The sequence below is a fragment of the Buttiauxella sp. S19-1 genome, from assembly GCF_022134725.1.
GTDB lineage: Bacteria > Pseudomonadota > Gammaproteobacteria > Enterobacterales > Enterobacteriaceae > Buttiauxella > Buttiauxella ferragutiae.
Genome location: NZ_JAHWLU010000002.1, coordinates 1 through 57,671, shown reverse-complemented (window position 1 = coordinate 57,671; position 57,671 = coordinate 1). Strand labels below are relative to the sequence as shown.

The window sequence follows — 57,671 nt, the reverse complement described above, 5'->3', positions numbered from 1 at the left end:
CTGAAGATCCCCACCAAACATATTGACTAATTTCTGTAACTGCATAATCTGATGGGCCGCCCTGTAAAAGGGAGGTAGCCTGCCATTTTCTGCCCATTTTAGCGATGACCTGGATCAATCGCTGTGGCGCAGCTTTATCTATTGCATATAAATGCAAAATAAGTGCAATTCTAATCACAAGCAAGATGATTACTTTTCCTTATATTGACCCTCTATTTTTAAAGAATATGTGGCCTTGTGAAAAACAGTGTCATACAACACGCCACACCGCGTTGATAGCATAAGATCCTGCCAATACCATCATCTCCAGCACGCTCTGGAATTTTTCAGCCTCCAGGATAGTGAGAGAGATCACAATACCCAGGTGATCTTCTTGCCGCTTAAATCCGATAAAAATGATAATAAAATGTTTATATTCATAATGTTAAATAGCAATTAGCACATAATCGTATAAATAAGAATGCCATTTGACCTGTGTGCGCTTTCCCGATAACTTGGAAATCCGCTGGAAGCTTTCTGGGTGGGTTCTGTGCCCATCATATTTATGCAGTAATTTAGATTCCCTCTAAAGCAAGTCCTCAACACTTGTGAAACCGGATGCGTTAGACATCAAGAGGGCGACACGCGCGGTATGCGTAGATTCGCAAACCCCGTCGCCATGCCCTTGCTGCGTCTGGACGCAAACGGTATCGGGAATCACGTAGAGCCTGGGGAGGTTCACTGATATGTTGTACGATAAATCCCTTGAGAAGGATAACTGTGGTTTCGGCCTGATCGCCCACATAGAAGGCGAACCTAGCCACAAGGTAGTGCGTACTGCTATTCACGCACTGGCCCGAATGCAACACCGTGGAGCAATCCTTGCCGATGGTAAAACCGGTGATGGTTGTGGCCTGCTGTTGCAAAAGCCTGACCGTTTCTTCCGAATCGTTGCGGAAGAGCGTGGCTGGCGTTTGGCAAAAAATTATGCCGTCGGCATGATTTTCTTAAATAAAGATGATGCGCTGGCTAAAGCAAGCCGTCGTATCGTTGAAGAAGAGTTGCAAAACGAAACCCTGTCGATTGTTGGCTGGCGCGAAGTGCCAACCAATGAAGACGTACTCGGTGAAATCGCCCTCTCCTCAAAACCTCGTATCGAACAAATTTTTGTTAATGCTCCGGCTGGCTGGCGCCCACGTGATATGGAACGTCGCCTGTTTATCGCCCGTCGCCGCATCGAAAAACGTATTCAGGACAAAGACTTCTACGTTTGTAGTCTCTCAAATCTGGTCAACATCTATAAAGGTCTGTGTATGCCGGCAGATTTGCCGCGCTTCTACCTGGACCTAGCGGACTTACGCCTGGAATCAGCCATTTGCTTGTTCCACCAACGTTTCTCCACCAACACCGTACCACGCTGGCCGCTGGCTCAGCCGTTCCGCTACCTGGCGCACAACGGTGAAATCAACACTATCACTGGTAACCGCCAGTGGGCGCGCGCGCGTACTTACAAGTTCCAGACTCCACTGATCCCAGATTTGCATGACGCAGCGCCATTCGTTAACGAAACCGGCTCCGACTCAAGCTCAATGGATAACATGCTTGAGCTGCTATTAGCTGGCGGGATGGACATCGTTCGTGCCATGCGTTTGCTGGTGCCACCAGCCTGGCAGAACAACCCGAACATGGACCCGGAGCTACGTGCCTTCTTCGACTTTAACTCCATGCACATGGAACCGTGGGATGGCCCGGCCGGTATCGTAATGTCCGACGGGCGTTACGCTGCGTGTAACCTGGACCGTAACGGTCTGCGTCCGGCACGCTACGTCATTACTAAAGATAAGCTGATTACCTGTGCATCCGAAGTTGGGATCTGGGATTACCAGCCTGACGAAGTGGTCGAAAAAGGCCGCGTCGGTCCTGGCGAATTGATGGTTATCGATACGCGTATCGGGCGCATTCTGCATTCCGCTGAAACCGATGCCGATCTGAAAAGCCGCCACCCTTATAAAGAGTGGATGGAAAATAACGTTCGTCGTTTAGTGCCGTTTGAAGATTTGCCTGACGAAGAAGTCGGTACTCGTGAACTGGATGACGATACGCTGGCAAGCTTCCAGAAGCAGTTCAATTACAGTGTTGAAGAACTGGATTCTGTGATTCGCGTGCTGGGTGAAAATGGCCAGGAAGCCGTCGGCTCAATGGGTGATGATACCCCGTTTGCCGTGCTCTCCAGCCAGCCACGCATTATTTACGATTACTTCCGCCAGCAGTTTGCGCAGGTGACAAACCCGCCAATCGATCCGCTGCGTGAAGCTCACGTAATGTCTCTGGCGACCAGCATTGGCCGTGAAATGAATGTCTTCTGTGAAGCAGAAGGCCAGGCGCACCGCCTGAGCTTCAAATCACCAATTCTGCTGTGGTCTGATTTCCAGCAGCTCACTTCGCTTGAAGAGCAGCACTACCGTGCCGACACGCTGGACATCACTTACGATGCTTCAGCTCAATCGCTGCATGAAACCGTCAACGCACTGTGCGACGAAGCTGAACGCATGGTTCGCAACGGTACAGTTTTGCTGGTGCTGTCTGACCGTAACATCGCGAAAGATCGCCTGCCGGTTCCAGCGCCAATGGCAGTGGGTGCGATTCAGACTCGCCTGGTCGAGAAGAATCTGCGTTGTGATGCCAATATTATTGTTGAAACGGCAAGTGCGCGTGACCCGCACCACTTCGCTGTTCTGCTTGGCTTTGGTGCCACCGCCATCTATCCATACCTCGCCTACGAAACGCTGGCGAAACTGGTCGATAACGGCGCGATTGAAAAATCTTACCGCGCAGTAATGCAGAACTACCGCAACGGCATCAACAAGGGCCTGTACAAGATCATGTCCAAAATGGGCATCTCGACTATCGCCTCTTATCGTTGCTCGAAACTGTTTGAAGCGGTTGGCCTGCATAAAGAAGTTTCTGAACTGTGCTTCCAGGGCGTTGTTAGTCGCATTGGCGGTGCCGGGTTCAACGACTTCCAACAAGATTTGCTGAACCTGTCTAAGCGCGCATGGCTTGCTCGTAAGCCGCTGGACCAGGGTGGTCAGCTGAAATACGTCCACGGTGGCGAATATCACGCCTATAACCCAGACGTGGTTCAGACGCTGCAAAAAGCCGTAAACAGCGGTGAGTACAAAGATTATCAAGAGTACGCGAAGCTGGTGAACGAGCGCCCGGTGGCAACACTGCGCGATATGCTCGCACTGAATCCGCAAGGCGAAACAGTGAGAATCGAAGACGTTGAGCCAGCCACTGAGCTGTATAAACGCTTCGATACTGCGGCGATGTCTATCGGTGCGTTAAGCCCGGAAGCGCACGAATCACTGGCCGAGGCGATGAACAGCATCGGCGGCAATTCTAACTCCGGTGAAGGCGGTGAAGATCCTGCACGTTACGGCACCAACAAAGTGTCCCGTATCAAACAGGTCGCTTCTGGTCGCTTCGGCGTGACTCCGGCTTACCTGGTGAACGCGGATGTTATCCAGATCAAAGTCGCTCAGGGTGCAAAACCAGGTGAAGGTGGTCAGTTACCAGGTGATAAAGTCACACCGTATATCGCAAAACTGCGTTATTCCGTGCCTGGCGTTACGCTGATTTCGCCTCCGCCGCACCACGATATTTACTCTATCGAAGATTTGGCGCAGTTGATTTTCGACCTTAAGCAGGTCAACCCGAAAGCGATGATCTCCGTCAAACTGGTTTCCGAACCAGGTGTGGGCACCATCGCAACCGGTGTGGCGAAAGCCTATGCCGACCTGATTACTATCGCCGGTTACGATGGCGGTACAGGTGCAAGCCCGCTGTCTTCCGTGAAATATGCTGGTTGCCCGTGGGAACTGGGCCTGGTGGAAACACAACAGGCACTGGTTGCCAACGGTCTGCGTCACAAGATTCGCCTGCAGGTTGATGGCGGCCTGAAAACGGGCTTAGACATCATCAAAGCCGCGATTCTCGGCGCGGAAAGCTTCGGTTTTGGTACCGGGCCAATGGTCGCATTGGGTTGTAAATACCTGCGTATTTGCCACCTGAACAACTGCGCAACCGGTGTTGCAACTCAGGATGAAAAACTGCGTAAAAACCACTATCACGGCCTGCCGTTCAAAGTGACCAACTACTTTGAATTCATCGCTCGTGAAACCCGTGAGTTGATGGCGCAGTTAGGCGTGAAGCGCCTGGTTGACCTGATTGACCGTACTGATTTGCTCAAAGAGCTGGACGGATTTACTGCCAAACAACAAAACCTGGATTTGTCGAATCTGCTGAAAACAGCCGAGCCGATGCCGGGCAAAGCGGTGTTCTGCACCGAAAATAACCCGCCATTTGATAAAGGCGACCTGAACGCGCAACTGCTTGCTCAGGCGAAACAGTATGTGGACGATAAACAGAGCAAAACGTTCTGGTTTGATATCCGCAACACTGACCGTTCTGTAGGTGCCACGTTGTCCGGTTATATCGCGCAACATAACGGTGACCAGGGTTTGGCTGCCGACCCAATTAAAGCGCATTTCAGCGGTACTGCCGGGCAGAGTTTCGGTGTGTGGAATGCCGGTGGCGTTGAATTGCACCTGACTGGTGATGCTAACGACTATGTCGGTAAAGGCATGGCAGGCGGTTTAATTTCATTGCGTCCTCCGGTGGGATCCGCCTTCCGCAGCCACGAAGCGACCATCATCGGTAACACCTGTTTGTACGGTGCTACTGGCGGCAAATTGTATGCTGCTGGCCGTGCGGGCGAGCGTTTCGCAGTACGTAACTCTGGTGCAATCACCGTAGTTGAAGGTATTGGCGATAACGGTTGTGAATACATGACGGGTGGTATTGTCTGCGTCATCGGTAAGACAGGCGTGAACTTCGGTGCAGGTATGACCGGTGGTTTCGCTTACGTGCTGGATGAAGAGGGTGATTTCCGTAAACGCGTTAACCCTGAGCTGGTTGAGCTTATTAACGTTGAAGAGCTGGCGATTCACGAAGAACACCTGCGCGGTATGATTACCGAGCATGTGCAGCTGACGGGTTCCCAGCGCGGCGAAGAAATTCTGGCTAACTGGCCGGCATTTGCCTCGAAATTCACGTTGGTTAAACCGAAGTCCAGTGATGTCAAAGCATTGTTGGGTCACCGTAGTCGAAGCGCCGCCGAGTTGCGGGTGCAGGCGCAGTAAGAGGTCACGATGAGTCAAAACGTTTATCAATTTATCGACTTACAGCGCGTTGATCCGCCAAAGAAACCGCTCAAGATCCGTAAAATTGAATTTGTGGAAATTTACGAGCCGTTCTCAGAAGGCCAGGCCAAAGCACAGGCAGACCGCTGCCTGTCCTGCGGTAACCCGTACTGTGAATGGAAATGCCCGGTTCATAACTACATTCCAAACTGGCTTAAGCTGGCCAACGAAGGGCGCATTATTGAAGCGGCTGAATTGTCTCACCAGACAAACAGCCTGCCGGAAGTGTGCGGCCGTGTTTGCCCACAAGACCGCCTGTGTGAAGGTTCTTGTACGCTGAACGATGAGTTTGGTGCCGTCACCATCGGGAATATCGAGCGCTATATCAACGATAAAGCGATTGAGATGGGCTGGAAACCAGACCTGACCGGAGTGAAGCAAACCGGCAAACGCGTCGCTATCATCGGGGCGGGTCCTGCGGGGCTGGCGTGTGCCGACGTGCTGGCACGTAACGGTGTGAAAGCGGTGGTGTATGACCGTCATCCTGAAATCGGCGGCCTGCTGACCTTCGGTATTCCAGCGTTCAAGCTGGAAAAAGAAGTGATGACCAAACGCCGTGAAATCTTTAGCGGCATGGGTATTGAGTTCAAGCTGAATACTGAAGTTGGCCGTGATGTTCAGATTGACGACTTGCTGAAAGAATTCGATTCCGTGTTCCTCGGCGTAGGGACTTATCAGTCAATGCGCGGTGGTTTAGAGAATGAAGATGCGACAGGCGTATTTGACGCGCTGCCATTCCTCATCGCTAATACCAAAAAGATCATGGGCTTCGGTGATTCACCGGAAGAGCCGTATGTGAATATGGAAGGTAAACGCGTAGTGGTGCTTGGCGGTGGTGATACCGCGATGGACTGCGTGCGTAGTTCTGTTCGCCAGGGTGCAACGCACGTTATCTGTGCTTATCGCCGCGATGAAGAAAACATGCCGGGTTCTAAACGCGAAGTGAAAAACGCGCGTGAAGAAGGTGTGGAATTCCAGTTCAACGTACAGCCTCTGGGTGTGGAAGTTAACGCTAATGGCCGCGTATCGGGTGTGAAAGTTGCCCGTACTGAACTGGGTGCACCGGATGCCAATGGCCGCCGTCGCCCGGAAATCGTTGCCGGTTCTGAGCACGTTGTACCGGCTGATGCAGTGATTATGGCGTTTGGTTTCCGTCCACATGCTATGCAGTGGCTGGAAAAACACAGCGTTGAGCTGGACAGCCAGGGCCGTATTTTGGCACCGGAAGGCAGTGATAATCCATTCCAGACCAGCAACCCGAAAATCTTCGCCGGTGGTGATGCCGTTCGTGGTTCTGACCTGGTGGTGACAGCCATTGCTGAAGGCCGTAAAGCGGCTGATGGGATCCTGAACTTCCTCGAAGTTTAACGAACTGCCGATGTTAAAAAGCCCGGTGATATTCATATCACCGGGCTTTTTTATGCTTCGAGCGCGCTGCGATGCAGTTTGACAACCACTTTCTTGATAGGCTCCGCGTGCGTAACCACACATCCAGGCTTATGGGGTTCCAGCGGCATAAATACGGCAAACTGACCGGGATGGAGTGTTAGCACCTGTTGCTTATCAATATGGTTGCAAAGCTGGTAATCCTCTTCCGCATGAAATTCCTCACACTCACGCGCACGCTCAAAATTCCCATAGAAAATCCTTTCCGTCCCTTCCAGTAACACCTGAATATCGATGTATTCCCGATGTTGTTCCGCTTTCTTCTCATCGGCATGCTGGGTGGAAAACGTCATGACGTTCATAAACAGCGCCTCGCCTTGCAGAACGTACTTCCCCGGCTCCTTAAGCTGCGGCTGTTCGGCTAACGCAACACGAAGTGCATTCAGAATGGCTGCGGGTAAACCTGCGGCTTCTGGCTGATAAATATCTCCGGCGATCATGGCATGGCTTCCTGTGCTAAACGTGCAGCCCCTAGCAGGCCTGCGTTATGTTGATAATGCGCGGCGAAAAGCTGCGGGTGATAGATATCCGGCTCCTGGGCGAGAAACTCTTTAACCAAGGGCAAATAGCCAGTAGCAAGCCCGACACTGCCGCCAATCACCACACACTGGCAATCGGTAGCCGCTTTGGCATCAGCAATCAGGCGCGCCAGGGTCTGCGCGGAACGTTGTACCAGAGCATTCGCCTGGGGATCGCCTTGAGCTGCGCGAGCAAAAATCGTTTTCGCATCACAGCCTGCCAGCTCCCCTTGTGCCGCAGCAGCGATGCCCCGCCCGGATGCGATAGCCTCCACGCATCCTCTGCGCCCACAGCCGCAACGCGGCCCGTTTGGATCGGCAAGCGTATGACCCAGGTGTCCTGCTAATCCTCCTGCGCCAACCAGCAGCTGGCCGTTGCTCACAATCCCACCGCCGACTCCTGTCGACACTGTCAAAAACACCATATCGCGGGCTTCTACTGTAAGTGCGTGATACTCCGCCCACGCCGCCGCCTGCGCATCATTCACGGCGATACAGGGTAAATGGGTCAAACGAGTTAGCACCTCGACCAGCGGAAAATGCGCCAGCCCGCCCAGGTTATCCGGGTTGATAGCCGTCAACATGCCATTTTCGATAATGCCGGTGGAAGCAATAGCAACGCGCTGCGCACGTAACGCCAGCGGAGCAACGAGTTCTGTAAGACAGGCCTGTAAAGCATCGGGATTTTGGCCGGCTTGCGTCATAGCCTCCCGCCTTTCGATGATATTCAGTTCGCGGTCCACCAGGGCTGCGGCCAGTTTTGTGCCGCCGAGATCTATCGCAAGCGTAGTCATTTAACCGCCTTTGTCAGCGCATCCTGATACCACTGGCAAATGTGTTCCAGACGCGTAATGGCAGAGCCAACGGTCACCGCCCATGCACCATGCTTCATTGCCTGCGCCGCCCATTCTGGCGAGTTATAACGGCCTTCTGCAATGACACGACAACCTTCATCGCTTAACGCCCGCACTAACGCAAGGTCAGGCTCATTGGGCGTGTGTGCCGTTAGATAACCAGACAGCGTGGTGCCTATCAGTTCAGCCCCCTGCTGCTGGCAATAAAAACCGTCCTGAACCGAAGAACAATCTGCCATCGCCAACAAATCGTGTTGATGAATACGTGCCAACAGTTCACTGACTGGCACCGGGCGCTCCCGATCGGTGCCATCAAAAGCGATGATATTCGCCCCGGCTTGCGCCAGGGCGTCAACATCTTCGAGAAATGGCGTAATTCGCACCGGCGAATCGGGAAGATCGCGTTTGATAATGCCGATAATCGGCAGTGAAACCAGCGCCCGCGCGGCTTTCAGATTCTCAATACCTTCGATACGCAGCGCGACAGCACCCGCTTGTTCCGCCGCAAGCGCCATAGCCGCAACGATTTCAGGCTTATCAAGTGGGCTTGCAGGAACCGGCTGGCAGGAGACAATCAGGCCGCCTGCCACTTCTATCTGCCGGGCCATTTTTTCAATCAGTGACATATCAGTTCCCTATCAATTTAGTCTTGTGGCTACCCGAAACGACCGCCCCACTGAATGGTTTGCCGTCGATGGCATCGTGAGTACGCACCGCTTCTGGATGGATCCAACGCTGGATACGTGATGGCATATCCAGGCCAATCAACAGGATGACTACAAACGTCAGGCTGAACGACAGCGATGCCAGCGCCGTCCCTAAATCAAGGCGCTGAGCGATAGTCGCGCCAATCACCGGAGCCAGTGCGCCACCGAGCGCGCCGACGTTATAGGTAAAGCCAAGACCTGCGGCACGCTGTTCGGTATCGAAATAACCGCCGATAAGCTTAGGTAATATTCCCGAAATACCCTGCCCCAACATTTGTTGTAAGAACAGCAGCAGGCCCAGCACCCAAATGTTGCCGCCACCAATTGCGAATACCGGAATAATTAACAGCTGTGATGCCAGCAGGCTGCAAACATAGGCTTTGCGCGTCCCTAGCCAGTCGCCCAGGAAGCCACCCACACAACAACCGACTGCGGCACCAAATCCACTAAAGAACAGAACATGAGCCACCGTTGCAGGGTCGTAGGCCAGTTCAGTTTTCAGATAGGTGGGCAGTAAGGCCTGAATCGGCCAGGAGTAGAGGAAGGCGAAGAACACGACGATCATCAACGTGACGCCTGTCGGCCAGCGTTTGCCACTACTTTGCACCATAAAGCTAATGAAGATGGCCGCACAAATCAGGCCGAGAACTGCAATCAGTAGCGCATTGCCAAGGTTACCGGCAAAGCAGAAGTAAAGTGCCGTTGCGACGACAATCGTCAGGCCAATATTGATAAGCCGGTGTTCGCCGCGATACAGAATATCCACCATGGTTTTGGTTGGTTTTTTATCGGCAAACTTCTCTTTCCAGTCTTCTGCTTCGGGGATGTTTTTACGCAGCCAGAGCGCGAAAATAATGGGCAAAATGCCGATGAAGAACAGTGCACGCCAGCCCCAGACAGGCACCACTACGCTATACACCTGAGCGGCGATCACCGCCCCAACAGAAAAGCCGGAGATCAGAAAACCACTCGCTTTATTCCGCATCTGTTTCGGCCAGCTTTCGATAACATAGGTAGCGCTCGAGCCGTACTCACCCGCCATTCCCATGCCAATCAGCAGTCGGGCAAAGAACATGGTGGTAAAACCTGGGGCAAAACCACAGGCCAGCGTGCCGAAAGAAAACAGTACGATACTGGTGATCATCGCCAGTTTGCGGCCATAGCGGTCGCCCATCGCCCCTAAAACCAGGCCGCCAAACCAGCGCGAGATAAATGCAGCCGAGATTAAACTCGCGGCCTGAATGGTCGTCAGGCCAAATTCACTTTGAATTTCAGTCAGTACTAACGCTATTAAGACAAAATCAAAACCATCCAGTAAGTAGCCAATCCAGGCTGCCGAAAACGCTTTCCATTGCGGTTTGGTAAGATGGCGATACCACGGGATCTGTTGGGTAGTGTTATTCATAAAGCACTCCCGGTGCGGGTTTGCGAAAACCCGCCCTTTGGTTAGATTAGGTATTAGCGATACTGGCGTTCAGCATCATTTATTATTCAGAACGTTGCACGCTCGCTCTGCAGCTGTTTTGCCAGCGCTTTCAGCTCCGGCAGATATTGCTCATCAACCGGGGCAAACGGCTTACGGCACAGCGGTACCGCTACCACATCCATATAGTGCAGCAGGGTTTTCAGTCCACGGAAAACGCCCACTTTAATCAACAGATCAATGACTTTATTACATTCGCTTTGTAGATGGCTTGCGCGCTGCATATCCCCTTCGAGCACCGCTTGTTTGATGGCGAGGTAACGCCAGCCCATCACGTTGTAAGTGCTACCAATGCCGCCATCAGCACCTGCCACCAGGCCTGATGCGAAGATCTCGTCATAACCGTTATAGAGCACCAGATCCGGATGTGCACGGCGGATCTGCTCCATCTGATAAAGATCGCCGGAGGTTTGTTTTAATGCGCCCACTCCCGGCAAGTTGATAAGAGTACCAATCTGCTCAAGCGTCAGTTTCACGCCACTCAACGCAGGGATGTTGTAAACCACCATCGGCAAACCGCCGGATGAATCAATCACGGCGCGGTAATGGTCGCAATGTTCGTTAAAGCTGAATGGGTAGTAGAAAGGTGTCACTGCGGAGACGGCATCAAACCCGTAACGGTGTGCAGCACTCGCCAGCGTCTGGCTTTCATGGGTGCTGATACTGCCGACATGGGCAATTAAGGTCACTTTACCTTTAGCCTCTTCCGCGACGATTTCCAGCACCTGTTCACGTTCCTGTGAACTTTGCAGGAAGGCTTCCCCGGTTGAGCCGCCGACGTAAAGGCCATCAACCCCCTGCTCAATATTGAAACGAACCAGGCGCCGTAAGCTTTCGGTGTCTATCTGCTGTTGCTGATTAAATGGAGTAAGCAGTGCGGGCATCACACCGCGAAGATTCTGTTTCATAAATGCCTCTGTGTTGTCTGGTTTCTGATGTTAACGATATACCTTTATACCTGTTATACCAGATCAAAAACTAAACACCACAGCGCGGAGAGCTAAGAATGCGATCCTGTTCATACGAAATTATGATGGGTGTGCAGACGTTACCGGCAAAGACGTGCGCGGGATCGCAGATTAATGCAGGTTATTTTTTCGCTGTGCGTTTGCGTGGTGCGGGATAGTAAGAGGCAAATACACTTTTCAGGTGCGCTTTCAGGGCGGCGTCAGCCGCATCAGGATCACGAGCCTGGATCGCGTTATAGATGTCGATATGCTGTTGGTAGCTAACCGTATTGTGGGCGAGAAGAACGTCCTGCGAAACCGCGGGACGCGCGGCAATCAGCCAATCGAGCAAGGCGACATGCACCGCCATGAAGATCGGGTTATTGGGGATCTCGGCCAGCTCGCGGTGGAATTCAATATCGGATCGAATAAACAGATCGTTGTCATCCAGCGCCTGATTGTTCATCTCCAGCGCTTTTCCAAGACGGGCGATTTGCTCATCTGTGGCAAATTCCGCTGCGTAGCGGACCAGGCTTGATTCAAAGAACATGCGCAGTTGCTCGAAGTGCGCAATGCCGCCAGGCCGTGCGAGGAAATCTTTCGCGACGCCAGATAACTCACCAATAATGGTATCTGCGGAAGGGCGCGAAACGCGGGCGCGTTCGCCATTGCTGATTTGCACCAACCCTTTGCGTTTGAGCGCCGCCAGTGCTTCACGCACCGAAGGGCGGCCAACATTGAAAAAAGCCATCAGTTCACGTTCAGAAGGCAACTGCTCGCCTTCGGCAAACTCACGTCGGCGAATCATCTGCTCGAGCTCTTCTTCCACCATTTCTGAGAGTTTTTTACGCGCAAGCGGGCGACGGCGCATCGTATGGCCGATGGTTTCAGTCGTCTCAGGTGGCTGCTCGTCAAATGTGCTCATCGCGTCAGAATTGGCCGTTTAATGGAAGGAAGATCGCAAATAATATTGTCGAATCATAACACAGCAATTCGTGGCTTACGTAAAGATGCCGTCCGCATGTTTATTTTAGGCAAGAAAAAGCCAGTCATCAGACTGGCTTTCGATTTCCGATTAACGCTTGCGAGTTACTTCACTACGCGCAGAGCTGGACGTCCACCACGTGGAGGTGGCTCGTCATCCGGACCGTTGTCATCTTCATCATGATCGGGGCGTGAGCCGTCGATCACTTGCATGACCATTTCTGAATCAGACGGCAACTGCTCAATATCATTATGACTTTCACCATCTTCGTCATAACTGGCTTCTGGCTCGAACATAGTGCCAGCACCATTTTCCCGAGCGTAGATAGCCAGAACCGCGGCCATAGGAACAAATACCTGGCGTGGAACGCCACCGAAGCGCGCGTTAAAACGCACGTCGCTGTTGGACAACTCCAGATTACCTACGGCACGTGGTGCAATATTCAGGACAATTTGCCCGTCACGTGCATATTCCATCGGGACATGTACGCCAGGCAATGTCACATCCACCACCAGATGCGGAGTGAGCTGGTTATCCAATAGCCACTCGTAAAAAGCACGAAGTAGATACGGACGACGTGGTGACAATTGTGACATATCCATCAATTAGCCCCGGGTCTGCAGACGCATTTCACGCTCAGGTTCGGTCAGAGAAGCGAGGAATGAATCACGTTCAAATACGCGAGTCATGTAGCCTTTCATCTCTTTAGAACCAGCGCCTGTCAGCTCGATACCCATCTGCGGCAAACGCCACAGCAGTGGTGCCAGGTAGCAATCTACCAGACTGAACTCATCACTCAGGAAGAAAGGTTTCTGAGTAAATACAGGTGCGATAGCCAGCAATTCTTCACGTAATTGCTTGCGAGCAGCATCAGCTTCTTGAGCCGAACCGTTCATCACGATATGCATCAGCGAATACCAGTCTTTCTGGATACGATGCATGTACAGGCGACTTTCACCACGTGCAACCGGGTAAACCGGCATTAATGGTGGATGCGGGAAACGCTCATCAAGATATTCCATGATGATACGGGATTCCCACAGAGTAAGTTCGCGGTCAACCAGGGTCGGTACGCTGTGATTTGGGTTGAGGTCAATCAGATCCTGAGGCAGGTTATCCGTTTCCACATGCTCAATTTCAACGCTAACACCTTTTTCCGCCAGTACGATACGTACCTGATGGCTATAGATGTCAGTAGGACCGGAAAACAGCGTCATCACCGAACGTTTGTTGGCAGCGACAGCCATGAAAACCTCCAAGTTTATTCAGAAAATTACTGCTAATAGCCGCAAGCGGCAACTAACCTGACCGTTTGATACCCATTACGCTGGAAGACCACCAGTTGCCTGAAAACGAGGCGAAAATAATCTGATGCCGACCACAGGGCAGAAAATTGGTTGATAGTTTACCAGATTTTACGGGTTTTGTGGGGAGCGGATCTGGAATTTGCCTAAAAAGTGTTTTATATCATAATGTTAGATACACTAAATATAATTTTCAGGCATAAAAAAACCCGGTACAAGACCGGGCTTTTTCGCAAATTGTACTCTGCAAAAAGCAGACGACAATTAACGCTTGGAGAACTGAGGACGACGACGTGCTTTACGCAGACCGACTTTCTTACGTTCAACTTCACGAGCATCACGAGTAACGAAGCCAGCTTTACGCAGTTCGCCACGCAGGGACTCGTCGTACTCCATCAGAGCGCGGGTGATACCGTGACGGATCGCACCAGCCTGACCAGAAGTACCACCACCTTTAACAGTGATGTACAGATCGAATTTCTCAACCATATCAACCAGTTCCAGCGGCTGACGAACTACCATGCGGGCAGTTTCACGACCGAAGTACTGTTCCAGAGAACGTTGGTTGATAACGATTTTGCCACTGCCCGGTTTGATAAAAACGCGAGCTGCGGAACTTTTGCGGCGACCAGTGCCGTAGTATTGATTTTCAGCCATTGCCATAATCCCGATTAAATGTCCAGAACTTGCGGTTGCTGTGCCGCGTGGTTGTGCTCGGTGCCCGCGTAAACTTTCAGTTTACGGAACATAGCACGGCCCAGCGGGCCCTTTGGCAGCATGCCTTTAACCGCGATTTCAATCACACGCTCAGGACGGCGGGCAATCATCTCTTCAAAGGTCGCTTGTTTGATACCACCGATGTGACCGGTGTGATGGTAATACACTTTGTCAGTACGCTTGTTGCCGGTTACAGCAACTTTTTCTGCGTTCAGAACGATGATGTAATCACCAGTATCAACGTGCGGAGTGTATTCCGCTTTGTGCTTACCGCGCAGGCGGCGAGCCAATTCAGTAGCCAGGCGACCTAAGGTCTTACCGTCAGCATCAACAACGAACCAGTCGCGCTGTACGGTTTCTGGTTTAGCTGTAAAAGTTTTCATTAAAAGCTTACCCAATAAATAGTTACACGTAGGTGTTCACCCAAACGTTTAAAATCAGTTCAAGGTTCACACGACAAAGTCCGGCAAACCTACCCCTTCGAATAGCCAATGCCAGCACGACCAAGTTTTGGGAAAAAAACTTTGGTTGTAACGTGGGGTCGCAAGATTATAGGGAAGTCGCCCCCAAAGGTCGAACCTTTTTGTAGTTTTTGTCGCAGTTTGTGGTCAGCTTGCATGCGAATTGTGGTTCACGGCATATGCGGCAATCGCAAATACTCTTCACTTTGCATTTCCTGCAGGCGAGACAGGCAGCGCTGAAACTCAAAGCGTAATCTTTCACCCTGATAAATCTCAAACAGCGGGACGTGCGCTGAAACCACCAGCTTGACGTGGCGCTCGTAAAATTCATCAACCAGCGCAATGAATCGCCGCGCTTCGTTTTCGTTTCGAATCCCCATCACCGGCACGTTAAATAGCATCACGGTATGAAAAAGACGCGACAGCGCAATGTAATCGAGTTGGCTGCGGGCATCGACGCACAAGGTATTAAAATCTACCGCCAGTGTTTGATTGGCGATTCCGAGGGTCGCTAAAGGACGATGGTTTATTTCCAGCACCGGTTCCCCTTCGCGTATCGCGCCAGCCAGTGCAGTGTAGAGTTTATCCATCTGCTGCGCGGTTTGGTCATTCAGCGGAGAAAGCCACAGGTGAGCCTGGGTCAGCGTTCTCAGGCGGTAATCAATGCCAGCATCCACGTTCATCACTTCGCAATGGCGTTTTATTGCCTCAATCGCAGGCAGAAAACGCGCTCGCTGCAAGCCATTACGATACAGATCATCAGGGGGAATATTTGAAGTCGCCACAAGGGTAATCCCCCTGGTAAACAAGGCCTGCATCAGTGAACCAAGCAACATTGCATCGGTGATATCTGAAACAAAAAACTCATCAAAACAGAGAATATCTGTCTCAGACTTAAACTTATCGGCTATCAATTCCAGAGGATCGGTTTGCCCTTGAAGCTCACCCAACTCTTCGTGAACCCGCAACATGAAGCGATGGAAGTGCAGCCGAAGCTTACGCTCGCTAGGTAGACTCTGAAAAAACATGTCCATTAGCCATGTTTTCCCGCGCCCTACGCCGCCCCACATATACAGCCCGCGAACCGGCTCCTGAGCCACTGAAGCACTACGTTTACCAAACAGTTTGCCAAGGAAGCTACTGCTTGCAGGGAGCGTCGGTGTTTGGCTGCTTAACGCCTGCCAGATTGCATCCAGCCGGGTTACGGCTTCATGCTGAACATCATCGGGTTGATAGCTGCCCTCAGTCAGAGCTTGTTGGTAGCGCGATGCGGGAGAGAGATTTTGCATGGTATTATGGTATTTCCTTAAAAATCGGATTGCCGTTTACTTAGTACTCAAAAAAGGACGGTTGTCGAAAAAAAGGCCGTTCTACCCTAAGCGATGCTGCGTCAGGATTCCACTTCTCTTAGGTTAACGGTTATAGTGGCTACATTACCCTACGGAAACACAAGACAACGGGAGAAGTTCATGACCTGGGAATATGCGCTAATTGGGTTAGTTGTTGGCATCATCGTTGGTGCAGTTGCTATGCGTTTTGGCAACCGCAAGCTGCGTCAGCAGCAGGCCATGCAGTACGAAATCGAGAAAAACAAAGCAGAACTTGAAGAGTATCGTGAAGAGTTAGTCAGTCATTTTGCCCGTAGCGCAGAGTTGCTGGATAACATGGCTCATGATTATCGCCAGCTTTATCAACATATGGCGAAAAGCTCCAGCAGCCTGTTGCCTGAAATGTCAGCCGAAGCGAACCCGTTCCGTAACCGCCTCGCTGAGTCAGAAGCCAGTAATGATCAAGCTCCGGTGCAGATGCCGCGTGACTATTCTGAAGGTGCGTCCGGTTTGCTGCGTACCGAGCGCGCAAAACGCGATTAATCACAAATGTAAAATTTATCCTTGGGGTGCAGCTTTCGCACCCCAATCTCTCCTCAGCGCAGCTATCATTTACTAGTATCTATTCACTCTATAACAACATTGTTACCCGGCTGATATTTCAATAATATCGGCGTGTTATCGGGTTATCCTTTTCCAGGTTCAGGTCACGAGAGCAAGCCATCAATGAAGAAACAAACACTGTTGTTGAGTGCCTTAGCGTTAAGTGTCGGACTGACGTTCGGTGTTGCATCGCAAGTGAATGCGTCGTTGCCTGCGCAGATTCCGGGTCAGCCAGCGTTGCCGAGTCTTGCGCCGATGCTGGAAAAAGTATTACCCGCAGTGGTTAGTGTTCAGGTTGAAGGAACGGCCGCTGCCCCGACTCAGAAAGTCCCTGAAGAATTTAAAAAGTTTTTTGGCGAGGATATGCCCCCTTCTGAAGCTCAACCATTTGAAGGGCTGGGTTCCGGCGTCATCATAAATGCTGAGAAAGGCTATGTGCTGACCAATAACCACGTCATTAATAACGCCGAAAAAATCAGCGTGCAGCTCAATGATGGACGTGAGTTTGATGCCAAATTGATTGGCGGCGATGATCAAAGTGATATTGCGCTGATTCAAATCCAGAAGGCGACCGGCCTGACGCAAATCGCGGTAGCGGACTCAGACAAACTGCGAGTGGGTGATTTTGCAGTTGCCGTGGGTAACCCATTCGGTCTGGGGCAAACAGCAACTTCCGGGATTGTTTCAGCACTGGGGCGCAGCGGTCTAAACCTCGAAGGGCTGGAAAACTTTATCCAGACAGACGCCTCAATCAACCGTGGTAACTCCGGCGGTGCACTGCTGAATCTGAATGGCGAGCTCATTGGTATTAACACGGCAATCCTTGCGCCAAGTGGCGGTAGCGTCGGTATCGGCTTTGCTATTCCGAGTAATATGGCGCAAACCCTGGCGAAACAGTTGATGGAGTTTGGCGAAATTAAGCGCGGCATGTTGGGCATTAAAGGCACAGAAATGAGTGCTGATATTGCCAAAGCATTTAATCTGACCACCCAGCGCGGCGCGTTCGTCAGCGAAGTATTGCCTCAATCGGGTTCAGATAAAGCAGGCGTAAAAGCCGGTGATGTAATTACCAGTCTGAATGGCAAAAATATCAGTAGTTTTGCCGAGCTACGTGCCAAAATCGCCACAACGGAGCCTGGAACGGTGGTGAAACTTGGCTTGCTGCGTGACGGAAAACCACTGGAAGTGAGCGTGACACTTGATAAAAGTACCGCATCCTCTGCCAACGCGGAACTGGTCATGCCTGCGTTGCAAGGTGCAACGTTGAGCGACGGTCAGTTAAAAGATGGCACTAAAGGCATCAAACTGGATAGCGTTGAAAAAGGCACACCAGCTGCGCAAGCCGGCTTGCACAAAGATGATTTTATCATTGGCGTTAATCGCGAGAAGGTCACAAGCATTGCCGAGATGCGTAAGGTGCTGGAAAGCAAACCAGACGTAATTGCGCTGCATATTGCACGCGGTGAAGAGAGTCTCTATCTGTTAGTGCGCTAATCTGCTCAGTAATCGGACATCGCGGTACGATGTCCGATTAACTCATGCTATTCTGCTTCCGGTTTATCATTGACTAACTCAAATACATGTTTCTGAAGATATTACGCTCGGTGGTGATTGGCCTGATTGTGGCGGGATTGTTGTTGGTAACGATGCCAACGCTTCGCCAGAAAATCATTCCCTTAGCGCCCTCGAACTTTGACAGTGCCGACGAAACGCCGCTGAGCTACAACTCAGCGGTGCGTCGTGCTGCGCCTGCTGTGGTAAACGTTTACAACCGCAGTGTCGGCAGCAATGCCAGTAACCAGTTACAAATTCGCACTCTCGGCTCTGGTGTCATCATGGATGAGCGCGGCTACATCATTACCAACAAACACGTCATTAATGATGCCGAGCAAATTATCGTTGCTCTGCAAGATGGTCGCGTTTTTGAAGCGTTACTTGTGGGTTCTGATAGCCTGACCGATTTGGCCGTGCTGAAAATTAATGCCACCAGCCTCCCGGTGATTCCAATCAACAATAAGCGCGTACCGCATATTGGTGATGTCGTCATGGCGATTGGTAACCCGTATAACCTCGGGCAGACCATTACACAGGGGATCATCAGTGCTACCGGTCGTATCGGCCTTAGCCCCTCCGGCCGCCAGTCGTTCCTGCAAACTGACGCTTCAATCAACCACGGTAACTCAGGCGGCGCATTGGTTAACTCGCTGGGCGAACTGATGGGTATCAACACCCTGTCGTTTGATAAAAGTAACGATGGTGAAACCCCTGAAGGTATCGGCTTCGCCATACCAACACAGCTCTCCACCAAAATCATGGATAAGCTGATTCGCGATGGCCGCGTGATTCGTGGCTACATTGGGATTGGCGGGCGCGAGATAACGCCATTACATGGCCCCGCAACCGGCATTGATCAGATTCAGGGAATTATCGTTAACGAAGTGACACCTGACGGCCCGGCGGCTAAAGCAGGTCTGCTGGTTAACGACGTGATTATCTCTGTGAACCACAAACCCGCAATTTCGGCTTTGGGCACCATGGATCAGGTGGCGGAGATTCGTCCAGGCTCTGTCATTCCAGTTGAAGTGATGCGTGAAGATAAGAAGCTGACGCTACAAGTCACGATTCAGGAATACCCCGCGACAAACTAATAAGTCGCAGGCGAAAAAAAACCGGAATCTACATTCCGGTTTTTTTATCTCTAAAGCTCAGGGTTTATTTGTTAACAAACTCTTCGCCAAGGGTAATATCTTTCTTCAGAGTATCCAGCATCCCTTCCAACGCCTGGTGCTCGAAAGCGCTCAGTTTGCCGTAAGATTTATGCTCTGCGATACCGTTTTTACCCAGCAGCAATGGCTGAGAGAAGAAACGAGCGTGTTCGCCATTCCCTTCAACGTACGCACATTCAACCACATTGCTTTCGCCTTGCAGCGCGCGAACCAGTGACAGACCAAAGCGCGCAGCTGCCTGGCCCATTGACAGGGTTGCAGATCCACCACCCGCTTTAGCTTCTACAACTTCGGTCCCAGCATTCTGGATACGCTTAGTCAGGTCAGCAACTTCTTGCTCGGTGAAGCTAACACCAGGAATCTGCGACAGCAGTGGCAGAATGGTCACACCGGAGTGGCCGCCAATGACAGGAACTTCGATATCAGTCGGCTGTTTGCCTTTCAGTTCCGCAACAAAGGTGTTGGAGCGGATGATGTCAAGCGTGGTCACGCCAAACAGTTTGTTTTTGTCGTAAACACCTGCTTTTTTCAGCACTTCCGCAGCAATCGCAACGGTGGTATTCACTGGGTTTGTGATAATACCGATACAGGCTTTCGGGCAAGTTTTAGCAATCTGTTGAACCAGATTTTTCACGATTCCCGCGTTGACGTTAAACAGGTCTGAACGATCCATACCTGGTTTACGTGCCACACCCGCAGAGATCAGCACGACATCTGCACCAACCAGTGCAGGTGTTGCGTCTTCACCGCAGAAACCTTTGATTTTCACATCAGTAGGGATATGACTCAGATCGACTGCAACACCAGGGGTTACCGGTGCAATATCATACAGGGAGAGTTCTGAACCTGAAGGCAGTTGGGTCTTGAGTAGAAGGGCAAGCGCCTGGCCAATACCGCCTGCTGCGCCGAGGACTGCAACTTTCATCCTAAACTCCTTATTATGGTTAGCAAATAGGTGCCGTAACTCCATGCGGTGGCGACCATAATCCAGGGAAGGGGTAATTACAATCTTCCCGCTTTAGGATTGCGAGGTTGAGCATTCCTGAAACGTTACTGCTGCATTTACTCGCCGGGTGGAAACGACGCCTTAGCGCCCGGTCACAACCTGATGTTGTCACATCAACGGCGGTTACATTACCCCTCCATCCGCAGCAAAACAACATCATTTTGATAACATTTAGTTTACTTGGCATCTTATTTTAGAGTCGTGACGAAGGCATGTTTCTCGATAACAAAATTTGATAATATCCGCCTCTTTCATAACATTATTTCAGGCCTTCACCCAGCCAATAATTTGCATAACAATTCATTTAAATGCATAATAATGTTATCTTCGTTGACCTGAACATGGGTGATATATGCGTATTTCCTCAAAACAAGAAGAATTAGTCAAAGCGTTCAAAGCATTATTAAAAGAAGAGAAATTCAGTTCTCAAGGTGAAATCGTTCATGCTTTGCAAAATGATGGTTTCGAAAACATCAACCAATCCAAAGTCTCTCGTATGCTGACCAAGTTTGGTGCGGTGCGTACCCGCAACGCCAAAATGGAAATGGTGTACTGCTTACCAGCCGAGCTTGGCGTGCCAACAACGTCCAGCCCGCTGAAAAACCTGGTACTGGATATTGATTACAACGATGCCGTTGTTGTTATCCACACAAGCCCAGGGGCGGCACAGTTAATTGCACGTTTGCTGGATTCGTTAGGTAAAGCTGAAGGTATTTTGGGCACGATTGCTGGTGATGACACCATCTTTACCACCCCGGCAAGGGACTTCACTGTAAAAGAATTGTATGAAGCAATTTTGGTGTTGTTCGAACAAGAGTTGTAAGCATTACTTCCGTATTCCCGCTGTCAGTACGGCGGGAATAACACCTTCATAACAATCCCCTGGCTGTCATCGTTTATACGTAAATCCCCTTATTTAGGCTTTCCCCAAATCTAAACATCTCTCTCATCAGCCGGTTATGTGATGAATCGCACAAAAAGCTAATTCATGGCATCTCATTGTTTTTACTTATACTTAACAAAAAATCAGCAATAAAAGACTCATTTTAATAACTTTACGTAATATAAAAAGCCTCTATTATTGTAAAGTTTCATAGAGAATAATTAGCGTGGTATTAATTTTGTAGGTTATTAGTGTATACTTGATTTTGTGATGAGGGTCACGAAATGAAGGCCCCAATAAAAGAATACGACGAGGCGAAAATTATGAACATGAAATCAACTTTAGTTACCGCAAGCCTGCTCTCGATGCTGTCATTCGGCGCTTTTGCAGCGACATCTATTAATACCGAACAGGCACAAAACCGCCAGGCGATGGGTTCAGTGTCTGTCAGCCAGGTCGGTAGTGCTCCGATGGACATGCACCAGTTGCTGAATAAGAAAGCTGAAGAGCAAGGCGCTTCTTCTTACCGCATCATTGAAGCCCGTACTGGCGACCAATGGCATGCAACAGCAGAGCTGTACAAGTAACAGCCCGGTAGCAATAAGCAAAAGCAATACAACGATAATCCAGACAACGGCCCCAAGAACAATAAAGCAGTTTAGCCCTTCCGGTCGTTGAGAAAACCATTCAGGAGTAAAGATTATGAAAACCAAATTAACTATCGCAGCACTGAGCCTTTTCTCTGTTATCTCTTTCGGCGCTAACGCAGCCGCACATCAGGTAAACAGCGAACAAGCACAAAACATGCAATCTATGGGTAGCATTTCTGTCAGCCAGGTTGGCAGTGCACCAATGGATATGCGTCAGGAATTATCACAGAAAGCGACTAAAGAAGGTGCATCGGCATATCGTATTACCGAAGCACGTAGTGGCGATGCATGGCACGCTACCGCTGAACTGTATAAATAAACCCTCGTCGTCAAAACTGACGGCTTTGCCCCCGCTCGCGGGGGCTTTTTTATGCCCTAACATCATGGTTAACCACGTACGTTGAAACGCAATTGCCCTTCCAGTTCCTCTTCTGCTTCGTCGAAAAGCAAAATCAACGCCCCGTAGCGCCGTCTTTGCATCTCCGGCAGGTGAACAAATTCTATTTCCACCGGGAGAGGTAAGATGCCTCCAACGACGACATCCCATAAACTATCGAGATCGTGAACCTGTTTTTTCTCAAGTTGAAATACCTGGATAAAGTGACGATAGAATCCCGGCTGATCTTCTATCTGACTAAAATCAAAGGTGTATTTTTTCATTACTTGCCACCTTAACCAGAGCGCTCTTATCTTTTGAGCTTCTACAGCCCGCCAATATGCAAGGTTTTGACTTCCAGAAACTCATCCAGGCCCAGTACCGAGCCTTCTCGCCCTAGTCCAGATTCTTTCACTCCGCCAAACGGCCCCAACTCAGTCGACACCGCACATTCGTTAATACCAATCATCCCACTTTCAAGTGCTTGCGAAACGCGGAATACACGCGATAGATTTTGAGTATAGAAGTATGCCGCCAAACCAAATGGCGTATTATTCGCCCGCTCAATAACTTCCCCTTCCGTTTTAAAACGGAAGCAAGCAGCGAGTGGCCCGAAGGTTTCTTCATGTGCCAGTTTCATTTCATCGCTGGCATCGACAATCACCGTGGGCTGCCAGAAGTTGCCCCCCAACGCATGGCTCTTACCTCCCACCAGCACTTTGCCACCTTGCGCGATAGCATCTTCGATATGCTCACGCACTTTATCGACTGCGGATTTTTCAATTAATGGCCCGACAACCACGCCCTCTTCCAGGCCGTTACCGACTTTCAGTGCCTTAACCGCATCGGCCAGTTTATTCACGAACTGGTCATAAACACCGTCCTGAATAAAGAAACGATTCACGCTAACGCAGACCTGGCCTGCATTACGGAATTTGTTAGCAATGGCCCCTTTCACTGCTTCGTCGATATCCGCGTCATCAAAGACGATATAAGGCGCATTACCGCCTAATTCCATCGACACTTTCTTCATGGTTTCCGCGGCGTTGCGCACTAATGTTTTGCCAACTGCCGTAGAACCGGTAAACGAAATTTTACGAACCGCGTGGCTCGCCATTATTGCGTCGCTAATTTCTTGCGTGTTCCCTGCGACGGCATTTAATACCCCATCAGGTACCCCGGCTTTTTTTGCCAGCGCCAGTAAGGCAAAGGCTGATAGTGGTGTGTTGTTAGCTGGTTTAATCACGCCAGTACAACCCGCAGCAAGCGCCGGGCCGAGTTTGCGTGTCAGCATCGCCATGGGGAAATTCCACGGAGTAATTGCCGCGACAACACCAATTGGCTCGCGGGTTGCCAGAATGCGTGATCCAGGTTTGGCTGGAGGGATGATTTCACCATTTGCCCGTTTGGCCTGTTCAGCGAACCACTGGATAAAACTTGCGGCGTACTCAACCTCACCTTCCGCCTCTTTCAGCGGCTTGCCTTGTTCGGTGGTCATTAAGCGCCCGAGCCAGGCTTTGTTCTCAATAATTAACTGGAACCAACGGTAGAGGATGGTTGAACGTTCTTTGGCGGTTTTTGCACGCCATGCAGGAAAAGCTTTAGCGGCTGCGGCAATCGCATCTTCAGCTTCCTTTTTGCCTGCTTTTGCGACTTTAGCGACAACTTCACCGGTGGCAGGATTGAGAACGTCGAAGGTTTCGTTCAGCTTGTGCCATTCACCATTGACCAGATAACCCGTGTTAAATAATTCACTATCCTGGAGTGCCTGATTTGTCATAATTTTCTCCCGTTATGAATTGCGCATCCAATAAGTATAGATACAAAAAAGCCGACGCAGGCGTCGGCTCGGGTTAGGCATTTATCAGGGCATGCTGGTATTTATGCAACACATGCGCCAGCCGTTTCACCGGTTCGGTGACTTGTAGCGGCGCCTCCCAAACACGCAATTTCTCCTGGTAAATATCCAGCTCCTCCAATAATTGTTTGAAGTAGCGCTGTTTTTTATCATCACTTGATGCCGAAGTAAGCTTATCAGCCGTGTTTCGCAACTGGCGATGGAATGCTGAGAGATCATCATTCACCGGGATCGGTGCATCACGTAATCGCTGGTGCGCGATAATCAATGTCAGCGCCAGGCGGTAACGATCGATATCACCCGGGAACATATTGAGCAGTAAGAAAAGCTGCTGATAGAGCGCTGGCAGATGGTTTTCTTTACGGCGCGCTTTGTTGGTGGTCAGCGCAGAAACTGCCGCAGAAACAAATTGATTAAGCAGCGTGCGGCCCGTGCGCTCTTTTGAATTATCGCGGATAAGCAAGATAACCATCATCGCCAGGAAACAACCCACTATTTGCCCCAATGCGCTGTCCAAAAACGAGCTGAAATGAAACGTCATTGGGTTATCTAAAACGATAATATTGATGGTACTTGCCAATGCCCCCATCGACCCTAAGCGGCGCTTTTGTACTTCAATGCCCATAAAGAAACCCAGCAATGCAAGGCTGATGCACAGCAGCAACATACTTTGCTGAGTCGACGGAATCACCACTAAAAAATAGAACGCACCGAGCGGCAAAGCGGCAATGGTACCGTACAGAAAATCAATCGCCACCATGCGCGGATTGGGTAAACGCATCGCCAGCGACGTCACAACGGCAATCATAACCATCGCACCGCTGCCCGATGTCCAGCCCGTCCATAACCAAAATAAGCAGCCAAGAATGCAGGAAATCGTGGTACGCCAGAAGTTTATCATCGCGTGATGCCCTTCTGCAGACTGCACTTTGATGACCACTTCCTGGGTCAAAACCTCTTCTTCCACCGCGCTAATACGGGTGTTGCTGATAACGCCACGTTTTAGCAACAGATAGCGGCTGAACGCGCCTACCCAACTGCTTATTGTGGCGGGTGTATTTTTATCGCCGGTGTATGAAATGGCTCTGCGGATAACTTTCACCTGCTTATGAACATCAGCAGCGGTTTCTACAGGTAACTCAAACAACATACGGAATTCTGGAGTCATGTATTCCGGACGCGTGTTTTGAATCAGAAATGTTTCGCAAGCCTGGGTGATAAGCGTTAGCGAGAGCGAGTTGATCGCTTTCAGGCGGCGATTAGCACGATTCCAGCGTGAGGATTCAATATTGAGATTCCCGCGCATCCCTTCCAGAGCGGTAGTGCGGCGCACCAGGCCACTCCAGGCCTTATCAACTTCCTCTTTGTCACCATGAGCAATACACAACTGCATCAGGCGATAGTGGTCCACCAGCAGGTTATCCAGCTCACGATCAATTTCTTGCTTAATGGAACGCGGGGAAAAAATTAAATCGGCAAGAATCGCGCAAACAATACCAATCACAATCTCACTACACCGCTCGACCGCAAATTGTGGGGTGACAAGCGGGTTGGCTTGAATGGTGATAACAATGATTAACGCCGTGTAGCCAGAAAGCCCCCAGGCGTAGGAATTTTCAACTTTAACCAGCGAGGAAATCCAGGTACAAAAACCAGCCCAAATACAGCATACCAACAGCATCACAACAGGTGCACGAATCATTGAAGTGATGATTAACAGCGCGGCAATACAGCCAATAAAAGTACCGATGATACGCAGCATTCCGCGATAACGAATCGCCCCTGAATAGGGTTCACCGCCAGCAGCAAACGCCGGGCCAGCCGCTACAATCGCCGCAGTTAGCACCGCCCAGCGCGGAGTTTCCAGTTGAAAATGGAAACCAACAAACACCGCCAACACGATGGCAAAAGCCAACTTGAAGGCAAAGCGTAAATGTAAGTGCGAGATGAAATACATGTCAGCCTATGCTTAGCCGAACTCACGCAAACGATGCATGAATTTAATGAATACCGAATCGTGGTTGATATCTCTGTCTTTATCGCCAGTCACAACAACCGTGGCCGTGGTTCCCGCCGGGAAAAGGTTAGCTTGCTGATCATCAAGACGAATTCTCACGGGCACACGCTGTGCCAAACGCACCCATTCCAGGTTTGAATCAACCGTCGCCATCCCTTTTGCATCTTTGGTACTGCTGGCGTTAGTCACCCCGGCAGAAATGCTATCAACCGTGCCGCGTAATACGCGATTACTGCCCAGTGGCGTGATTTGTACCCGGAAACCTGGGCGAATACCGTCAAGCTTGGTCTCTTCCATGTAGGCCAGAATGTAGAAACTACCCTGTTTTACCAACGCTACCGCCGTGGAACCACGGGTAATAAACTCGCCAGAGTAGACATTCAGGTTGGTTATCCAACCATCAGCAGGCGCGCGGATAATCGTGCGTTGCAAATCCAATGCAGCCAAATCACGGGTTGCTTCGGATTTTGCTAATTGATGCAGAACGGTTTGTAGCACGTTGTTAGATTGGTCAATTTCTTCCCGTGACATCGCCTGGGTGCCCAGTGAATTACGACGCCCAGCTTCACGGCGTTTCTCCCCGGCCAAAACCTGGTAATAAGCGACATCGGCCTGGGCTTGCTCCAGGGCTTTCTGATAACGTGGCTGATCGATGGTGAAGAGAATCTGATCTTTCTTTACCAGTTGGTTGTCATGGACTTTAACGTCAGTGATTAAACCCGATACGTCCGGAGCAATCGCGACAACATCTGCGGTGAAGCGGGCATCACGCGTCCACGGGGATTCGGTATAAAATACCCAGGCACGGAAGATAGCGATGAAAGCCAGCAGCACCAAAATCAGTGTGATGGCCGTGCGGGTCATTTTTCTTGTAAGTGCTTTCACATCAACCTCAAACAAACAGGCGCGAGATTAGATAAAACAGGCAGCAATAAAGCGCTGTATTAAATAATGCCGGGTGCCAGACAAAATCATAAATTCCCGTCGGAGTCAGCAGACGGCGAACCAACCAGAACAGCGCCAGCGAAAGAATTAGCTCGAAGAATATCGGCGGAAAAGAAAGACCGAATATCACGATAACGGGAAATAGACTCATGTTAACCTTGCAGAAAATTCGGAAGACACCAACCCAGGAGCTGCCAGAAATGCTGTGCTAACGACTGATACGGGTGGTGTTAGTAATAATATATTAACGTAATTGTTAGCGGGTTATCTATAATGTGTGATCTAAATCACTTTTAAGCCAGAGTGAACAATGGAAAGACTTAAACGCATGTCGGTGTTTGCCAAAGTGGTCGAGCTTGGCTCTTTTACCGCAACGGCCAGGCAGCTGGAAATGAGCGTATCGTCCATCAGCCAAACCGTTTCCAAACTTGAAGATGAGTTACAGGTAAAGCTGTTAAACCGCAGCACGCGTAGCATCGGGCTGACTGAGGCCGGTAAAATCTACTACCTCGGCTGCCGCAAGATGCTGCACGAAGCGCAAGAGGTGCATGAGCAACTCTACGCTTTTAACAACACGCCAATTGGTACGCTGCGTATCGGCAGTTCTTCAACTATGGCACAAAATGTCCTCGCGTCCATGACCGCCGAGATGCTCAAAGAGTACCCCGAGTTAACGGTTAATCTGGTGACAGGCATTCCCGCGCCCGACCTGATCGCTGATGGTCTGGACGTAGTGATTCGTGTAGGTGCTTTACAGGATTCCAGTCTGTTCTCGACACGGCTCGGATCGATGCCTATGGTGATTTGCGCCGCCAAAAGTTATCTCCAGCAAAATGGCACGCCGGAAAAGCCGGCCGATCTTGCCAGTCACTCGTGGCTGGAATACAGCATTCGTCCGCATAATGAATTCGAGTTGATAGCACCTGAAGGGCTGACGACGCGGATGATCCCGCAAGGGCGCTTCGTGACCAATGATCCCATGACATTAAGTCGCTGGCTAAAAGTGGGGGCTGGTATCGCTTATGTCCCGTTGATGTGGGTGATCGATGAGATCAATGACGGAACGCTTGAGATCTTACTGCCGAGTTATCAATCCGACCCGCGTCCGGTATACGCGTTGTATACGGAAAAAGATAAGTTGCCGTTGAAAGTACAGGTCTGCATTAACTACCTGACTGAATATTTCGTGAAGGTTTCGCACCTCTATCAAGGGGTACGAGATAAGAAAGGACGTGCGATAGAAAACAGCCGGGAGTAAACCCGGCTGTCATTGTTTTACGCTGTGCCGCCAACCGTCAGGTTATCGACTTTGAGCGTTGGCTGGCCGACACCGACAGGCAGGCTCTGCCCCTCTTTGCCGCAGACACCGACACCGTTATCCAGCGCCAGATCGTTACCGACCATAGAAATCTGCTGCATAGTTTCAATACCGGAACCAATCAGCGTTGCGCCTTTCACTGGTTTGGTCACTTTGCCATTTTCGATGAGATACGCTTCAGAAGTTGAGAACACAAACTTGCCGGAGGTGATATCCACTTGCCCGCCGCCAAAGTTCGGAGCGTAGATCCCGTATTCAACCGATTCGATAATCTCTTGTGGAGTCGATTTTCCCGCCAGCATGTAGGTATTGGTCATGCGTGGCATCGGCAGGTGCGCGTAAGATTCACGACGGCCATTACCGGTTGGCGCAACGCCCATCAGACGAGCATTGAGTTTGTCCTGCATGTAGCCTTTCAGCACACCGTTTTCGATCAATACGTTGTATTGGCCAGGCACACCTTCATCGTCAATTGCAACAGAGCCACGGCGGTTCGCCATGGTGCCGTCATCGACAACAGTACACAATTCTGAAGCAACCAATTGGCCTATCTGGCCACTGAACACGGAAGTGCCACGACGGTTAAAATCACCTTCAAGACCGTGCCCCACCGCTTCATGCAGCAAAACACCTGGCCAGCCCGCGCCAAGCACTACCGGGAACATGCCTGCTGGTGCTGCCACCGCAGAAAGGGTCACTAAAGCCATACGCACTGCTTCTTTCGCCCAGGCATCTGCACGAACTTCACCATCAACGGTTTCGAGGAAATATTCATAACCGAAACGACCGCCGCCGCCACTTGAGCCGCGCTCGCGTTTGCCGTTATCTTCAACCTGAACGCTGACAGACAAGCGCACTAGCGGGCGAACGTCAGCCGCCAGAGTCCCGTCAGTTGCCGCGACCAGAATCAATTCATAAACGCCCGTCAGGCTGGCAGTCACTTCCTGGACGCGGGCGTCTGCCGCACGGGCAACGCTATCAACGCGTTTCAGGATGTCGAGTTTCTCTTCACGCGTCATGCTTTGCAGAGGGTCGGCACTGGTATAGAGCGCGCTATGCTGCACGGCACCTAATGTTTGAACCCGGCCATTCCCTTTTTCCTGCACGATGCTTCGTGCGGCATGAGCACTTTGTTCCAGCGCCAACAAGCTGACCTGGTCGGCATAGGCAAAACCGGTTTTCTCGCCGCTCACGGCGCGCACGCCAACACCCTGATCGATGTTGTAAGAACCATCTTTAATGATGCGATCTTCCAGCACCCAGGATTCGTGATAACTGGACTGGAAATAGAGATCTCCGTAGTCGAGTCGGCGCTCGGACAATTGTCCCAAAATGGAAAACAGATCTTGATGGGTTAAGCCATTCGCAGACAGCAACTGCTCACTTACCAGGTTCAGACTCATCGTTTCGCTACTCTTTTTACAAACAAGTTGGGTGCCCTAAAGGCATATCTATTGAGCTTGCGGCAATTAACCGCGCACGTCAAATCACTTAGCCTCTTTCAGCCTTGGCTGGCGGAGCACTTCATTGATTTGCGGTTTATCGACCGATCCTGTGATGTGGTAGCGCAGTACAGATATTTTGCTCCATAGCGGCCCTAACACTTTGCTGGCGGCGAATACCGCGGCACCGATGATTGGGTTCACCACGAATGCCGTTGCCACGCCGACGGTGGCAGAAATTTCTGGTGCAATAACAGCTTCAACATCAAGTCGACGCTGAACTAAATCGACCGAGCCTTTCATGCCAATATCGGCTTCCAGTCCGTCCACCAGCGTATCATCGCTGTTCAGAACCCCGTCTTTAATCCAGGCGGTACTACGGATGGAATCAAAGTAGAAACCTTCACCAAAGGTGTCGCTGAAGTCGAAACGCAGTTTACGCATCAACGCATCGACACTGACTAAACGCAGCAATTGTCCGGCGTGGCCTGTACCCAGATCAGCAATTTGCCCTTTGCCTAATTTGATATGAAGAATACCGTTTAATGAGGCAAGCTGCGGCTGCCACGGTTTATCACGCCAGTGTAAATCATAGTCTGCATCAAACGATGAGCCTTGAATCGGCGTTTTGACGCCAAAGAAGTTGGTCGCAGCATCAAGTTTTTTGCCGTGTAGTTTACCTTTTAAAGACGTGCGTTCTTCTGCCGGGTTATTCACCCACACACCGCTGGCGGTAAGCTTTGCAAATCCGGCATCGATTAACCCGTTTTCCAGTTGTAGCGTGTTTCCTTTGACGGCGAAATCACCGTCAATACGGCCATATTTTTGCCCCCAAAGCCAACACTCGCCACAGCGAAGTTGTAAATCAGGCCATTCACGGAAATCAATCGCTTCATTGCCTTCCAACGGTGAAGCACTGGTCGATTTGGCTTTGCTATTACCCCAGTCAGGGTTGAAATAGAGATACTTGATTGCTGCACGCCACGGTGCATTGTTTTGTATCGTCAACGAGCCATTCACTTCACGCCCCTGCGCTTCGACGCGCGTGCCATTCGTAATGGCCTGGGAAACCAGACTCAGGTTGTTCCATTGCTGGCCAGCAAACGTCAGCGAAGGCGTGCGCAGTGTGACGTTAGTTGGGAATGATGCCGAGTTCCCCACGCTTTCCACCGCTCCATGGCTAAACAACGCCAACCATTGCGCACCATCCATCGCCGGAAGATCCAGTTCTAAGCCGGAGTTATCAGGTAATGGAGGAACGGTTTGGCTATTGGTTGCCCAAATTGCCCGGTCAAGAGTGAGCTTTTTATTCAGTAGCCAACGGCTGGAGAAATGATTTTTCGCACCGGAGTTACCCGTCAGATCGAAACTATCGAGATTTCCTTTCACCGCGACATTCAACGGTAGCGCTTGCCCCGCTGATTTATCGACAGGAGCAGGTAAGTGACTGCTCACATTCTTCAAGTCTGCGGCGACGTTGATCTGGTAATTCGGTTCTCCGCGATAAGGAAGCGTAATCGCTACATCGCCTTTCCACGGGACATTGCCACTCAATTCTTTGCTGATGGGTTCAGGGATAATACCCATTTTTGTCGGCTGCCAGTCGCCCAGCAAATTGACGCCAATCTGGTAGTCTTTCACGCCCGTTTTAGTATTGAAATCAATGCCAATCGGTTGGTTAAACCAGGTGGCTTTTAACGGTTCACTTTGCAAATCACCATTCACAAAGCTGAACTTACCGCTCAGGTTACTCAACGTGCTGGAGAGCGGTTTAATCAACAAGGTATTGTTCTTGAGCTGAACATCGCCCGAAGCGGTAGTCATTTTACCGTTCAGCGGGATATCCAGATGTAAGCGAGCATTCACATCGCCGCCAATCTGGAGTTCATCCAGTGCAGCAGACAGAGAATCTTTGAGCGGAGTTTCTTTGAAATACGGCCCAACCGCACTGCCCGGGCCACTGATGTCAGAATCGACTAACAGCTTTTGCTTTTTGTAATCCGGAATATTTGCCGTCAGATTACGCCCGGTCACACCACCCAGTTTCACTTCATCCGATTTCATCCACAAACCGTTATTGATGAAATCCAGACTAATATTCAAGTTGTCTAATGCTGGCCAGTCAGGCTGGAAGGCAAATTTAGCGTTATACAGCGGGACGTAGACCTGGAACTGACCTTCGTTATGCACATAAGGGAAAAGACGCGGATTGCCGCCATACACTAGAGTCGCGTTATCGGACTCGCCACCTTGTATCGCACCGCTGAGGTAATCAACCAGCTGTTTTCCCATCAGGTTTTCAGGGAAGTAACGCCAGGCATCACCGCCATTATGCGTACTAATTCCGGCTAAAATCCCCAACCAGGGTTCATCGCCTGTCGGCTGATAGTAGCGGAAGTCACCCGCAGCCCAGACAGAACGGGCTTTCACATCCAGATTTTTGCCATCAAGCTGGAAACCCGCGGCATTCTTCTGCCATTCGAGCGTGGCAACGGCTCGTTCAACTTCCAGCGGGGCACGGAATACGCCCACGTATGGCATTTTGGCGTCAATAACCTGCGCATTAAGCTGCCCGTGCCCGACACCACCGGTGACCGACCCCGAGAAGTGTTCGACGCCGGGTAACATTTTCCATTGCTTCCAGCTAACGTCCTTCCAGCGCCCTTGCATACGAGTGTTTTCGGTCTGCTGAAGAGGAATATCCACGGCCAGCACATCAATGTGCCCGCGTGGTTGCAGCGTGTTCCAGATTTCACCGAAATCCGGTGAAATCTTCTCTGCAATCGGTAACAAACCGGTGAAGCTTTCCAGCTCCATATTAGTGGCACGTACACGTAACTCATCGCTGCGCGTACTCTCTTTTCCACCAACATTTTGCGGAGCAACCCACGCCAGTGATAAAGAACCTTTGGGCCAGGTTTTACCATCAAGGGTGATATTGGTCGATGGAATGGCAATATCCCAGCCCGCAGCAGAACGATTGACACGTGCCATCAAATTATCAACCGACATCTGATGCCCGGTGTTTTTCCCAGCCCAGCTGGCACCACCTTGCTTCAACCAGACGTTGCCACCTGAAATATCACCCGCTTTGATATCCATCCAGGCTTCGAGGGTAAACTCAGCGGTCTGCAAGTCGATATTGTCTTCCATCCAACGACCAAGCCACGGTTTCATATCAACATTTTCAGCCTGTAGCCAGACTTTACCGATGTTCAATAAGCCATTTTCGTCACGCAGATCCATGCGTACTTTCGCCACGCCGTGTTGGCCGTTAAAGCTCGATAAGCTGACCAGCCCTTCGGCGCGGTGACGGTTTTTGGAGTTAAGCCAGGTGAGTTGTGGAATGGCGAGTTCGGCGCGCTGGCCGGAAATCGTCAGGAAACTCAGGGAACTGTCGCGAAGATCAAAGTGATCGAACTGGCGTAAAAAGAGATCGCTGATTTTACCCGGCTCGAGTTTGCTATCCCCTTTATTTCGACTTAACGGGGTATTGGTGCGCACCTGCAATTGGTAAAAAGTGAGGTCACGGAACTGCCAGCGGGCGTGCAAAATACTTTGCCAGAGATCGAGCGCCAACGTGACACGTTTCACGCTCATCTCACCACCATCTTTCAAGCCCGCTTTGATATCGCGGACATCAAGCGTTGGGCCATAGTTTTCCCAGTTGGCCTGGATCTGGCTGGCATCGACGGGGGTACCCGTCATGGCTTCAATTTTTTCGAGCAGCGCTGGACGCCAGGCATCGAGGTGCGGCAAAACCAGCCGCAAACCACTCACCAGCAGTGCGACGATAACGATCAACGTTGCGCCAGTGATCAGCAGAATGCCGGGCAGTCGCCTCACGAAAATCTCCTTGTTTGCCGCCGGAGCGGAACTCAAATCTGCACTATCCGTGCAGCGAGTTACATCATAACGACGTCGAACTGCTCTTGATTATAGAGCGGCTCGATCTGAACTTTGACTTGCTTGCCGACAAAAATTTCCACTTCTGCCAATGAATGGGACTCTTCGCTTTTCAGCGCTTCCCCCACAGCAGGTGATGCGTAAACCAGGAAACGGTCGGAATCATAAGCATGATGCACGCGCACAATTTCACGCATAATTTCATAACACACCGTTTCAACCGTTTTCACCGTACCGCGACCATGGCAAGTTGGACAATCGTTGCAAAGCACATGTTCAACACTTTCACGCGTGCGTTTGCGTGTCATCTCAACCAGCCCAAGCTGTGAGAAACCATTAATACTGGTTTTCACGCGATCTTTACTCAATGCCTGCTCGAGGGAGTGCAGCACGCGTCGGCGATGGTCTTCATTACTCATATCGATGAAATCAATAATGATTATGCCGCCGAGATTACGCAAACGTAACTGGCGAGCTATCGCCTGTGTCGCTTCAATATTGGTATTGAAAATGGTGTCATCAAGATTGCGGTGGCCAACGAAAGCCCCGGTGTTGATATCCACAGTCGTCATCGCTTCAGTCTGGTCGATAACCAGGTAACCACCTGATTTCAGCTCAACTTTTCGCTCCAGCGCACGTTGGATTTCGTTCTCAACGTCGAACAAATCAAAAATAGGCTGGCGACCACTGTAGTGTTCGATTTTGTTGTGCATTTCCGGCATGTATTCTGCGGTAAACTCCAGCAGCATGTCGTAAGTCAGACGGGAGTCGACACGAATTCGGTCAAGTGCGGCATCGGCAAAATCACGCAGTACGCGCTGCGCCAGTGCTAATTCACCGTAAAGTTGGCAGCGGGTTTTGTTACGTTTTTTGCGCTCGCTGACTTTGGTCCAGACACGCTTGAGGTAAGCCGCATCTGAAGCTAAATCGTCTTCGCATACGCCTTCAGCTGCGGTGCGAATAATGAATCCGCCTTGCTCATCGCAATACGCATTCACTACACGTTTAAGACGTTCACGCTCGGCTTCACTTTCAATGCGCTGGGATACGCCAACGTGGGAAGCTCCTGGCATAAAGACCAAATAACGAGATGGCAGCGTGATATCGGTAGTCAAACGAGCACCTTTGGTACCCAGCGGGTCTTTCACCACTTGAACCATTAAGTCCTGGCCCTGACGCACCAACTCGGAGATATCGCGTACGGTGAAATTTTTCTGCTCTTCTCCCGCCACACATTCGGTATGCGGCATGATGTCAGAAGCGTGAAGAAACGCTGCCTTATCAAGGCCAATATCTACAAATGCCGCCTGCATCCCGGGAAGCACCCGGCTTACACGACCTTTGTAGATATTCCCTACGATCCCGCGGCGTGCTTCGCGTTCAATGTGAATCTCTTGCAGTATTCCACCATCAATGTAAGCCACCCGAGTTTCCGATGGCGTCACGTTGACTAATAATTCAGCCGTCATGTTTTCCTCGTCCATCACGCAATGCGTGAAAATTACTCAGCAATTCATAAGTTTCAACAAGCGGTAAACCGACTACTGCATGATAGCTGCCATTAATCTTCCTGACAAAACAGCCACCAAGCCCTTGAATACCGTATGCACCTGCTTTATCCATCGGTTCACCGCAGGCCACATAACCCGCGATATCCTGTTCTGATAATGCACGAAAAGTCACTTCAGTCGTTACCAGACAATCCAGCAAAGATTCACGGTCTGCCAGCGCAACAGCCGTCATTACCTGGTGCTGATTCCCGGATAACATACGCAACATCTCAGCAGCGTGTTGTTCATCTTTAGGTTTTTCCAACACCTTGCCATTGTAGATAACAATCGTATCGGCACCCAGAACAGGTAAGTCATGTTGCGCGAGCGCAACGCCCGCCCGCGCTTTATCACGCGCCAGGCGCACGACATACTGCTGTGCGCTTTCATGGCTAAGACGCTGTTCTTCTACATCAGTAATGATGCGCTCAAACGACACACCCAACTGAGTCAGTAATTCCTGACGACGCGGGGAGCCGGATGCCAGATACAAAGATGTCATGTTCAATCCTATTGCACTGCAAATTGTTGGCGAATTTTACGCATCAACAAGAATATCCATGGCCACAGTACACCATTGACCACGCTGCTCCAGAAAATTTCTGGGCGGAAAGAGACATTGATAACTAAAAATTCAGACCAGAAAACAATGACATCTGTCATCAATGACAACAGCATAACCACCAAAGCCTGTTGCCAAAGCGCGAGATTGCGGAATAGCTGGTACTTTAACGCCACCAGATAAGCAACGATGCTCAGAGATAATGCGCGCACGCCAAGGGTAGAGCCGCTGATTAAATCCAGTATGGCACCCACCACAAAACCTGTGCCTACATTTACGCGGTGTGGCAGAGCCAGAATCCAGTACAGCAGGATCAGTAATACCCAGTCAGGACGATAGATTTTTAAATCGTCAGGCCATGGCATGACTTGTAACAACAAGGCGACGAGGAAAGAAAGCCAGATGACCCAACGGCCCTGGCTACGGTAACTACCCACTACTGCCCTCCCAGGCTTGCTGGTGCAGCAGGGGCAGGAGTCGTAATACCCGTTGCCGGAGGAGGAACCGGAGCTGGTGGCCCGACAGAATCAGCCGCTGGTAAAACCTGCGGCATCATTTGCATCAAGCGCTCATTCGCCACGCGATGAACTTCATCAGGCGGCATCGGGGTTTTCCCTTCGCGATCCGCGCCCCACAACAGCAGCAAATAACGCAGACGTTGTAAGCCAGCAGTCGGACGAGCCTGAATAACCGTGTATGCGCGCTGAGTATCAAGCTTCACTGAAGAAACGACGCCCACAGGATAGCCTTCCGGGAAGCGGCCACCCAAACCAGATGTCACCAATACATCGCCTACGCGAATATCAGTATTAGCCGGTAAATGTTCCAGTTGCAGATCGTCAGTACAGCCGTTACCCGCCGCGATAATGCGGATGTCATTACGCAGTACCTGAATAGGCAGCGCATGGGTAGCATCACAAATCAGTAAAACACGGCTAGTGAGTTTCGCCACCGCGACAACCTGACCTACGACACCTTTATCACTGATGACGGGTTGACCTTCATAGACGCCGTTCACGCTGCCTTTATCAATAACCACCTGGTCACTGTAAGGATCGTTAACGGTAGAGATAACCTGAGTCACCATTTTTTGCTCGTCCTGACGCAACGGTGAGCCAAGCAGTTCGCGCAGGCGTGCGTTTTCCTGACGATATTGACCCATCATCAGTAATTCGCTGTTTTTCAGGATCAATTCCTGACGCAGTGCACGATTTTCGAGTTCTAGCTGGTCGCGTGATGCCAGTGTTTGCGAGACGCTGTCGAGCAATTCACGGGGACCATTTGAGACAAAATAGAAAGGGCTGACGGCAGTATCCATATACGTTCGAATCTGACTGAACGTACCCAGGCGACTATCGGCAATCATTACACCAATCGCCACCAGCACCGCCAAAATCAGGCGAAACTGTAACGAAGGGCCACGGCTAAAAATTGGCTTCATAGGCTATGCGTATTCCAGGGCCAGCAAGAAAGGGCAGTCTTGATGACTGCCCCTTACGTGCGGCTGATTACTCTTCGCTGAACAAGTCGCCGCCGTGCATGTCGATCATCTCCAGTGCCTTGCCACCGCCACGGGCTACGCAAGTCAATGGATCTTCTGCAACTACTACCGGAATGCCTGTTTCTTCCATCAGCAGACGGTCAAGGTTACGCAGCAATGCGCCACCACCAGTCAGAACCATACCGCGCTCAGAGATATCGGACGCCAGCTCTGGTGGGCACTGCTCCAGTGCAACCATCACCGCACTCACGATCCCCGTCAATGGCTCTTGCAGGGCTTCGAGGATTTCATTGGAATTCAGGGTAAAGCCGCGTGGAACACCCTCAGCCAGGTTACGGCCACGCACTTCGATTTCAAGCACTTCATCGCCTGGGTAAGCAGAACCAATTTCGTGTTTGATACGTTCAGCAGTGGCTTCACCAATCAGTGAACCGTAGTTACGACGCACATAATTAATGATGGCTTCGTCGAAGCGGTCACCACCGATGCGTACGGAAGAGGAGTAAACCACGCCGTTCAGAGAAATAACGGCAACTTCAGTTGTACCACCACCGATATCCACAACCATTGAACCGGTTGCTTCAGAAACTGGCAGGCCAGCACCGATAGCCGCAGCCATTGGTTCTTCAATTAAGAAGACTTCACGAGCACCTGCACCTTGCGCAGATTCACGAATCGCGCGACGTTCAACTTGAGTTGCGCCAACTGGCACACAAACCAGTACGCGTGGGCTTGGGCGCATAAAGCTGTTGCTATGCACTTGTTTGATGAAGTGTTGCAGCATTTTTTCGGTCACGAAGAAATCGGCAATAACGCCATCTTTCATCGGACGGATAGCTGCGATGTTGCCGGGGGTACGACCCAGCATCTGTTTAGCATCATGGCCGACAGCCGCAACACTTTTAGGTGAACCGGCACGATCCTGGCGAATAGCCACGACAGATGGCTCATTCAGTACGATGCCTTGTCCTTTCACATAAATCAGGGTATTCGCGGTACCCAGGTCAATGGACAGGTCATTGGAAAACATGCCACGAAATTTTTTCAACATACTAAGGGATAATCCTGAAAGCTGGGGCGGAAACAAAATCCGCTTACTTTACCAACCACTCATTGCAGCGACAAGGCGCAAAAATGTTCTGCAATGGTGAAAAATTGTGCAGTTTACTACGACTAATACACTTTCGACACGTTTATCCTCGAACTGCCGAGGAAACAAACAAACGCTGTAGGTTAAACGAACAGTGCAAGGAAGCAAACCGGGTTCATTTCATGCTTCAACAATCTGGTCAGCAGGCGTATTAGCCCCCTTGAGATGCAGCGCGCGTTATTCTACGTGAAATATTCATAAACGGCAGGTTAAACCGAGTATCTTTGCGAATATTTTTTCACGTTGCTGTCTAGTGGTTGAGATGCCGCAAAAAAATCACCTTGAGCACCCGCCACGCCTTTCTCCACCAGTGTCTGCCATTCACTTCGCGTTCTGACTCCGACCGCAAAAACTTGCGTCTGAGTCCCATTACAGGCCTCAACCAGGCTCTGTACAAACAACTGATTTTCAGTTCGTTTCTCAATGTTTCGCACGAGCCCCGGATGCAGCTTTATCAACTCCACATCCAACTCCTTAATATAAGAAGCGCTCACTACGGTCAAACCCGCCTGGGAGACAGCAATACGAGCACCCAAAGCTTTAATCAAGCGAATCACAGGCTGCAAACGGCTGATGTGTTGACAGACATCTGCCTCTGCAAGTTCAAAAAGAATACGTCGTCGAAGCGATTTTTCTGACTGCATCAACGCATCACGCAACCAACGCTGGAACGGAGCGCGAATCAGTGATTCTACAGACACCTGAATAGCCAGTGTTTCTTCGGGCCAGAAACCGGCTAAAGGTAACAATCGGGCGATGGTTTGCCGGTCATATTGTTCCGCTAAACCAAACTGCTTCACCATCGGCAAATATTCTGCCGCCAGCACTTCTTGTTCGCCGTCAAAAATCCGACACATGATTTCACGATGATGTACGTAGCCATTACGCATTACCGCCGGTTTTTGATAGAAGCGTGGGCCACCGCGTTGTAACACTTGCTCAATGAGCGTACGCCATTTCACATTGCCGCGCCCTTTTTCCGGCAAACTATCGTCATAGACCGACCAACTGTTCGCCCCTTGCAACGAAGCATTACGCGTCGCGACTTCCGCGTTCTCCATCACCTGCTCTTTGGTTTGCCCGCTACGCCATGCACAAATACCGATATGCATCATGTCATTGCGGTCGAGCATTCGGGTTGGCGGCAAGGTATCAACGGCTTTCAGCAACTGGCTGGCAATACTATCGGCTTCTTTTAATGTGCGATGAGGTAACAAAACGGCAAAATCGCTGCGGAAATAACGTGCCAGTAATGCGCCGGGATAACGCATCACAAATGTCGACAACAGATTGATGAGGGTAAATAAGTACTCCTCTACCGCCGCGCGCCCCCATGTTTCATGCAGGGTGTCAAAATCGGGCAGACGGATGATCATCACTACACCATGCGCGCCCACTTGCTCTTGTTCATCCAGCAACGTCGCCAGTTGATTATCAAAAAACAGACGATTATTCAGGCCTGTTTTCGCATCCTGCGCCGCAAAAGCACGAATCAAGGTGTCCATTCTGCTGCGTTGATCGTTCGCGTTTTGCAGATCGGAAAGCAACAAGTCCAAAGCGCTACTGGCTTTCGGAGGCCATTCCAGTACCGATCCGCGCACCTCAACGCCTCTTTCACCGTTCAGAATCCGTCGCGCTCGGTTCTCCAGTAACTCTTGCCCGGCGAGCTGCTTTTTCATCCAGCGGATAGCAAAAAACAGCACGATAAGCATGAAGCCAACCGTGATAGAAAGTGGAACGGTAGTGAAAAGTGAGTTGTAGTAATTCGCGACAGGATCCCGATAGGTGAGAGAGAGGAACATCCCCGGATGCTTCATTAACTCAACAGTCACGGTACGAAAACTGTAGCTATTGCCCAGTAAACGGTAGGATTGGCTCAACTGATGTTGGTAAACCGTGTTGCCGCCTATTTTGAATTTCACCTCGGTGATATCAATGGGCACCATCACTTCGTTGAGGCGATTGATCAGTTCTTCTGGAGAGCTTGAAACCAAATCGTTATCAATGATTGTGGCAACCGCCACCACACGCTGATGAACTTTAAAATGCATCGCATTAAAGAAGCTTAATGAACAACCCACGAGCGTCACAAAAATAGCGAGGCCAGTCAGCAACGTCATAAAAGCAGAAAGTTTCGTCGTTAATCGCATCCTTGAGTTAACTCCGTTTGGTGAAGATAAGACCAGCCTGACTTGATGCGGCATTACATAGTAAAAGAGCAATTCAGGCAAACACGGTGAACAGATTCTTATCCTTTGTTGCAAAGGATACGTAAATACACCGAAATTCAAGTATAGCCTTCATCGGCAGGTATCCCATTAACGCAACCGCAACGAAACCTATCCCTTCTTTAAGTTTCAATTTTTTGTGACATATTCGCAGGGTTCAGCGTTCTCCGTCATGCTTAGCCTATAAAGCCATGCCGGAGAACAAGATGAAAAAAGTAACCCGCTTTACGGAAGCAGATGTCACACCCGAATCGGTTTTTATGCTGAAACGCCGCCAGGTGCTGAAAGCGCTGGGCATCAGTGCCGCGGCTCTCTCGCTTCCTCAAACTGCCCATGCTGATATTCTCTCCTGGTTTAAAGGGAACGACAGGCCACCCGCGCCATCGGGAAAACCCCTGCAATTTAGCCAGCCTGAACAATGGCAGGCAAAACTCGCCATGACCCCAGAAGACAAAGTGACGGGTTACAACAATTTCTACGAATTTGGCCTTGATAAGGCCGACCCAGCAGCCAATGCCGGAAGCTTAAAGACCGATCCGTGGAAAATCACAATTAGCGGTGAGGTGGCAAAACCACAAACACTTGACCTTGACGATCTTTATAAGAAATTCCCACTGGAACAGCGTATTTATCGGATGCGTTGTGTCGAAGCCTGGTCGATGGTGGTGCCGTGGATAGGTTTCCCACTCAGTAAACTGCTCGCGCTAGTCGAGCCCACCAGCAAAGCAAAATATGTCGCCTTCGAAACGCTTTACGACCCGGAACAAATGCCCGGGCAGAAGGACCGTTTTATCGGTGGCGGGTTGAAATATCCCTACGTCGAAGGATTGCGTCTTGATGAAGCAATGCACCCTCTGACTCTACTTACGGTCGGCGTTTACGGGAAAGCGTTGCCACCGCAAAACGGTGCACCGATACGACTCACCGTGCCATGGAAATACGGCTTTAAAGGAATAAAGTCGATTGTCAGTATCAAACTGGTTAGCGAGTTACCACCTACCACCTGGAATATGGCAGCACCTAATGAATACGGATTTTATGCCAACGTAAACCCAAATGTTGACCACCCACGCTGGTCGCAAGCCAGTGAGCGATTTATCGGATCAGGTGGAGTACTGGATGTAAAACGCCAGCCGACGCTGCTGTTTAATGGTTATGCCGACCAGGTCGGATCGCTATACCGCGGCTTGAATCTGAAGGAGAATTTCTAAAGTGCGATTAACCGCAAAACAGATAACCTGTCTTAAAGTCGTACTGCATCTCGCGGCCTTCTTACCTTTTGTCTGGTTGTTTTATGCTGCAAACCAGGGGCTTTTAAGTGCCGACCCGGCAAAGGATATCCAGCATTTTACCGGCAGAATGGCGCTTAAACTGTTGCTGGCGACGCTGCTAGTCACACCGTTGGCGCGATACGGGAAGCAGCCGCTGCTGATTCGAACCCGTCGGTTGTTAGGATTATGGTGTTTTGCGTGGGCCACACTTCATTTAGTCAGCTACGCCATGTTGGAATTGGGCATCAACAATCTGGCGCTACTTGGCCGGGAACTGGTCACGCGCCCGTATTTAACTTTAGGAATAATCAGCTGGTTGGTACTGCTATCATTGGCAACAACATCTACGCAGTCGTTACAACGAAAATTGGGGCCACGCTGGCAAAAGCTGCATAACTTCGTCTATCTGGTCGCTATCCTTGCCCCGATTCATTATCTGTGGTCAGTAAAGGTTATCTCACCGCAACCATTGCTGTATGCTCTGGGCGCAATCATCCTTCTGGCCTTACGCTACAAGAAATTCCGTCAGTGGCGGCGTTAACGAAAGATATGTGTTGTTCCCCGCAGAAAAGTGATCAACCTGGCCCCGTTTAGGGATATGAGTTGATCATCTTCCCTGATAAGACCAGTATTTAGCTGCCAATTGCTACGAAATCGTTATAATGTGCGACTTTGGTTTTTCTGACAGGCCATTTTCTGGCTCTGAAGGTGACAACCGAGCAACTTAGGTATATTTTGTAAAATACCTACAAATTGCAGGAGATGGCAGCACGATGTCGGCTAATTTTCACATTTTGCTTTTGAACGGCCCGAATCTTAACATGCTGGGAACACGTGAGCCTGAGAAGTACGGCACGCTGACTTTAGCCCAAATTGTTAACTCGCTCGAAGAAGAAGCAAAAACGCTAAATGTCTCGTTCAGCCACCTGCAATCCAACGCGGAATATGAATTGATCGACCGAATTCATCAGGCTAAAGACACTGTCGATTTTATTCTGATTAATCCGGCCGCGTTTACTCATACGAGCGTTGCACTGCGTGATGCCTTATTAGCGGTAGATATTCCGTTTATTGAGATCCATCTGAGCAATGTGCATGCGCGCGAACCGTTCCGCCATCATTCATATCTTTCTGATAAAGCGGTTGGTGTCATCTGCGGATTAGGCGCTGACGGCTATTCATATGCACTACAGACGGCGGTAAAACGCTTGTCAAAATCCATCTAAACAAGAGTACGGAACCCACTCATGGATATTCGTAAGATTAAAAAACTGATCGAGCTGGTTGAAGAATCAGGCATTTCTGAACTGGAAATTTCTGAGGGCGAAGAATCTGTACGCATCAGTCGTGCACCGGCAAACACCGGTTACCCAATGATGCAACAGGCTTATGCTGCTCCAATGTACCAGCCACAGCCGCAACCTGGCCTGTCTAACGTTGTTGCACCTGCCGCTCCGGCAGAAGCACCAGCGGCTGCTGAAATCAGTGGTCACATCGTGCGTTCCCCAATGGTCGGTACTTTCTACCGCACCCCAAGCCCGGATGCTAAGTCATTTGTTGAAGTTGGCCAGAAGGTTAACGTTGGCGACACTCTGTGTATCGTTGAAGCAATGAAAATGATGAACCAGATCGAAGCTGACAAAGCCGGTGTGGTGAAAGCCATCCTGGTTGAGAATGGCCAACCGGTTGAATTTGACGAGCCGCTGGTCGTCATCGAGTAACGAGGCGATTATGCTGGATAAAATTGTCATCGCTAACCGTGGCGAGATTGCTCTGCGTATTCTTCGTGCCTGTAAAGAACTGGGTATCAAGACTGTCGCTGTGCACTCCACTGCGGATCGCGATTTAAAACACGTATTACTGGCGGATGAAACTGTTTGTATCGGTCCCGCTCCGTCGGTAAAAAGCTATCTGAATATCCCGGCAATCATCTCTGCAGCAGAAATTACTGGTGCAGTTGCGATTCACCCGGGTTATGGCTTCTTGTCTGAAAACGCCAACTTTGCCGAGCAAGTTGAACGTTCAGGCTTCATCTTCATTGGCCCGCGTGCTGAAACTATTCGTCTGATGGGCGATAAAGTGTCTGCAATCAACGCAATGAAGAAAGCTGGCGTACCTTGCGTACCAGGCTCTGACGGCCCTCTTGACGGCGATATGGATAAAAACCGTGCTCATGCTAAACGCATTGGCTACCCGGTTATTATCAAAGCGTCTGGCGGTGGCGGCGGTCGTGGTATGCGTGTCGTACGTAGCGATGCCGATCTGGAACAATCCATTAATATGACCCGTGCGGAAGCGAAAGCTGCTTTCAACAACGACATGGTCTATATGGAAAAATACCTGGAAAACCCACGCCATATCGAGATTCAGGTATTGGCTGACGGCCAGGGCAAAGCGGTTTACCTGGCAGAACGCGACTGCTCTATGCAGCGTCGTCACCAGAAAGTGGTTGAAGAAGCGCCAGCACCGGGCATCACGCCGGAACTGCGTAAATTCATCGGCGAACGCTGCGCTAAAGCCTGTGTTGATATCAACTATCGCGGTGCAGGTACTTTCGAGTTCCTGTTCGAAAACGGTGAGTTCTACTTCATTGAAATGAACACCCGTATTCAGGTTGAGCACCCGGTAACAGAAATGATCACCGGCGTTGACCTGATTAAAGAACAGCTGCGCATTGCTGCAGGCCAGCCACTGTCTATCAAGCAAGAAGACGTTCATGTTAAAGGCCATGCGGTAGAATGCCGTATCAACGCCGAAGACCCGAATACCTTCCTGCCAAGTCCAGGCAAAATCACTCGCTTCCATGCGCCAGGTGGTTTTGGTGTGCGTTGGGAATCACACATTTACGCCGGTTACACCGTACCGCCGTATTATGATTCCATGATTGGCAAACTGATCTGCTTCGGTGAAACGCGTGAAGTCGCGATTTCTCGCATGAAAAATGCTTTGGCTGAACTGATCATCGATGGCATCAAAACCAACGTTGATTTGCAGACTCGCATCATGAACGATGAAAACTTCCAGCACGGTGGAACTAACATCCACTATCTGGAGAAAAAACTGGGTCTTCAGGACTAAGTTTTCTCAAGAAGTAACATCGTGATAAGGCCGGTTCTCCGGCCTTTTTCTTTTTTGATCCCCATCTTCTCGCTATGCGTTACAATCGCCGCTTTCCGCCAACTCAAGGGACAATAATGGACGCGCGTTTTGTTCAGGCCCATAAAGAAGCCCGCTGGGCGCTTTGGCTAACCCTTCTCTATCTTGCCGCATGGTTAGTGGCTGCTTACTTACCTGGTAATGAAATCGGCCCAACTGGCCTACCGCACTGGTTTGAAATGGCGTGCCTGCTGGTACCTTTGCTGTTCATTTTACTGTGCTGGGCAATGGTGAAGTTTATCTTCCGTGATATTCCTCTGGAGGATGATCATGCAGCTTGAAGTCGTATTACCGCTGGTAGCCTATCTATTAGTGGTTTTTGGCATTTCCATGTACGCCATGAAACGCCGCACCACAGGTAATTTCCTCAACGAATATTTCCTGGGTAGCCGCTCGATGGGCGGGTTTGTATTAGCGATGACGCTAACCGCCACTTATATCAGTGCCAGTTCATTTATTGGCGGGCCTGGAGCTGCTTATAAATATGGGCTGGGCTGGGTTTTGCTGGCAATGATTCAATTACCGGCGGTATGGTTATCTCTGGGTATTCTGGGTAAAAAGTTTGCCATTCTGGCACGTCGCTATAACGCCGTTACCCTGAATGACATGTTGTTCGCCCGTTATCAAAGCCGTCTGCTGGTTTGGCTGGCGAGTCTTAGCCTGTTAGTGGCTTTTGTTGGCGCGATGACCGTGCAGTTCATCGGTGGTGCACGCTTACTGGAGACGGCAGCCGGTATTCCTTACGAAACGGGATTGCTGATTTTTGGTATCAGCATTGCGCTGTATACCGCGTTTGGTGGCTTCCGTGCCAGCGTTCTCAACGACGCAATGCAAGGCATGGTGATGCTGGTTGGCACGATTTTGCTGTTGGTGGGCATCGTTCACGCAGCCGGTGGTTTGCACAACGCAGTAGATACGCTGCAGCATATCGACCCTAAACTCGTTTCACCGCAGGGTGCCGATGACATCCTTTCCCCGACGTTCATGACCTCATTCTGGGTGCTGGTCTGCTTCGGCGTGATTGGTTTGCCGCACACGGCGGTACGCTGCATCTCTTATAAAGACAGCAAAGCCGTGCACCGTGGCATTATCCTCGGCACAATTGTGGTCGCGATTTTGATGTTTGGTATGCATCTGGCGGGCGCGTTAGGCCGTGCAGTGATACCGGATTTGAAAGTCCCTGATTTGGTTATCCCAACGTTGATGGTCACGGTGTTACCACCAATAGCGGCGGGAATATTTCTTGCGGCACCCATGGCGGCAATTATGTCGACAATTAACGCCCAATTGCTGCAATCATCCGCTACGATCGTCAAAGATCTTTATCTGAATATGCGACCGGATCAGATCACTAACGAAAGGCGTCTGAAAAGAATGTCATCGGTGATCACGTTGATTCTGGGTGCGTTGCTGCTACTCGCGGCATGGCGCCCACCAGAAATGATCATCTGGCTGAATTTGCTGGCGTTTGGTGGGCTTGAAGCGGTATTCCTGTGGCCTTTAGTGCTCGGCCTTTATTGGGAGCGAGCCAATGCTGCGGGCGCGCTAAGTGCAATGATTGTCGGTGGCGGGTTGTATGCGGTGCTGGCGAGTTTCAAAATCCAGTTATTTGGCTTCCACCCCATTGTGCCATCCTTATTACTAAGTTTGCTGGCGTTCCTGGTAGGCAACCGTTTCGGTCAGCCGCTGCCTGCACCAGCACTCGTTCCAACTACTGATAAATAAAGAGTTTCGCTATGCCATGGATTCAACTGAAAATTAATACTACCGGCGCAACCGCTGAAGAACTCGGCGATGCACTGATCGAAAGCGGCGCAGTATCCGTGACCTTTCAGGATACCCATGACACACCGGTATTCGAGCCATTACCTGGCGAAACCCGTTTATGGGGCGATACCGATGTGATCGGTTTGTACGACGCTGAAACAGACATGGAAGAAGTCGTCGCGATTCTCGAAAACTGCCCACTGCTGAGCGTGGGTTTCCGTCACAAAATCGAGCAACTCGAAGATAAAGACTGGGAACGTGAATGGATGGATAACTTCCACCCGATGCGTTTTGGCCAGCGCCTGTGGATTTGCCCGAGCTGGCGTGATGTGCCAGACGTGAATGCGGTAAACGTGATGCTCGACCCAGGTCTTGCGTTCGGAACTGGCACTCACCCAACTACGTCTTTGTGCCTTGAGTGGCTTGATGGACTGGATCTGGCAGGCAAAACCGTTATCGATTTCGGCTGTGGTTCCGGCATTCTCGCGATTGCGGCGCTGAAACTGGGTGCTGCTAAAGCGATTGGTATTGATATCGACCCACAAGCCATTCAGGCCAGCCGTGATAACGCAGAACGCAACGGTGTTTCTGAACGCCTGGAGCTGTATCTGCCACAAGACCAGCCAGAAGCCATGAGCGCCGATGTCGTGGTCGCAAACATCCTTGCAGGGCCTTTACGTGAGTTAGCTCCTTTAATCAGCGTGCTGCCTGTTCAGGGCGGTTTCCTTGGGCTTTCTGGCGTGCTGGCAAGCCAGGCCGAAAGTGTTTGCGAAGCGTATCAGGACAAATTCACCCTTGATCCTGTCGCCGAAAAAGAAGAATGGTGCCGCATTACTGGTATCAAACGCTAAGTCCCCCTTCCCCCTTAAAGTGGCCAACTGGCCACTTTAAGTAAAAGTTAATACCTGATTTTATTGCCCCGCCATTTTTGCCCACTCTTTCCTGAAAACCGAGTTTTACAATGCGCCGCTTCAAACATGTCAGTTAAACGACGCTATTTAATAAAATTTATCAGGGAATGAATCAATGAAAACCACTTTGCGCACGCTGGCAATTCTCACTATGGGAATGCTGCCCGCTTTAGCCATGGCCTCTCACTGGAGTTACGAAGGTGAAGGCTCGCCAGAACATTGGGCCGAAGTCAGCCCAGAAAACCAAACTTGTAAAGTGGGGATGAATCAGTCGCCAATTGACATAAAAAACACGCTAAAAGCGCATATCAACCCGCTAAAATCTAGTTATGTAGACTCCCCTATCAACATCATAAATAACGGCCATACTATCCAGGCGGGTTTCGCAGCCAGTGTGAAAGATGTGGTGACAATTGATGGCGTTCCTTTCCAGCTTCAGCAACTCCATTTCCATGCGCCAAGCGAAAACACTCTCAATGGCAAACATTTCGCCATGGAAATGCACCTGGTGCATAAAAATGCTGAGGGAGAGATTGCCGTCGTCGCAGTGATGTTTGAAACCGGGACTGCCAACAGTGAACTCGCTAAACTCTGGCAGACGATGCCAGCCAAAGCCGATGAAAAAGCAGAATTAAAACAAAAAATCGATGTGAACAAATTACTACCAGAGGATCTGTCCCATTATCGTTTCAGCGGTTCGCTAACCACTCCACCCTGCTCTGAAGGTGTACGCTGGTTAGTGATGAAGCATCCTGTGACACTCTCGGTGCAGCAATTGAAACAATTCACCACAGCAATGCATCATGGAAATAACCGCCCAACACAACCCTTGCATGGCCGTGAAATTGTTGAGTAAACCACTTATTGCGGGGGAGTAAACTCCCGCTTTCTCGTTTATTGCCCCAAGGTCTGAATAGACGAATCCCGGCACCAAAATGAGACATTCCTCGCAGAAAAATGCCAAAACTGCTGAACAAAGCAGCAGTTTATCTGGCGCTTTGCGCCTAAAATAATGTTAATTGCTTTCCAATTTCACTAAAAATGAAAAGAGCACAAAACAACCACCCCAAGCTAACACAATGAAATTAATCATTAATTTATTTATGCTATCGCACAGGATGCGGATTCATTGATCTACGACAGCTGATTGTTCAAAGTTTGGCCTTTCATCTCAGGTCAAAAATGCGTAATATACGCCGCCTTGCAGGCAAGTATGGTCATTTCTTAACTCATGCGCATTGGACAACACCAGCTCAGAAATCGACTGATTGCAGCACCTATGGCTGGCATCACTGACAGACCATTCAGGACGCTGTGTTACGAGATGGGGGCCGGACTGACTGTTTCCGAGATGATGTCCTCTAACCCTGAAGTTTGGGCGAGTGATAAATCACGTTTACGGATGGTGCACGTGAATGAACCAGGTATTCGCACCGTGCAAATTGCCGGTAGTGACCCTGATGAGATGGCAGAGGCCGCACGTATTAACGTGGCTAATGGCGCCCAGATTATTGATATCAATATGGGATGCCCGGCAAAGAAAGTGAATCGTAAGCTCGCGGGTTCAGCACTTCTGCAATACCCAAGTCTGGTGAAATCTATCCTGACAACGGTAATTAACGCAGTAGACGTGCCTGTAACGTTGAAGATTCGCACTGGCTGGGATACGGCGCACCGTAACTGTGAAGAGATTGCCCAACTGGCTGAAGACTGTGGCATTCAAGCTTTGACGATTCATGGACGCACACGCGCCTGTTTATTTCAGGGCGACGCTGAATACGACAGCATTCGGGCAGTTAAGCAGAAAGTTTCCATTCCGGTAATCGCGAATGGTGACATTACTGACCCGCTTAAAGCCAGAGCTGTGCTCGACTACACAGGGGCTGATGCTCTTATGATAGGACGCGCGGCTCAGGGAAGACCCTGGATCTTTCGGGAAATCCAGTATTATCTGGACACTGGAGAGCTGCTTCCTCCCCTGCCTCTGGCAGAGGTGAAGCGCTTACTTTGTGGGCATATTGGGGAACTACATGACTTTTATGGTCATGCTAAGGGATACCGAATTGCTCGCAAACACGTTTCCTGGTACCTACAGGAACACGCTCCAAATGACCAGTTTCGGCGCACATTCAACGCCATTGAAGATGCAAGCGAACAGCTTGAGGCGTTGGAGGCATACTTCGAAAATCTTGCGTAATTAGAAATAAAGAGCTGACAGAACTATGTTCGAACAACGCGTAAATTCTGACGTACTAACCGTTTCCACCGTTAACTCACAGGATCAGGTTACCCAAAAACCTCTTCGTGACTCCGTGAAACAAGCACTGAAGAACTATTTTGCTCAACTGAATGGTCAAGATGTTAGTGATCTGTATGAGCTGGTATTGGCTGAAGTAGAGCAGCCATTGTTGGACATGGTGATGCAATACACCCGTGGCAACCAAACCCGCGCTGCCCTGATGATGGGCATCAACCGTGGCACGCTGCGTAAAAAATTGAAAAAATACGGCATGAACTGATATTAATCAGTTAAGTTGTTGTTTAAAAAGGCGCTACTCGGCATGGGGAAGCGCCTTTTTTAATCTCTGAGAGTATCAAAATAAGCCTGGTTCTTCCGGGAAGTGGAGTAGATAAAGGAACTATGGGTTGCTGGTGGTCATGGAAGAAAGTTATTTATCTGGGAAATAGCGTTCCATGCTAAGAAATCCGGGGAATTATGACATCAATTGCATTTATATGCTTAAATCTTAATTATGAAAAATGGTATTCAACAATCCTTTAGACGAAATGACATTATTGTTGATTTAAAACTCACAAAACAAATGAATACAAAACATAATATTCACCACGTGAATCAAGTTATTAATTGAAACAACTTACTTCATTTTTCAATGAGTAAATTCATTTCCTTCCAGTAACTTTTGCATTAGCCTTAACTCCTTCTTATATACATATCTTAATTGTTCTCCGAAAGGACGGGCATCATGCGAATCGAAAAAAACCAGACAAGGAAATGATTCTGGTAACGATTCTTGCAGGATAGACTCCAGTTCTTCGTCAGTGAATATTGAGGGGTTCAGAGGGCAGCTGTTAATACGCAGATAATCTTGTATAAACCATTTTTCAAACTTGGACTTATCGGTCAGGAGTTTCATTAAACCTTCTTTTAATTTGCGCGTTGAAGGCCATTATTAGGCCGTCTTCTGGACCCATACACAATAGAAATTTTTAGAAGTCACGCTTTAAAAAACTTTATAGTACATAGTAAATATATGATTTTATAGGAAGTTAACTTGTGAGCAATAAATTCGACTACAACCTAATCAAAACGCTGGTGATGATTTTTGAAACAAAAAGTATGACTAAATCAGCTCAGGCCCTTGGGATATCGTCGCCGACACTAACATACTCATTAAATAAACTACGTGATTATTATCATGACATCCTTTTTGTCAAATCAGCCAAAGGGCTAAAAGCAACTCCAATTGCTAGCCAGCTCTATCCATCCTTTAAGAAAATTGACGAAGAAATATCACATTCAATTATGATTAGTGGTAGTAAACAAACAGAAGTATCTAACATATTCATTCGAACCAATACTATGATTGAATATTATTTAATGAATAAATTGCTAAAAAACAATAAAATATCCGATCAGGTATCATTCACATTTAATAACCGTATCATGCTCGAAGATCAGCGGATTACCGCTTTGGTTTCAAGAGAAGTGGATATTGATATTGGTTCTGCAATTAAATATAACCACTCTTTCATTTCTACAAGGATTGCCCAATCTAAAATTATTGGTTTGTGTCGTATGGGGCATCCGAGAATTAAAGATAACTTAAGCCTTGAACAATGGATGAGCGAAGAACATGCCGTCCTAAGCTCAGCTGAAACCAATGCGTATCTACCCGAAAAACTGTATGCAAACTCTCACCAGAGGATTATCCGTTATCGATCAAACTCTCTACTCAACATGCTGCATTGTATTGAAAAGAGTGACTTTGTCATGTTCTTCCCTGAATTTTTACTAAAACACATTCCTGAGTACTTTAATCTTCATTGTGTCACTATCCCATGGATGGAGAAAGACACTCTGGATATCTACGCCTACATTCACAGTAAGGCTAAAAATGATGAACGACTTAATCGAATCATAGAATTGTTGAAGAACTGATAAATAATCATAACATATTGATTGATTAATATTTTTTCCAAAATATGATAGTTCCTTACCCGACATAACTAATTGTCGCGACATAAGCTTTTTATTGTCTGAAAATTATCATCCTTCATTTTCTCTCCATATTTACCTGCCTAAGTTCGTTTTTCTCCACTTTGTTTACACTGCACATGAATTGCAATTATTCCCCGCTCTTCACCAGACTTAGCGTAGTGATAAAGTTGCCTCATTCACCCCAACAGGTTTTTAGATAACTCTGTAGCCCTGGTGCACAAGTCGTCCCTGGACGGGGTTTGGGTTAACGAGGTTCCATATGAAAAAGCTCATTGCCGCTGCGTTGCTTTCTACACTTCTGGCGGGTTGTGCGACTGACTCACCTTGCGTACCGGTCTATGACGACCAGGGGCGTTTAGTGCATACCAATACCTGTATGAAAGGTACGACTCAGGATAACTGGGAAACCGCAGGCGCTATCGCCGGTGGCGCCGCTGCGATTGCAGGTTTAACGCTGGGTATCGTTGCGTTAACTAAATAACTCTTCCATTCGAATCAGAAACAGCGCGCCTGACCAGGGCGCGCTTTTTTATTGGGAAAATCCGTCTGCATCGTTTAAGTGCAAGCAAAAATAGGCCCCTCCTTTTTTAGTCATCAGCTCTGCTTTTTTAGCGTGAAACAAATCACTCAGTTTCGTACTTTTTTGTTTTGTTGCATCAACAGCCGTGATGCCTCTCACACCCCTGCATTAATAGCACCCCAGCTAATATTAACGTCAGAAACTACTTCTTTTCATATGATCAAAAACTGAAACTTTTTTGTGCTGAAATGTGGCGTAGGTTTCATTTTTGCACCGTTTTAGGGCGCTGTGTGCGATTTTTCCTGTCTACACTCAGCTAACTGCGACGCGTGGTACACGCATACCGCGACTCGCAATCTTGGCACTCCCTTTGCTTTAACCAGACTGGCAGATGCCACAGACAGGAAAAACGACGCCACGCTAGCGTCAATACTTATAACGATAATTTCGCCACACAGGATGCATTATGAAAAAGACAATACTCTCCACTCTGGTCGCAGCCGGTGCATTATTCGCAATCGTCGGCCAGGCTCACGCTGGGACCACGTTTGAAGCGGTAAAAAAGAAAGGTTTTGTGCAATGTGGGATTAGCGATGGTCTGCCAGGTTTTTCCTATGCTGATGCCAATGGTAAGTTTACCGGCATTGATGTAGACGTTTGTCGCGGCGTTGCGGCTGCGGTATTTGGTGATGCATCGAAAGTGAAATACACCCCACTGACGGCGAAAGAGCGTTTTACCGCGCTGCAATCTGGTGAAGTGGACATTCTGTCACGTAATACCACCTGGACTTCCTCACGCGATGCCGGGATGGGCATGATGTTTACTGGCGTGACTTATTACGATGGCATCGGCTTCCTGACGCACAACAAAGCAGATCTGAAGAGCGCTAAAGAGCTGGATGGTGCGACTGTATGTATTCAGGCTGGTACTGATACTGAATTGAACGTGGCCGATTACTTCAAAGCAAACAATATGAAGTACACCCCAGTGACGTTCGACCGCTCCGATGAATCAGCGAAGGCGCTGGAATCAGGCCGCTGCGATACTCTGGCTTCCGACCAGTCACAACTCTATGCGCTTCGTATCAAACTCAGCACTCCAGGCGAATGGGTAGTTCTTCCTGAAGTGATTTCAAAAGAACCTTTAGGCCCAGTAGTCCGCCGTGGTGATGAAGACTGGTTCTCCATTGTACGCTGGACTTTGTTCGCCATGCTGAACGCCGAAGAAATGGGTATTGATTCTAAAAACGTTGACCAGATGGCCGCTAATCCAACAACACCAGATATGGCACACCTGTTAGGTAAAGAAGGTGACTTTGGTAAAGACCTGAAACTCGACAATAAATGGGCGTACAACATCGTCAAACAAGTGGGTAACTACGCTGAAATTTTCGAGCATAACGTAGGCTCTGAAAGCCCCCTGAAGATCAAACGTGGACAGAACAACCTGTGGAACAAAGGCGGTATTCAGTACGCACCACCGGTTCGCTAAGCGAGACGTCAGAAATGGGCACTACTGTTGTAGTGCCCAAAGTTTGAGTTTATGTAACTGAGGTTCGCTTATGCCCCATCGCCGCCCACTCGTAAAAGTGGATATCTCCTTTTCAAATCCTGCGGTTCGTGCGTGGCTGTATCAGATTATTGCGGTCGTCATCGTCGCTGGCATCGCCATTTACCTGATACACAACACCGTCACCAACCTTAGCAATCGTGGCATTACCTCCGGTTTTGCATTTTTGGATCGCAGCGCAGGCTTCGGTATCGTTCAGCATCTCATTGATTATGAGCAGGGTGATACTTATGGTCGCGTGTTCGTCGTCGGCCTGCTGAACACCTTATTGGTTTCCTCATTGTGCATTGTCTTCGCTTCATTTATTGGCTTCTTTCTCGGTCTAGCCCGGCTTTCCGATAACTGGCTTCTACGCAAACTTTCTACTTTTTATATCGAGACATTCCGCAATATCCCTCCTTTATTGCAGATTTTCTTTTGGTATTTTGCGGTACTGCGCAACTTACCTGGCCCCCGTCAGGCGGTTAATGCCTTTGATCTTCTCTTTCTGAGCAACCGTGGGCTTTATATTCCTTCTCCGCAAATTGGTGAAGGAGCACTGGCCTTTATTGCTGCTATTGCGGCTGCATTGGTCCTTTCTGCAGGACTGTATCGATATAACAAAATGCACCAGATAAAAACTGGGCAATTGCGCCGTACTTGGCCTTTCGCTTTGGGTTTATTGATATTGCTGCCGATTGTTGCTCAATGGATTTTCGGCGCAGCACTGCACTGGGATGTCCCAGCTTTGCGCGGTTTTAACTTCCGTGGCGGCATGGTACTTATTCCTGAGCTTGCGGCATTAACTCTCGCTTTGTCGGTTTATACCTCCGCTTTTATTGCCGAAATTATTCGTGCCGGAATCCAGTCTGTCCCTTATGGTCAGCACGAAGCGGCGCGCTCATTAGGGATACCCAACCCGGTCACATTGCGCCAGGTCATCATTCCTCAAGCCATGCGCGTGATCATTCCACCGCTCACCAGTCAGTACCTCAATATCGTGAAAAACTCCTCTCTGGCGGCCGCTATTGGCTATCCGGATATGGTTTCGTTGTTCGCAGGAACAGTACTCAACCAGACCGGTCAAGCCATTGAAACCATTGCCATAACGATGTCGGTTTACCTAATTATCAGCCTGACTATTTCGTTACTAATGAATATCTATAACCGGCGAATTGCCCTGGTTGAGCGCTAAGGAATTACGATGACAAAAGCATTAGTGTCACATAACGCGCGCCCAAAGGCTGTTCGCTCAGGTGCCGTACAGTGGGCTCGTAAGAATCTTTTTTCCAGCTGGTCTAATAGCTTACTGACTATTTTCTGCTTGTGGATGATGTGGGAACTGATTCCGCCATTGTTGAATTGGACGATTTTCCAGGCTAATTGGATTGGTGATAGCCGTGCTGACTGCACAAAAGAGGGGGCTTGCTGGGTGTTTATCCACGCACGTTTCGGGCAGTTTATGTATGGGTTATACCCGCATGATCAACGCTGGCGAATTAACCTTGCTCTGCTCATTGGCCTGGCTTCTATCATCCCAATGTTCTGGAATGCGATGCCTCGCCGTGGCCGTTACATCGCCGCATGGGCAGTCATCTATCCTCTGGTTGTTTGGGGTTTGCTATACGGCGGCTTTTTAGGTCTGGATCGTGTCGAAACTCGCCAGTGGGGAGGGTTAACTTTAACGCTTATCATCGCGTCAGTGGGGATTGCCGGTGCGTTACCGTTGGGGATCTTACTGGCCTTAGGCCGCCGTTCGACAATGCCCGTGGTTAGAATTTTGTCGGTGGTCTTTATCGAGTTCTGGCGTGGCGTACCGTTAATCACCGTCTTGTTTATGTCATCCGTCATGCTGCCACTGTTTCTTTCTGAAGGGACAAGCATCGACAAACTTATCCGTGCATTGGTTGGCGTGATCCTTTTCCAGTCCGCTTATGTCGCAGAAGTTGTACGTGGCGGTTTGCAGGCGCTACCAAAAGGGCAGTACGAAGCCGCAGAGTCTCTGGCACTGGGATACTGGAAAACCCAGGGATTAGTGATCCTGCCGCAGGCATTAAAGATGGTCATTCCAGGCCTGGTTAACACCATCATTGCACTATTTAAAGACACCAGTCTGGTGATCATTATTGGTTTGTTTGATCTGTTTAGCAGCGTACAGCAAGCCACTGTTGATCCTGCATGGCTGGGGATGTCGACCGAAGGCTACGTCTTCGCAGCCCTCATCTACTGGATTTTCTGTTTCAGTATGTCGCGTTACAGCCAGCATCTTGAAAAACGTTTTAACACCGGACGAACACCGCACTGAGGATGAATAAATGAGTCAAATTACTATGCAACCCGCTGATGCGATGATCATGCTGGAGAATGTGAATAAATGGTACGGACAGTTTCACGTACTGAAAGATATCAATTTGAAGGTACAACAAGGCGAGCGCATCGTACTGTGCGGGCCTTCAGGTTCAGGTAAATCCACAACGATACGCTGCATTAACCATCTGGAAGAGCATCAACAAGGACGTATTGTCGTTGATGGCACCGAGCTCAACGATGATTTGCGTAATATTGAGAAAGTCAGGACTGAAGTCGGGATGGTTTTCCAACACTTTAACCTTTTCCCACACCTTACAGTGTTGCAAAACTGCACACTTGCGCCGATTTGGGTGCGTAAAATGCCCAAGAAAGAAGCTGAAGCACTCGGCATGCATTATCTGGAAAAGGTACGAATTGCTGAACATGCGCATAAATTCCCGGGGCAAATCTCCGGTGGGCAACAGCAACGCGTAGCGATTGCTCGATCACTCTGTATGAAACCGAAAATTATGCTATTTGATGAGCCTACTTCTGCACTGGACCCAGAGATGGTTAAAGAGGTGTTGGATACCATGATTGGCCTGGCAGAATCAGGCATGACAATGTTGTGTGTAACGCATGAAATGGGTTTTGCACGGACGGTTGCTGATAGAGTGATCTTCATGGACCGGGGGGAAATTGTTGAACAGGCTCCTCCAAATGAGTTCTTTGCCCATCCAAAATCAGAACGCACGCGAGCATTTTTGTCTCAGGTCATTCATTGATATTTATAGATAAAGGTCACTTTCGTGGCTTTTATCTTTTTTACAACGATCCAAAACAAAAAGGCCATCCTTGCGGATGGCCTTTTTGTTTATTTGGAGCCTGGCAGTTCCCTACTCTCGCATGGGGAGACCCCACACTACCATCGGCGCTACGGCGTTTCACTTCTGAGTTCGGCATGGGGTCAGGTGGGACCACCGCGCTACTGCCGCCAGGCAAATTCTTTATCAAGCCGCCGAACTTTAACCTAAAAACTGGTGCTGATACCCAGAGTCGAACTGGGGACCTCACCCTTACCAAGGGTGCGCTCTACCAACTGAGCCATATCAGCACGCTTTAATTTTGAGCCTGGCAGTTCCCTACTCTCGCATGGGGAGACCCCACACTACCATCGGCGCTACGGCGTTTCACTTCTGAGTTCGGCATGGGGTCAGGTGGGACCACCGCGCTAGTGCCGCCAGGCATATTCTG

At 49.7% G+C, this 57,671-nt stretch carries 53 protein-coding genes, 1 tRNA gene and 2 rRNA genes (1 of these 56 running past the window's edge); 26 read left to right on the top strand and 30 right to left on the bottom strand.

The genetic code is table 11. The features are described 5' to 3' along the window. Positions 1–45, bottom strand: partial view of a TIGR01212 family radical SAM protein gene (locus MES37_RS00920; RefSeq protein ID WP_237929908.1) — the 5' end (the start) only. 888 nt of this gene lie to the left of the window's left edge; only the first 45 of its 933 coding nucleotides appear in the window; it begins with the start codon at positions 43–45; the stop codon falls past the left edge of the window. Positions 46–725: 680 nt separating this feature from the next. Here MES37_RS00920 and gltB point away from each other — a divergent pair. Together gltB and MES37_RS00910 are read left to right on the top strand one after the other, a co-directional pair. Continuing rightward, positions 726–5,183, top strand: coding sequence for a glutamate synthase large subunit (gene gltB / locus MES37_RS00915; protein WP_237929907.1), 4,458 nt, complete (start codon positions 726–728; stop codon positions 5,181–5,183). Positions 5,184–5,192: 9 nt separating this feature from the next. Further along, positions 5,193–6,611: a glutamate synthase small subunit gene (locus tag MES37_RS00910; protein WP_064543090.1), complete on the top strand. Its 1,419-nt coding sequence runs from the start codon at positions 5,193–5,195 to the stop codon at positions 6,609–6,611. Positions 6,612–6,661: 50 nt separating this feature from the next. On the opposite strand, the gene nanQ is transcribed toward MES37_RS00910, so the two are convergent. From nanQ to zapE, 11 genes are all read right to left on the bottom strand, one after another. Beyond that, entirely contained in the window at positions 6,662–7,129 is a 468-nt protein-coding gene (gene nanQ / locus MES37_RS00905; protein ID WP_064543088.1) for an N-acetylneuraminate anomerase, read from the bottom strand. After that, positions 7,126–8,001: an N-acetylmannosamine kinase gene (gene nanK, locus MES37_RS00900; protein ID WP_237929906.1), complete on the bottom strand. Its 876-nt coding sequence runs from the start codon at positions 7,999–8,001 to the stop codon at positions 7,126–7,128. The genes nanQ and nanK overlap by 4 nt, the downstream gene beginning before the upstream one ends. Further along, positions 7,998–8,687, bottom strand: coding sequence for an N-acetylmannosamine-6-phosphate 2-epimerase (locus MES37_RS00895; protein ID WP_121814808.1), 690 nt, complete (start codon positions 8,685–8,687; stop codon positions 7,998–8,000). Before MES37_RS00895 ends, nanK begins: the two co-directional genes overlap by 4 nt. Position 8,688: 1 nt before the next feature. Beyond that, positions 8,689–10,173 (bottom strand): MFS transporter, encoded by a 1,485-nt coding sequence (locus tag MES37_RS00890; protein ID WP_121814807.1) that lies wholly within the window; start codon positions 10,171–10,173, stop codon positions 8,689–8,691. Positions 10,174–10,259: 86 nt separating this feature from the next. Further along, positions 10,260–11,159, bottom strand: a complete 900-nt coding sequence (gene nanA / locus MES37_RS00885; protein WP_064543080.1) for an N-acetylneuraminate lyase — start codon at positions 11,157–11,159, stop codon at positions 10,260–10,262. Between the two features lie 181 nt (positions 11,160–11,340). Then, positions 11,341–12,123 carry a transcriptional regulator NanR gene (locus MES37_RS00880; protein WP_064543077.1) on the bottom strand — a complete coding sequence of 261 codons (783 nt, stop codon included), beginning with the start codon at positions 12,121–12,123 and terminating at the stop codon, positions 11,341–11,343. A 164-nt stretch (positions 12,124–12,287) separates the two neighbouring features. Then, positions 12,288–12,785, bottom strand: a complete 498-nt coding sequence (gene sspB, locus MES37_RS00875) for a ClpXP protease specificity-enhancing factor (protein ID WP_064543074.1) — start codon at positions 12,783–12,785, stop codon at positions 12,288–12,290. Positions 12,786–12,788: 3 nt separating this feature from the next. Next, entirely contained in the window at positions 12,789–13,430 is a 642-nt protein-coding gene (sspA, locus tag MES37_RS00870) for a stringent starvation protein SspA (RefSeq protein WP_034498882.1), read from the bottom strand. Between the two features lie 321 nt (positions 13,431–13,751). Next, positions 13,752–14,144 (bottom strand): 30S ribosomal protein S9, encoded by a 393-nt coding sequence (rpsI, locus tag MES37_RS00865; protein ID WP_064543072.1) that lies wholly within the window; start codon positions 14,142–14,144, stop codon positions 13,752–13,754. A 14-nt stretch (positions 14,145–14,158) separates the two neighbouring features. Beyond that, the gene (gene rplM, locus MES37_RS00860) at positions 14,159–14,587 is read right to left on the bottom strand and encodes a 50S ribosomal protein L13 (protein ID WP_034459800.1); all 429 of its coding nucleotides are present in this window, start codon (positions 14,585–14,587) and stop codon (positions 14,159–14,161) included. Positions 14,588–14,835: 248 nt separating this feature from the next. Beyond that, positions 14,836–15,954, bottom strand: a complete 1,119-nt coding sequence (zapE, locus tag MES37_RS00855; RefSeq protein WP_237929905.1) for a cell division protein ZapE — start codon at positions 15,952–15,954, stop codon at positions 14,836–14,838. Positions 15,955–16,134: 180 nt separating this feature from the next. On the opposite strand from zapE, the gene zapG reads away from it, so the two are divergent. The 3 genes from zapG (at position 16,135) to degS (ending at position 19,244) form a co-directional block, all read left to right on the top strand. After that, positions 16,135–16,536, top strand: coding sequence for a Z-ring associated protein ZapG (zapG, locus tag MES37_RS00850; protein ID WP_064543068.1), 402 nt, complete (start codon positions 16,135–16,137; stop codon positions 16,534–16,536). A gap of 183 nt (positions 16,537–16,719) precedes the next feature. Continuing rightward, on the top strand, positions 16,720–18,090 hold the full coding sequence (gene degQ / locus MES37_RS00845; RefSeq protein ID WP_133522284.1) for a serine endoprotease DegQ: 1,371 nt from the start codon (positions 16,720–16,722) through the stop codon (positions 18,088–18,090). An 86-nt stretch (positions 18,091–18,176) separates the two neighbouring features. Further along, positions 18,177–19,244, top strand: coding sequence for an outer membrane-stress sensor serine endopeptidase DegS (gene degS / locus MES37_RS00840; RefSeq protein WP_064543064.1), 1,068 nt, complete (start codon positions 18,177–18,179; stop codon positions 19,242–19,244). 64 nt (positions 19,245–19,308) lie between these two features. Here degS and mdh read toward each other — a convergent pair whose 3' ends face one another. Then, positions 19,309–20,247: a malate dehydrogenase gene (mdh, locus tag MES37_RS00835; RefSeq protein WP_064543062.1), complete on the bottom strand. Its 939-nt coding sequence runs from the start codon at positions 20,245–20,247 to the stop codon at positions 19,309–19,311. Between the two features lie 433 nt (positions 20,248–20,680). Here mdh and argR point away from each other — a divergent pair, with 433 nt between their 5' ends. From argR to yhcN (MES37_RS00820), 3 genes are all read left to right on the top strand, one after another. Further along, the gene (argR, locus tag MES37_RS00830) at positions 20,681–21,151 is read left to right on the top strand and encodes a transcriptional regulator ArgR (protein WP_064543060.1); all 471 of its coding nucleotides are present in this window, start codon (positions 20,681–20,683) and stop codon (positions 21,149–21,151) included. Between the two features lie 383 nt (positions 21,152–21,534). Next, positions 21,535–21,798 (top strand): peroxide/acid stress response protein YhcN, encoded by a 264-nt coding sequence (yhcN, locus tag MES37_RS00825; RefSeq protein WP_064543059.1) that lies wholly within the window; start codon positions 21,535–21,537, stop codon positions 21,796–21,798. A gap of 115 nt (positions 21,799–21,913) precedes the next feature. Further along, positions 21,914–22,180 (top strand): peroxide/acid stress response protein YhcN, encoded by a 267-nt coding sequence (yhcN, locus tag MES37_RS00820; RefSeq protein WP_064543057.1) that lies wholly within the window; start codon positions 21,914–21,916, stop codon positions 22,178–22,180. Between the two features lie 68 nt (positions 22,181–22,248). Here yhcN (MES37_RS00820) and MES37_RS00815 read toward each other — a convergent pair whose 3' ends face one another. The 5 genes from MES37_RS00815 to aaeX form a co-directional block, all read right to left on the bottom strand. After that, positions 22,249–22,521: a barstar family protein gene (locus tag MES37_RS00815; RefSeq protein WP_064543055.1), complete on the bottom strand. Its 273-nt coding sequence runs from the start codon at positions 22,519–22,521 to the stop codon at positions 22,249–22,251. Between the two features lie 41 nt (positions 22,522–22,562). Continuing rightward, a complete protein-coding gene (locus MES37_RS00810) occupies positions 22,563–24,017 on the bottom strand; it encodes an NAD-dependent succinate-semialdehyde dehydrogenase (protein ID WP_237929904.1) in 1,455 nt (484 codons plus the stop codon). 73 nt (positions 24,018–24,090) lie between these two features. Beyond that, positions 24,091–26,052, bottom strand: a complete 1,962-nt coding sequence (gene aaeB / locus MES37_RS00805) for a p-hydroxybenzoic acid efflux pump subunit AaeB (RefSeq protein ID WP_121814805.1) — start codon at positions 26,050–26,052, stop codon at positions 24,091–24,093. Positions 26,053–26,064: 12 nt separating this feature from the next. Next, positions 26,065–26,997 carry a p-hydroxybenzoic acid efflux pump subunit AaeA gene (aaeA, locus tag MES37_RS00800; protein WP_064543049.1) on the bottom strand — a complete coding sequence of 311 codons (933 nt, stop codon included), beginning with the start codon at positions 26,995–26,997 and terminating at the stop codon, positions 26,065–26,067. A 7-nt stretch (positions 26,998–27,004) separates the two neighbouring features. After that, positions 27,005–27,208: a p-hydroxybenzoic acid efflux pump operon protein AaeX gene (gene aaeX / locus MES37_RS00795; RefSeq protein WP_034498893.1), complete on the bottom strand. Its 204-nt coding sequence runs from the start codon at positions 27,206–27,208 to the stop codon at positions 27,005–27,007. Between the two features lie 159 nt (positions 27,209–27,367). On the opposite strand from aaeX, the gene aaeR reads away from it, so the two are divergent. Next, positions 27,368–28,315: an HTH-type transcriptional activator AaeR gene (gene aaeR, locus MES37_RS00790; RefSeq protein ID WP_064543048.1), complete on the top strand. Its 948-nt coding sequence runs from the start codon at positions 27,368–27,370 to the stop codon at positions 28,313–28,315. Positions 28,316–28,332: 17 nt separating this feature from the next. Here aaeR and tldD read toward each other — a convergent pair whose 3' ends face one another. The 8 genes from tldD to csrD form a co-directional block, all read right to left on the bottom strand. Further along, positions 28,333–29,778 carry a metalloprotease TldD gene (gene tldD / locus MES37_RS00785; RefSeq protein WP_064543046.1) on the bottom strand — a complete coding sequence of 482 codons (1,446 nt, stop codon included), beginning with the start codon at positions 29,776–29,778 and terminating at the stop codon, positions 28,333–28,335. An 84-nt stretch (positions 29,779–29,862) separates the two neighbouring features. Then, positions 29,863–33,663 (bottom strand): AsmA2 domain-containing protein YhdP, encoded by a 3,801-nt coding sequence (yhdP, locus tag MES37_RS00780; RefSeq protein WP_121814804.1) that lies wholly within the window; start codon positions 33,661–33,663, stop codon positions 29,863–29,865. A gap of 59 nt (positions 33,664–33,722) precedes the next feature. Beyond that, the gene (gene rng, locus MES37_RS00775; protein ID WP_064543042.1) at positions 33,723–35,192 is read right to left on the bottom strand and encodes a ribonuclease G; all 1,470 of its coding nucleotides are present in this window, start codon (positions 35,190–35,192) and stop codon (positions 33,723–33,725) included. Continuing rightward, positions 35,182–35,775 (bottom strand): Maf family protein, encoded by a 594-nt coding sequence (locus MES37_RS00770; RefSeq protein ID WP_064543040.1) that lies wholly within the window; start codon positions 35,773–35,775, stop codon positions 35,182–35,184. Before MES37_RS00770 ends, rng begins: the two co-directional genes overlap by 11 nt. Before the next feature lie 8 nt (positions 35,776–35,783). Further along, positions 35,784–36,272: a rod shape-determining protein MreD gene (gene mreD, locus MES37_RS00765; RefSeq protein ID WP_034459838.1), complete on the bottom strand. Its 489-nt coding sequence runs from the start codon at positions 36,270–36,272 to the stop codon at positions 35,784–35,786. Further along, positions 36,272–37,276: a rod shape-determining protein MreC gene (gene mreC, locus MES37_RS00760; RefSeq protein ID WP_064543039.1), complete on the bottom strand. Its 1,005-nt coding sequence runs from the start codon at positions 37,274–37,276 to the stop codon at positions 36,272–36,274. Before mreC ends, mreD begins: the two co-directional genes overlap by 1 nt. A 67-nt stretch (positions 37,277–37,343) precedes the next feature. Beyond that, positions 37,344–38,387 carry a rod shape-determining protein MreB gene (gene mreB, locus MES37_RS00755; protein WP_034498906.1) on the bottom strand — a complete coding sequence of 348 codons (1,044 nt, stop codon included), beginning with the start codon at positions 38,385–38,387 and terminating at the stop codon, positions 37,344–37,346. Positions 38,388–38,695: 308 nt separating this feature from the next. Next, entirely contained in the window at positions 38,696–40,636 is a 1,941-nt protein-coding gene (gene csrD / locus MES37_RS00750) for an RNase E specificity factor CsrD (protein ID WP_121814803.1), read from the bottom strand. 284 nt (positions 40,637–40,920) lie between these two features. On the opposite strand from csrD, the gene msrP reads away from it, so the two are divergent. The 11 genes from msrP to fis all read left to right on the top strand — a co-directional run bounded on the left by msrP (position 40,921) and on the right by fis (position 50,338). After that, positions 40,921–41,925: a protein-methionine-sulfoxide reductase catalytic subunit MsrP gene (gene msrP / locus MES37_RS00745; RefSeq protein WP_064543035.1), complete on the top strand. Its 1,005-nt coding sequence runs from the start codon at positions 40,921–40,923 to the stop codon at positions 41,923–41,925. A gap of 1 nt (position 41,926) precedes the next feature. Continuing rightward, complete coding sequence (gene msrQ / locus MES37_RS00740; protein WP_121814802.1) at positions 41,927–42,526, top strand: protein-methionine-sulfoxide reductase heme-binding subunit MsrQ; 600 nt, start codon at positions 41,927–41,929, stop codon at positions 42,524–42,526. Positions 42,527–42,758: 232 nt separating this feature from the next. Further along, the gene (gene aroQ, locus MES37_RS00735) at positions 42,759–43,211 is read left to right on the top strand and encodes a type II 3-dehydroquinate dehydratase (protein ID WP_034459855.1); all 453 of its coding nucleotides are present in this window, start codon (positions 42,759–42,761) and stop codon (positions 43,209–43,211) included. Positions 43,212–43,232: 21 nt separating this feature from the next. After that, positions 43,233–43,706 (top strand): acetyl-CoA carboxylase biotin carboxyl carrier protein, encoded by a 474-nt coding sequence (gene accB / locus MES37_RS00730; protein ID WP_064543031.1) that lies wholly within the window; start codon positions 43,233–43,235, stop codon positions 43,704–43,706. A gap of 10 nt (positions 43,707–43,716) precedes the next feature. Beyond that, positions 43,717–45,063 carry an acetyl-CoA carboxylase biotin carboxylase subunit gene (gene accC / locus MES37_RS00725; RefSeq protein WP_064543029.1) on the top strand — a complete coding sequence of 449 codons (1,347 nt, stop codon included), beginning with the start codon at positions 43,717–43,719 and terminating at the stop codon, positions 45,061–45,063. 116 nt (positions 45,064–45,179) lie between these two features. Further along, positions 45,180–45,422, top strand: coding sequence for a YhdT family protein (locus MES37_RS00720; protein WP_064543027.1), 243 nt, complete (start codon positions 45,180–45,182; stop codon positions 45,420–45,422). Beyond that, positions 45,412–46,866, top strand: coding sequence for a sodium/pantothenate symporter (gene panF / locus MES37_RS00715; protein WP_064543024.1), 1,455 nt, complete (start codon positions 45,412–45,414; stop codon positions 46,864–46,866). Before MES37_RS00720 ends, panF begins: the two co-directional genes overlap by 11 nt. Before the next feature lie 11 nt (positions 46,867–46,877). Further along, entirely contained in the window at positions 46,878–47,759 is an 882-nt protein-coding gene (prmA, locus tag MES37_RS00710) for a 50S ribosomal protein L11 methyltransferase (RefSeq protein WP_133522288.1), read from the top strand. Positions 47,760–47,934: 175 nt separating this feature from the next. Next, positions 47,935–48,675, top strand: coding sequence for a carbonic anhydrase (locus tag MES37_RS00705; RefSeq protein ID WP_064543020.1), 741 nt, complete (start codon positions 47,935–47,937; stop codon positions 48,673–48,675). 375 nt (positions 48,676–49,050) lie between these two features. Further along, a complete protein-coding gene (gene dusB / locus MES37_RS00700) occupies positions 49,051–50,016 on the top strand; it encodes a tRNA dihydrouridine synthase DusB (RefSeq protein WP_034459869.1) in 966 nt (321 codons plus the stop codon). A 25-nt stretch (positions 50,017–50,041) separates the two neighbouring features. Then, entirely contained in the window at positions 50,042–50,338 is a 297-nt protein-coding gene (gene fis / locus MES37_RS00695) for a DNA-binding transcriptional regulator Fis (RefSeq protein ID WP_003855228.1), read from the top strand. Between the two features lie 369 nt (positions 50,339–50,707). Here the strand turns inward: fis and MES37_RS00690 are convergent, their stop codons facing one another. After that, positions 50,708–50,974: a hypothetical protein gene (locus MES37_RS00690; RefSeq protein ID WP_064543018.1), complete on the bottom strand. Its 267-nt coding sequence runs from the start codon at positions 50,972–50,974 to the stop codon at positions 50,708–50,710. Positions 50,975–51,114: 140 nt separating this feature from the next. Here MES37_RS00690 and MES37_RS24845 point away from each other — a divergent pair, with 140 nt between their 5' ends. The 6 genes from MES37_RS24845 (at position 51,115) to MES37_RS00660 (ending at position 57,202) form a co-directional block, all read left to right on the top strand. After that, positions 51,115–51,999: a LysR substrate-binding domain-containing protein gene (locus MES37_RS24845; protein ID WP_237929903.1), complete on the top strand. Its 885-nt coding sequence runs from the start codon at positions 51,115–51,117 to the stop codon at positions 51,997–51,999. A gap of 319 nt (positions 52,000–52,318) precedes the next feature. Then, positions 52,319–52,540: a hypothetical protein gene (locus MES37_RS00680; RefSeq protein WP_121814786.1), complete on the top strand. Its 222-nt coding sequence runs from the start codon at positions 52,319–52,321 to the stop codon at positions 52,538–52,540. Positions 52,541–53,045: 505 nt separating this feature from the next. Further along, positions 53,046–54,071: an amino acid ABC transporter substrate-binding protein gene (locus MES37_RS00675; RefSeq protein ID WP_064543014.1), complete on the top strand. Its 1,026-nt coding sequence runs from the start codon at positions 53,046–53,048 to the stop codon at positions 54,069–54,071. Positions 54,072–54,141: 70 nt separating this feature from the next. After that, positions 54,142–55,323, top strand: coding sequence for an amino acid ABC transporter permease (locus MES37_RS00670; protein WP_237929902.1), 1,182 nt, complete (start codon positions 54,142–54,144; stop codon positions 55,321–55,323). 9 nt (positions 55,324–55,332) lie between these two features. Further along, the gene (locus tag MES37_RS00665) at positions 55,333–56,433 is read left to right on the top strand and encodes an amino acid ABC transporter permease (protein WP_237929901.1); all 1,101 of its coding nucleotides are present in this window, start codon (positions 55,333–55,335) and stop codon (positions 56,431–56,433) included. Between the two features lie 10 nt (positions 56,434–56,443). Continuing rightward, positions 56,444–57,202: an amino acid ABC transporter ATP-binding protein gene (locus tag MES37_RS00660; protein WP_064514184.1), complete on the top strand. Its 759-nt coding sequence runs from the start codon at positions 56,444–56,446 to the stop codon at positions 57,200–57,202. A 98-nt stretch (positions 57,203–57,300) separates the two neighbouring features. On the opposite strand, the gene rrf (MES37_RS00655) is transcribed toward MES37_RS00660, so the two are convergent. From rrf (MES37_RS00655) to rrf (MES37_RS00645), 3 genes are all read right to left on the bottom strand, one after another. Next, a 5S ribosomal RNA gene (gene rrf / locus MES37_RS00655) occupies positions 57,301–57,416 on the bottom strand. A gap of 39 nt (positions 57,417–57,455) precedes the next feature. Beyond that, a tRNA-Thr gene (locus MES37_RS00650) sits at positions 57,456–57,531 on the bottom strand. Positions 57,532–57,546: 15 nt separating this feature from the next. Next, a 5S ribosomal RNA gene (gene rrf / locus MES37_RS00645) occupies positions 57,547–57,662 on the bottom strand. Between the last annotated feature and the right edge of the window lie 9 nt (positions 57,663–57,671).

Bases quoted from the DNA above. Each gene is read 5' to 3' on its own strand.
- gltB (WP_237929907.1), top strand. From the start codon at position 726: ATGTTGTACGATAAATCCCTTGAGAAGGATAACTGTGGTTTCGGCCTG.
- MES37_RS00910 (WP_064543090.1), top strand. From the start codon at position 5,193: ATGAGTCAAAACGTTTATCAATTTATCGACTTACAGCGCGTTGATCCG.
- nanQ (WP_064543088.1), bottom strand. From the start codon at position 7,129: ATGATCGCCGGAGATATTTATCAGCCAGAAGCCGCAGGTTTACCCGCA.
- nanK (WP_237929906.1), bottom strand. From the start codon at position 8,001: ATGACTACGCTTGCGATAGATCTCGGCGGCACAAAACTGGCCGCAGCC.
- MES37_RS00895 (WP_121814808.1), bottom strand. From the start codon at position 8,687: ATGTCACTGATTGAAAAAATGGCCCGGCAGATAGAAGTGGCAGGCGGC.
- MES37_RS00890 (WP_121814807.1), bottom strand. From the start codon at position 10,173: ATGAATAACACTACCCAACAGATCCCGTGGTATCGCCATCTTACCAAA.
- nanA (WP_064543080.1), bottom strand. From the start codon at position 11,159: ATGAAACAGAATCTTCGCGGTGTGATGCCCGCACTGCTTACTCCATTT.
- MES37_RS00880 (WP_064543077.1), bottom strand. From the start codon at position 12,123: ATGAGCACATTTGACGAGCAGCCACCTGAGACGACTGAAACCATCGGC.
- sspB (WP_064543074.1), bottom strand. From the start codon at position 12,785: ATGGATATGTCACAATTGTCACCACGTCGTCCGTATCTACTTCGTGCT.
- sspA (WP_034498882.1), bottom strand. From the start codon at position 13,430: ATGGCTGTCGCTGCCAACAAACGTTCGGTGATGACGCTGTTTTCCGGT.
- rpsI (WP_064543072.1), bottom strand. From the start codon at position 14,144: ATGGCTGAAAATCAATACTACGGCACTGGTCGCCGCAAAAGTTCCGCA.
- rplM (WP_034459800.1), bottom strand. From the start codon at position 14,587: ATGAAAACTTTTACAGCTAAACCAGAAACCGTACAGCGCGACTGGTTC.
- zapE (WP_237929905.1), bottom strand. From the start codon at position 15,954: ATGCAAAATCTCTCTCCCGCATCGCGCTACCAACAAGCTCTGACTGAG.
- zapG (WP_064543068.1), top strand. From the start codon at position 16,135: ATGACCTGGGAATATGCGCTAATTGGGTTAGTTGTTGGCATCATCGTT.
- degQ (WP_133522284.1), top strand. From the start codon at position 16,720: ATGAAGAAACAAACACTGTTGTTGAGTGCCTTAGCGTTAAGTGTCGGA.
- degS (WP_064543064.1), top strand. From the start codon at position 18,177: ATGTTTCTGAAGATATTACGCTCGGTGGTGATTGGCCTGATTGTGGCG.
- mdh (WP_064543062.1), bottom strand. From the start codon at position 20,247: ATGAAAGTTGCAGTCCTCGGCGCAGCAGGCGGTATTGGCCAGGCGCTT.
- argR (WP_064543060.1), top strand. From the start codon at position 20,681: ATGCGTATTTCCTCAAAACAAGAAGAATTAGTCAAAGCGTTCAAAGCA.
- yhcN (WP_064543059.1), top strand. From the start codon at position 21,535: ATGAACATGAAATCAACTTTAGTTACCGCAAGCCTGCTCTCGATGCTG.
- yhcN (WP_064543057.1), top strand. From the start codon at position 21,914: ATGAAAACCAAATTAACTATCGCAGCACTGAGCCTTTTCTCTGTTATC.
- MES37_RS00815 (WP_064543055.1), bottom strand. From the start codon at position 22,521: ATGAAAAAATACACCTTTGATTTTAGTCAGATAGAAGATCAGCCGGGA.
- MES37_RS00810 (WP_237929904.1), bottom strand. From the start codon at position 24,017: ATGACAAATCAGGCACTCCAGGATAGTGAATTATTTAACACGGGTTAT.
- aaeB (WP_121814805.1), bottom strand. From the start codon at position 26,052: ATGTATTTCATCTCGCACTTACATTTACGCTTTGCCTTCAAGTTGGCT.
- aaeX (WP_034498893.1), bottom strand. From the start codon at position 27,208: ATGAGTCTATTTCCCGTTATCGTGATATTCGGTCTTTCTTTTCCGCCG.
- aaeR (WP_064543048.1), top strand. From the start codon at position 27,368: ATGGAAAGACTTAAACGCATGTCGGTGTTTGCCAAAGTGGTCGAGCTT.
- tldD (WP_064543046.1), bottom strand. From the start codon at position 29,778: ATGAGTCTGAACCTGGTAAGTGAGCAGTTGCTGTCTGCGAATGGCTTA.
- rng (WP_064543042.1), bottom strand. From the start codon at position 35,192: ATGACGGCTGAATTATTAGTCAACGTGACGCCATCGGAAACTCGGGTG.
- MES37_RS00770 (WP_064543040.1), bottom strand. From the start codon at position 35,775: ATGACATCTTTGTATCTGGCATCCGGCTCCCCGCGTCGTCAGGAATTA.
- mreC (WP_064543039.1), bottom strand. From the start codon at position 37,276: ATGAAGCCAATTTTTAGCCGTGGCCCTTCGTTACAGTTTCGCCTGATT.
- mreB (WP_034498906.1), bottom strand. From the start codon at position 38,387: ATGTTGAAAAAATTTCGTGGCATGTTTTCCAATGACCTGTCCATTGAC.
- csrD (WP_121814803.1), bottom strand. From the start codon at position 40,636: ATGCGATTAACGACGAAACTTTCTGCTTTTATGACGTTGCTGACTGGC.
- msrP (WP_064543035.1), top strand. From the start codon at position 40,921: ATGAAAAAAGTAACCCGCTTTACGGAAGCAGATGTCACACCCGAATCG.
- aroQ (WP_034459855.1), top strand. From the start codon at position 42,759: ATGTCGGCTAATTTTCACATTTTGCTTTTGAACGGCCCGAATCTTAAC.
- accB (WP_064543031.1), top strand. From the start codon at position 43,233: ATGGATATTCGTAAGATTAAAAAACTGATCGAGCTGGTTGAAGAATCA.
- accC (WP_064543029.1), top strand. From the start codon at position 43,717: ATGCTGGATAAAATTGTCATCGCTAACCGTGGCGAGATTGCTCTGCGT.
- MES37_RS00720 (WP_064543027.1), top strand. From the start codon at position 45,180: ATGGACGCGCGTTTTGTTCAGGCCCATAAAGAAGCCCGCTGGGCGCTT.
- panF (WP_064543024.1), top strand. From the start codon at position 45,412: ATGCAGCTTGAAGTCGTATTACCGCTGGTAGCCTATCTATTAGTGGTT.
- prmA (WP_133522288.1), top strand. From the start codon at position 46,878: ATGCCATGGATTCAACTGAAAATTAATACTACCGGCGCAACCGCTGAA.
- MES37_RS00705 (WP_064543020.1), top strand. From the start codon at position 47,935: ATGAAAACCACTTTGCGCACGCTGGCAATTCTCACTATGGGAATGCTG.
- dusB (WP_034459869.1), top strand. From the start codon at position 49,051: ATGCGCATTGGACAACACCAGCTCAGAAATCGACTGATTGCAGCACCT.
- fis (WP_003855228.1), top strand. From the start codon at position 50,042: ATGTTCGAACAACGCGTAAATTCTGACGTACTAACCGTTTCCACCGTT.
- MES37_RS00690 (WP_064543018.1), bottom strand. From the start codon at position 50,974: ATGAAACTCCTGACCGATAAGTCCAAGTTTGAAAAATGGTTTATACAA.
- MES37_RS00680 (WP_121814786.1), top strand. From the start codon at position 52,319: ATGAAAAAGCTCATTGCCGCTGCGTTGCTTTCTACACTTCTGGCGGGT.
- MES37_RS00675 (WP_064543014.1), top strand. From the start codon at position 53,046: ATGAAAAAGACAATACTCTCCACTCTGGTCGCAGCCGGTGCATTATTC.
- MES37_RS00670 (WP_237929902.1), top strand. From the start codon at position 54,142: ATGCCCCATCGCCGCCCACTCGTAAAAGTGGATATCTCCTTTTCAAAT.
- MES37_RS00665 (WP_237929901.1), top strand. From the start codon at position 55,333: ATGACAAAAGCATTAGTGTCACATAACGCGCGCCCAAAGGCTGTTCGC.
- MES37_RS00660 (WP_064514184.1), top strand. From the start codon at position 56,444: ATGAGTCAAATTACTATGCAACCCGCTGATGCGATGATCATGCTGGAG.